Below are 56,286 nucleotides of genomic sequence, written 5' to 3' on the forward strand. Positions count from 1 at the left end.
GCGCGATGTGCAAGCGAACCCCCGCGCTTCGCGCGGGGGGGAGCACCCCGCTTCGCGGGGTGCGAACTCTGGCGCTTCGCGCCAGAGTTGACTCCGTTTCACGGAGTCTGCGCTTCGCGCAGTGTGCCCGGCTGCGCCGGGCCAACTCCCTCCGCTTCGCTCCTGGAGTTGAGAGGGCCGGCCCATGACACTCCACCAGAAGGGGCCGCTGGTCGGGGTGCTCTGTAAGGGATTTGACGTGCACTTCGTGCATGTCTGAGGGTGTGTCCGCTGCGCTCCCCCACCCTGGGGTCCTTCCGGCTTCGCCTCCGGACCTGGAGCCCGCTGCGCGGGATTGGCTGGCTACAGGGAGGGGGGTTGCTCGTTCGTGTTAAGTTCCAGAATGGCGAATACGTCGGAGATGATGCACATGTAACATTGGTAGAAGCGGGGCACACCCGGAGGGGTTATTGAACCCAGGTTCTCCATCGTGCACGCGCGGGTTCGCACTGCCCTGAATCGATTGCTTCCCGGAAGGCACGCTTTGCCAGCTCGGTGTCAGACACCGTCTTTCCGTCATCGGGGACATATCTGCCGGAGAAGATTACGCAGTCGGGGTAGACCGGCTGGAGCGCGTACCAGCCGGCCGTGATAGCGGAGACCAGCGCGAGGGAGCTGAGGAGGTGCTTCCACGTAGGAGGCCCTGAGACAGGACGGATCATGGCCGGGATCATACGGGCAGATCTTTCAACTTCTCATTCCGGCTTCAGCAACTCGCTCCACCCACCTCGTTTAGACACGGAAAGGTTCGCTATGGCGTCTGTGCAACTTCGAGAACACCAGGTGGACGCGAATGCACGTATCCGCAAGTGGGTGGGATTTCCCGCACGTAACACAGTGCCCGCCGGGGGTGCCCGTGCCACCGTCGTGTCAGCGACCGGCTCCGGGAAGACGATCACTGCCGCATCCGCCGCCCTGGAGTGCTTCCGCGGCGGCCGGATCCTCGTCACGGTGCCCACCCTCGACCTCCTCGTGCAAACCGCCCAGGCGTGGCGCCGGGTCGGCCACAACACGCCCATGGTCGCGGTGTGCTCCCTGGAGAAGGACGCCGTCCTGGAGCAGCTCGGGGTACGGACCACCACGAACCCGATCCAACTCGCCCTGTGGGCCGGCCATGGACCCGTCGTCGTGCTCGCCACGTACGCCTCCCTCGTCGACCGCGAGGACATCGACGCCCCATTGGGCCAGCAGAAGGTGCGCGGGCCGCTGGAGGCCGCCCTGGCAGGCGGCGAGCGCCTGTACGGCCAGCGCATGGACGGCTTCGACCTCGCGATCGTGGATGAGGCCCACGGAACCGCTGGTGATCTTGGGCGTCCGTGGGCAGCGATCCACGACAACGCCCGCATCCCGGCGGACTTCCGGCTCTACCTGACCGCGACCCCGCGCATCCTCGCCGCGGCCCGGCCTCAGAAGGGCGCGGACGGCCAGGAAGCGGAGATCGCGTCGATGGCCGACGACCCTGACGGCACGTACGGCGCGTGGCTCGCAGAACTCGGTCTGAGCGAGGCGATCGAGCGTGAGATCCTCGCCGGATTCGAGATCGACGTGCTGGAGATCCGCGACCCCTCCCCCGTCCTCGGGGAGTCGGAAGAGGCCCGGCGCGGCCGGCGCCTGGCGCTCCTGCAGACCGCGCTCCTGGAGCACGCCGCCGCGTACAACCTCCGTACGGTCATGACGTTCCACCAGAAGGTCGAAGAAGCCGCCGCGTTCGCGGAGAAGCTGCCGAAGACCGCTGCCGAGCTGTACGTCAACGACGCGTCCGACGACGACCTAGCCGCCGCGGACAAGCTGCCGAAGTCCTCGATCGACGCGGAGTTCTACGAACTGGAGGCCGGCCGGCACGTCCCGCCGGACCGGGTGTGGTCGGCGTGGCTGTGCGGCGACCACCTCGTCTCCGAACGCCGCGAGATCCTACACCAGTTCGCCAACGGCATCAACGCAGCCGAGCGCCGGGTCCACCGCGCGTTCCTCGCCAGCTGCCGCGTACTCGGCGAAGGCGTCGACATCACCGGCGAACGCGGAGTCGAAGCGATCTGCTTCGCCGACACCCGCGGCTCACAGGTAGAGATCGTCCAGAACATCGGCCGCGCGCTCCGACTCAACAAGGACGGCTCCACCAAGGTCGCGCGGATCATCGTGCCGGTCTTCCTCCAGGCCCGCGAAGACCCGACCGACATGGTCGCCTCCGCCTCGTATGCCGGGCTGGTCGCTGTGCTCCAAGGCCTCCGCTCGCACGATGAACGACTCGTCGAGCAGCTCGCCTCCCGCGCGCTCACCAGCGGGAAGCGCCAGGTGCACGTGCAGCGTGATGAGAATGGGCAGATCATCGGTGCCAGCGGCGAGGGCGACGGCGGGGACCAGAAGGACGACGACACACAGGCCGCCGCCGAAGCCGCCCTGCTCCACTTCTCCAGCCCACGCGACGCCGCCACCATCGCGGCGTTCCTGCGCACCCGGGTCTACCGGCCCGAGTCCCTGGTGTGGCTGGAGGGCTACCAGGCCCTGCTGCGCTGGCGGGCGGAGAACGAGATCACCGGACTGCACGCCGTCCCGTACGACGTGGAGACCGAAGTCGGCGTCACGAAGGACTTCCCCCTCGGACGCTGGGTGCACCAGCAGCGCAAAGCCCTGCGAGCCAGAGAGTCGGAAGAGCGGCGCAAGACCCTGCTGGACGCGCCGGAGGCCGGGATGGTCTGGGAGCCGGGCGAGGAAGCGTGGGAGAACAAGCTCGCCGCGCTCCGGTCCTACCGGCGGGCGACCGGGCACCTCGCGCCGCGTCAGGACGCGGTGTGGGGCGAGAGCGAAGCCGAGGGCCTGGCCCCCATCGGACAACACATGGCCAACCTCCGCCGCAAAGGCGGCCTCGGAAAAGACCCAAAGCGAGCGCAGGAGCGCGCCCACCAACTCGCCGCGATCGACCCGGACTGGAACTGCCCCTGGCCACTGGACTGGCAACGCCACCATCGAATCCTCGCCGACCTAGCCGACACCGAGGCCGGCGGCATCCTGCCCGACATCGCACCCGGCGTCCTCTTCGACAGCGACGACATCGGACGATGGCTCCAACGGCAGAAACAGCCGGGCACCTGGGCACAACTGTCGACCCAGCAGCAGGAACGACTGACCGCACTGGGTGTGCAGCCGTTTGAGGTGCCGTCCCCCGCCCCGGCAGCCAGCCGCGCGGCGAAGGGCCCGAACAAGGCACAGCAAGCGTTCCAACGCGGCCTGACAGCCCTGACGCAATGGGTGGAGCGGGAAGGCGTGGGCCGACCGGTACCCCGGAAGGCGGTGGAGGCCTTGCCCGACGGAAGCGAGACCAAGCTCGGCATCTGGTACAGCAACACCAAGTCCAGGCGGGACAGGCTCACCGCCGAACAACTCGACGCACTACGGAAGCTCGGGGTGGAGTGGGCCGTGTAGCGTCCGGTGCTGGTTTCAATAGCAAGTCGCTTCCGCATCGGCAGACATCACCCTCGGAGAGCATGTGCACATGAGAGAAGTACGCAAGAGAATCATGGCCGTATCCGGAATGCTGGCGGCTGTCGTCCAGGACGGCTTCAAGTTCCCGGCAGGAGTGGGCTCTCGGTGATACCCCAGATCCAGAGGGCGCGTTCGGGTGGACAGTGGCTCGGGACACGGGTTGCCCTCCGCGTTCCCGTCGTACTGATAACTCTCGTCGCCGGCGCGGTGGGAACCGCCTCCTGTGGCCAGGACAGCCCCGGCGTGGCATCGCCACCAGCGCCGAGGACAGTGGCACCTCGTCCCGAGCCGTCCGCAACACAGACCCTGCCGCAGGCCTCCGATCTGCCCAAGCATGCGGTGACCAGCGACAAACAGGCCACACTTAGCCCAGAAAGGACGATGGCCACGGGATACACCGGGAACGATTTCCTCACCGAACTGGCGAAGGACTGGAAGCTCCGACTCGAAAAGCCCGTCGAGCAGGAGATGCCCGACGGGAAAATGAGGACGTACGTTCACGGGCGCGGCAAGAACGGGATGACCGTGTCGGCCGGCTACGCCGATCACAAGAACATGTCCTCCCTGCTGTGCCGCGCGGGTACGAAGGAACCAGGCGATTTCGAGTTCCTGGCTTCCTGCACAGGTCTCGACGTCGCCGGAATCAACCATGACAAGGCGTCCTCGTGGCTCGACCGGGCGAAGAAGGAGACCGACTCCCTGTACGAGAAGCAGGTGACCAAGACGGGAATCGAACAAGAGTACGTTGTCAGCGGAGTGTTGGTCTCAGGCCCGGTGAGGATGGTTCTGCACCGCACATACGAGAGGTACTCACTGAGGATCCTCGGAGGCGCAGCGGCGTAGAGGCATCAGCAGGATTCCAGAGTCAAGGCCCCTCGTCGACCTCGGATTGAAGTGGGCAGCACAGGACCCGGAGCGGGCGGCGGAGCGCGCGGCGCAGCTCACCGCGATCGACCCGGGCTGGAACTGCCCATGGCCACTGGACTGGCAACGCCACCACCGCGTCCTCGCCGACCTGGCCGATGCCGACGGCCAGCTGCCCAGCATCACACCCGGCGTCCTCATGGACGGCGAGGACATCGAACTGTGACTGCAGCAGCAGAAGCGGCCGGGCACCTGGGCGCGGCTCCTGCCCGAGCAGCAGGAGCGGCTGACCGTGCTGGGCATCAAGCCCGACCAGTCGCCGTCTCCTGCCCCTGCGGGCGGCCACGCGACGGAAGAGCCCGAGCAAGGCGCAGCAGGCATTCCAGTGCGGGCTGACGGCACTCGCGCAGTGGGTGCACGCACAGCCATGGCATGCACCTCAGCCCTCCGCTCGTTGCCCTGTTGCGTACCAAAGACGCCCACGCAGCACTGACAATCGGCAGGCCGAACCGGGGCGCTCTCGAACCCTCTGTCCGTCACCATCTCTGTCTCCCGTTCGGCGTCTATAACCCAGGTTTGCCCATCGTGCGCCCTGTACGGCGGATCTCGATCGCGGGTGGCCGCGTCTGTGGGAGGTATGGCAGCTCAGATAGCCATAGGGGTCAAGCGCCGGGGAGAGTCGTGGGGGAGATCAGTGACGGAATTGAGCGGGCGCTGCTGACACGCCCGGCACCTACGGGCGCCTCGGCATTGCGTTTCCTTATGAGGTCCGAGAAGGGCTCCACGAGGAAGGTGGCACGCCTTCTGGGCGTTTCACAGCGCACCGTGCAGCGGTGGGTGACAAAGAAGTCTGGAGCACGTCGTCCGCCGGGTCCGCGGCATGTCCAGGCAATCGAGGAAGCGGTCCTGGCTCGGTGGCAGCCGCGGGTACGGGCCCGTCGGCGTGCCCGGGCAGAGGCGGAGGGCTTCGTCTTCCATACCCAGGCACGATTCGGTTTCGCCGCGCCGGCAGGGTCCTCGGACGATCCGCGGGTGCGATGGATCACCCAGGACCTGCCGGGAGAGGTAGCCCGGGAACTGTTCGCCGCTCGGGATGCCGACGCTGGCGAGCAGCAGCAGACGGTGATCTTGGCCCGCGCGCTGGGGCACTCCTACTTTCGCGAGTGGGGCCGGCGCGCCCACGGTCTGCACATCACCTTCAGCAACATCGAGTTCGCCGAATTCTCGATCGACTGAGCCTGCCTCTTCGAGCGACCGCGTCAGGGGGTTCAGCGTCGCGAGGGCCTGGCACGCCTGGTCGGCATCGCTTCGTACCTCTCGGCTTCCTGCCGCTCGCGCCAGTCCCACTCCACACGGCTGACCGGGCCTTTGCGGCGGGCTGCGGGCGGCTGTGGCGGGCGCAGCCTGGCCGTCTCCGCCACGCGCAGCAGGTGCGTACGGTCGCCTGGCGCGACGAGCAGTTCCTGGTCTTCGCCGGATACGTGCCGGCTGAAGCAGGCCGCGGCCCGCAGGAAGACGCCCGTCCAGGGCGGTACGGGGTAGGCGGCGCAGCCGTCGGTGTAGCGGGCGCGGTCGTGCAGGGCGAGCGTGGCCGCGGCAGGGTCGTAGTCGCGAGGGCGTGCGGTAGCGAGTTGCTGGAGGGAGGCGCCGGTGAACAGGGCGGCGGCGAGGGCGGCGGCCAGGCGGGGATGAGCGGTCGCCGTATGCAGCCGGTGGGCGACTCGCTGGGCGGTGCGCGCGGTGAGAGGCACGGGCGGTGGGCGGTGCCGGAAGATGATCGAGGGCGGGGTACACACTCCGGCGCAGGGGCGGGGGCTGTCGTAGGAGACGAGGCGGTCCAGTGCGGGCAGGGTGAGCCACCGGCCAGCCGGCCCGGCGGGCTCCTCTGTCGGCGCCGGTTCGGTGATAGGCGTGCCGTAGTAGTGGCGGCGGGCTGCCTCGAAGTCGGTGGTGACGGAGTAGTCGGCCGTCTGCAGGGCCTGGTGCAGAGCGGCGGGAAGGTGAGGGCGGTGGCAGACCAAGGTCAGGTGGACACCGGTGAGGGCCTGTAGCTGCAGGAGGCGCATCGCACGGCGGGCGGTGAGGCGGTGCGCGCGCAGGACGGTCAGCCGGCTCACGGGCAGGGCGATCATCCAGGCCGTGGCGGCTTCCCAGGCGGGCTGACGGCCGCCTGGGAAACGCCCCGGGAGCAGGGGCGGTTTGCCGAGTGCGGCGAGAAGGTCGTGGGCGAGGCCGGTATTGCTGGTAGTACCCGGGCCGGGGTGCAGGGTGATCCGGCCGGACGGCGGATGGTGGGCGGCCAGGGCGGTGTGCGTGTGGAGCACGTCGTCATGGCCGTCGATGACCACAGCGATGGGTGACAGCGGCGGGGTGGGAGGCATGGGCGGTGTGGTCAGGCGAGGCGGCTGAAAGCCCAGCGCAGCAGTTCTTGGTCGACGCGGGGGCGGCCGGTGCGTGCCAGAGCGGTGCGGGTGTGGGCGGTCAGCTGGGCCCAGGCGCGGAAGTTGCCGTGCGCGGCATGCTGGTCGGCGAAGACGATGTCGGCGGGCTCGGCGTCGGCCCAGACAGGGTGGAACAGGGGGATGACGTCGAGGACCTCGCTGGGGGTGAGGCGGGTGAAGTGCTGCCAGATGAAGATGCGGGAGGAGAGCATCGGTTCGCGACGCAGCACGGTGTGGCAGCCCTCGCCGCCGACGAAGATGATCGCGAGCCGGGTTGAGGGTTCGTCCCAGAGGTAGCGGAAGTATTCGAACGCTTCCCCGTTGAGCCACTGGGCCTCGTCGACGAGGAAGGTACGGGGGCGTTCGGCCAGAGCGGTTTTCAGCAGGCGGTCGAACTCGCTGGGATGACGTGGTGGCTCGCCGGCCAGGTCGAGGGCGGTGAACAGTTCGTAGCGCACCGCGCGGGCGGTGGGCCGGGCCCGGAAGGTGACCCGGCGGACGTCCTCGCCAGGTTCGAGCTCGCGCAGGCAGGTGTTGACCGCGAGAGTCTTGCCGAAGCCGGCCCCGCCATGGATACACATCATGGCCCGCGCGGCGACAGTGTCGGTGATGCTCTCCCGGGCGGTGAGCAGGGCGCGGGTGGTGACCACGGACGCATCGGGCAGGTCGACGTACTGGTAGGTGGCCGCGGTCACAAGGCGTCTCCGTCTCCGTCTTCGTCGGTGGTGGGAGGTGCGGCCCGCCCGTCGCGGCGGTCCGGGGCGGTTTCCTCATCGCTGCCGGACGGGAGCGGGACGGGCTGGCCTGATGTGGTCAGCGCGGTCAGGGAAGCAGGAGTGCGCCACCCGGCCGGCGGCGCGGCTAGCGGGATGAGGTCCGGCAGCGCCAGGTCCGACAGGTCGGTGTCGGCGGCCCGGGCGAGTTCGGCCCCGGCCTGCGCGGTGGTCAGTGCGCCGAGCCGCTGCGGGGCCTCCGCCTGGGTGGCGGCGGCGTAGCGCTCACGCTGGGAAGCCTCCAGGTCCTTCTTCAGACGGCGGGTACGGGCGGCCCGCGCGGTGCGTACGGCGCTGATCTGTTCGTCGGTGGCCTGATCAGCCAGGTCCGCGGGGCCGAGGTAGATGCCGGTGACTGCGTGGTAGACCTCGATGCGGTGGTCGTGGTGGGGCATGAAACGGACCCGGACCTGGATCCCGGCCTTACCGGTCATCCACGCACCCACAAAGTCGCGCCTGCGGAAGCGGACGCCGCGGGTGGTCAGCATGCGGGTGCCGGCGTCCTCCAGGGTGAACGTCCACAGATCCGCGGCCGGCACGTCCCGCAGCGGGGTGGGATCGTCCTGCCACGCCTCAAGCGGAGTCTTACCCCGCAATGGTGCGGGGTGGTGCTCGGTGTTCCACCACAGCGTCCAGGACAGCAGCCGGGCGGTGAAGTCCTCGAAGGTGAGCAGCACCTCGTCTTTCGGGCGGGAGGCCCGTTTGCCGGGGCGCGGCTGGCGGGCGTAGCCGGGCAGCGCGGCCAGGAACATGCTCTCCACCGCCCGATTCAGGCCCTCCACGGTGCCCTTGAGGTGGGGTGTGTAAGCGGGCAGGTCCTCCACGCTCACATCCAGGACATCGAACGCGGCGGTCACTGTTTTGGACAGGAAGTCCTTGCCTCGGTCGACCCGTACCTTCTCCGGCAGACCGCCGAAGGGGCCGTAAGGGTCCTCGCGCAGGACCGCGGAGCGCAGCGCGGCCAGCACCGACTCCCGCGAGGGATACACCGGCGTGACCGCCACCCCGGTGATCGCGTTGGTGGCGCAGTCGGTGAACCAGGTGATCCACGGCCGGCGGGCCGTACCCTCCACATCGACCAGGACAGGGGCCTGCACGTGGTCGGTCTCCCACACCTGGTTACGCCAGCCCCGCGGCCGGGCCAGGAACACATCGTGCTTACGTGCCGCCCGCTCCCCTCCCACGAGCCCGGCCCGCTCCCCCGGCGTCAGATCCCGCCGAATCGCCCGATGCAACGTTGTCAGCGACGGCCCGCGGTCCGGCGGGGACTGGTGGGCCGCCCGGACCGTCAATTCCCGGTGGACCGCCCGTACGTTCCCCTTCCACAACGCCAGCAGACCGCGCACCTCCGGGGTGATCGTGAACCTCACACCGGCCCGGCCACGGTCCGCCGGAGCGGCAGCCGCAGCCTCATCGCTCTCAGCAGCGGCAGCCAGCCACCGCCACACCGTGCGCTCCGCCACCCCCAGCGCTACCGCAGCCACCCGGACATGGCCTGCAGTCAGCTCACCCCCCACCCGCAGCGCAAGCAGCCGCCGAACCGCCGGACCACGCAGTGCCACCCGCGACGCCACAGGCAATCCGCCACCCGCACCAACAACACCACCGTCCTCCATGCCAGCCCACGATGCCGCCACGCAGCCACTCAAGGATCAGAAGTGCCGTTCCCATGACAGCGGAGCACAAAGGGATGTACCGCTCCGTGTCAGCAACATGACCCCCATGTACCACCCCATGTCAGTGACCCGATCCCCCAACCCCGCCACCACCAGCACAAACCCCCCACACCTGACGTGCCATCACTGACACCATTCCACTGACATAAAACCGGCACATCGCAGTAGCCGTCGCGGCGGGTCGGGTACGGGACGCCCGGGAATCACTCCCCGGGGGTGACACCGGCGTCAGCCGGTGTCTTCTCGCTTCAACGCCCCCTGCCCGGAACCCTTGCGGGAGCCAGGGCTTACGGAAGCTCCGCGAGCGTTTAAGGTCTCCCCCCTATCGGAGGCGACCGGCGTGAGCTGCCCGCGTGCCGCGTGCACGACGTTCGCGGTGCTGTTCTCGTGACGGTGTAGAACGCCACCGCACGACGAGCAGTAGAACCCTCTGCTGGAAGGGGCGGAGCTTGGGTTTCGCTCCCCGCACTTCCCGCAGGTATAGGCGGTCGGTTCGGCCTTGTCCAGAACGACAAGCTGCGAGCCGTACCAGACGGTTTTGTAGGCGAGTTGCCTGCGCAGCTCGCCCAGACCGGCATCCAGGAGGTGCCGGTTGAACAGGACCTTGGCCTTCACGTTCTTGCCGGGCTTCCCGGGGGTGCCCTTGGCCGAGGCGGTGAGAGAGATGAGGTCGAGGTCTTCGATCGCCACATGCGTGAACCCGGTGGCGAGTTTCTTGGAGACACCGTGCAGGAACGATGCGCGTCGGACCGCGATCTGGTGATGTACGCGGGCGAGTCGGGCTGTGCTCTTCGCTCGCCGTCGCGATCCCTTGGCCGTGCGGGCCAGTGCGCGCTGTGTCTTCGTCAGCTTGGCCATGTGGTCCGTGAGCGGCCGCGGGTGTTCCACCAGTGTGGAGGTGGGGTCGCCCGGGTGGAGGGGTCTGGACAGGGCGAGGTAGCGGGAGCCGAGGGCGACGCCGACGGGCCCGCCGGTGCGTTGGCGGGCGGTCGGGCGGCCGATCTGCTTGACGCGGCCGACGCGTTCGGCGGCCTTCTCGGCCTGGGCGCGGGTCGGGTACGGGGTACGGGTGCCGTCTTCGTCGATGTGTTCCCAGAGCAGGGGGATGTCTTGTCGCACCTTGGCGAGCACGCAGGCATACCAGCGGTGACCGCCTCGGATGACGGTCACGGACTGGATGAGGGCCCGGCCCCGGTCGACGAGCCGCGCGAGCGTCTTGCCCGTGTTGTGGATGCGGATGCTGCCGAGGCCCGGCATCACCAGGCGCCGGTAGCCGTCCAGCCGGATGATCGGCCGCTTCACGTCGTGATAGAGAGCGAACGATTCTGCCGCACGGTTCTTCTTCTTGAACCGGGGAAAGCCGGCACGCCGTCCGGCGGCGCGACGGCCGGAGAGCGACTTCAGCCAGTTCTTCCAGGCGGTCTGCGCGCGGTCGAAGCCTGAGGTGAAGCAGTAGACGTTGACCTCGCCCCACCACGGGCTGCCACCCTCCTCTGCGGGCCGGTCGCGGTCCATGCGCCACAACGCGGTGGTGTCCATGGCGGAGGGGGTGCGGAATCCAGCCCTGAACGCTTCGGCTTTCAGGCTGTTGACCGTGGTGCGGGCCTCGGTGAGCAGCAGGCTTTCGCGCCCGGTGGCGACGGCGTCCGCGCGGGCCGCGGCCAGCCGACGGTCCAGTGCCTCCTGCCCTGCCGGGGCCTGGAAGATGGCCGGGTGCTGTTTGCCGGGGGTGGTGGCCATGAGGGACTTGCGGTGGTGGTCCCACACCTTGATGCGGTCGGTGAGCTCGGCGCCGTCGGCCTTGATCCGGGACTTCGCCTCGGCCTCGCTCAGCCCCGCGTCGAGGTAGCGGGCCCGGCGGGCCACCCAGGCCCGGTGTGACTCGGCCTTCTTCGCCAGTGCGTAGTTGTAGGCCCACCGACAGGCGCCGGCATAGCGGCCCAGCTCGGCTCGCTCGGCATCTGTGGGGTCCAGGGCGAACCGGTATGCACGCAGGACTTGCGTCTCTGGCATATACGTTTCCCCCCGCGTGTCCTGGCTACATAAGTGACTTGCGGCTACGGAATGTAGAGCAATTGTCGGCGTACACGTGAACGCACATAGCCGCGTACGGATGAACGTGCAGAGTTCTTGATGTGCTGAGTGCCGGCCCCCGGCACGCTGCTGCCTGTTGTCGAAGGTCGCAGAGAGGGGTGGGCCATGGTCCTGGACCCGCAGCGCTGGCTCGAGCTCCGGCGTTTTCGCGGTTTGGTGGAGTCCGGGGCGATGAGCCTGTCGGAGGTCGCCAAGGAGACCGGGCTGAACTGGCGGACGGTCAGCAAGTACCTGTCTGCCGACTCGTCTGCGCCTCCGCGCCGGATGGCGAGTGGTCAGCCCCGCAAGCGGGTGGTCGACGAGGTCGCTCCGCTGATCGACGCGATACTGCGGGCGGAGATCCTGATGAAGGCCGCAGTGATTCACGAGCGGCTGGCCAAGGAGTACGGGTTCACCGGGAACTACCAGCGGGTCAAGCTCTACGTGCAGGAAGCCCGCCCGAGGATCGCGGAGGAACTGGGGATCACCCCGCGGGAACTGGCGGGGATGCATCGCAGGTTCGAGGTGATCCCGGGTGCTCAGGCTCAGGTGGACTGGGGCGATGAGGGCAAGCTCCTGGCCCACTTGGGCATCCCGAAGGTCTACTCCTTCCACATGGTGCTGTCGTACTCGCGTGATCCGTTCTGCTGCTTCACCACCAGCCTGGACCTGCAGACGTTTTTCGACTGCCATCGGCGGGCATTCGCGCACTTCAACGGGGTCCCGATGACGATCGTCTACGACCGCACCAAGACGGTCGTGCGCCGTCACGTTGCCCCGGGTGAGGCGGTTCCACTGCATCCGGAGGCGGTCGGGTTCGCCGGCCACTACGACTTCGACATTGATGTGCTGGCCGCCTACCGGCCCCAGGGCAAGGGCCGCGTCGAACGCCAGGTCCTGATCGTCCGCGACCACGTTCTCTCGGGCCGGGCCTTCTCCTGCATCGAGGAGATGGACGCCGCCTTCACCGCATGGGTACCGAAACGACGAACCCAGACGCACCGGACTCACCAGCAGGTCATCGGTGAGCGGGCAGCTCGTGACCACGCGGCTCTCAAGCCGTTGCCACCCACTCCGTATCTGGTGGCCGAACGTCATCTGCGGCCGGTCGGCAAAGACTGCCTGGTCGCCTTCGGCGGGAACCTCTACTCAGTCCCCGCCCGCAAGGTCCGACCGCGTCAGCTGGTGGAGATCAGGGCCACGAAGTCGCATGTCATGCTGCATTCCACCATTGCCGACGCCAGCGGCGAGACGCTGCTTGCCATGCATCCACGGGCAGTGGGACGCGGGGTCCGCGTCGTCGAAGAACAGCACTGGGACGGCCTGCCCACCGGCAAAGGACGCCGGACCACCACCGGCGACGCCTTGCCCCGGCCGCGTCACGAACGCCCCCCGGGTGAGGAGAGCGGACCGCTGCAAGCCCTCCTCAACCGGGCTGCGGCCACCCGCGTCGAGGTCGGCCGCCGACCGTTGTCGGTCTATGACGAACTGACCGGGACCCGCCCTTTCACCAGTAACCGAGCGACGAAGGAATCGTCTTGAGCGAGCTGACCGGCAACCGCATCCGCACCACGGCGGCCAAGCTCGGCCTGCCCCACCTGGCGGAAACCATCAACGAGTACACGCGGCGGGCGGACGAGGGGAAGATGGGCTACCTCGACTTCCTCGACCTGGTCCTCTCCGAGGAACTCGCCGTCCGCGACGACCGCCGCTTCCGCCAGGGCCTGCGGCTCTCCCGGCTGCCGCACCACAAAACGATCGATGAGTACGACTTCTCGTTCCAGCCCGAGCTCGACCCGCGCAAGATCAAAGACCTGGCCACCCTGTCCTTCGTCGAAGCAAAGGCCAATGCCGCCCTGCTGGGGCCGCCCGGCGTCGGCAAGACCCACATCGCGATCGCGCTGGCTGTCGCGGCCTGCCGGGCCGGCTACTCGATCTACTTCACCAGCCTCGACGACATGGTCCGCAACCTCAAAGCAGCCGAGGCAGCCGGACGTCTGACCAGCAAACTGGGTTCCTACCTGCGGCCGAGCGTTCTCGTGGTCGATGAAGTCGGCTACCAGCCCCTCGAACGCGCCGAGGCGAACCTGGTCTTCCAGGTCATCTCCAAGCGCTACGAAAAGGGCTCCATCATCCTGACCTCGAACAAGACCTTCAGCAAAGCGCACATGTTCCGGCGAACCTGTGCGAGGCGGCGCCGAAATTCGACAGGTTCGGCTGTACTCAAGCCGTCTCGGATGGTTGGTCGGCCTGCCAAGCGGTCCTGAAGGCCTCGAACTCGGCGCGGGGGAAATGATCGCCCTACTTGCCTCGGTGTCCGCTCTCGCCATACGTCGGAGAAGCAGCCTCACATGCCGCTCGGGTGGGTGGAGAGCCAGTCGGGATGTGCTGCCTTGAGGGCAGTGACGCTGGCGCTGGGGGCAAATACATCCCCGCCTCCGTCATACGGGTGGTACAGCCAGCGAAGATCGAGCGGTGCCAGCGTGACGCCCGCGATAACCTCATCAGCGACCAGCCTCAGCAGCGGGTCCAGTGCCTGCCTGCTACGGGGGCGGACGCTGACGTATTCGTGCTCGTAGACGATGTAATCCGGGAAATCATCATCGTGGACATGGCTGCCCCAGTGCCGGGCATCCGGGTCGACCTGCCGCAGTTGGGGCATGCGTGCGATGGGTTCGGCATCCCCGTTCCATTCCCGGGTGACCACATACAGCTCGGGGTCTCTCGGCCCCAACTCGTTCAACACGGTGTGATGACGATCAAGCATGATTGCGTACTCGCTGTCGCTTTCGGGGTACCGCTTTGACCCGGGGAGGCTATGGAAGCGCACCCACCGGTCGGGGTGGACATGCCGCATCTGACGACCCTCCGGCAGGGCGGGCCATCGCTCTTCCCAAAGGGCCGATAGTGCATCCAGACCCAGACCCAGGCCCTGCCGGGGAGACGTCTCGCTCATCGCTCCATGATCGGGCAACTGTATGATTCCGACAACCGAATTGATTTCCGGGTGCCAGCACCTCCCAGCACCCCAACGGAGATCGGCATCGCACATGGAACCTCAGTAGGTCGACCGGCGCCGACATTATGGTGCATTCGGCTCGGGCAAGCGGCCTGGATCGACGTGGTCGGTGAGGTAGATCATGACGCCCTCGGGGTCCATGCCGAAGGTCACGGCGACGAGTCTAGGGTCGAGGGTGTTCAGGTGTTCACCAGCTCGGCCAGGCGGGTGCACCGCAGCGTCCGGGGCGGGAACACCGCAGGGGTCCAGGATGTGACTGACATAGGCGGTCGAGGCCGCTGCCCGGCCGAATTTGGTGATTTTGGTGACGATCACGTGGGGGTTGTCGGTGCGGTGGCTCTCGCGGTGGGCCCGGCAGCATGGCAAGACCGACCAGCTGTCCGGGTCCAGCAGCACCGGATGCGGGCGTTTACCCAGGTGGATGGTCCTGTTGATCGGATCGAAGTCGTCGACGCGCAGGTGGCTCACCTCGCTGCTGGAGGCTGCGTGAAGGAGGGCCAACATGCCGAGCAGGACCTCGTGGGGGTGGGCGTCGATGCTGGTGGCCAGCGGCGGAACAACCGACGCTGCTGGTCGACGGCGACCGTGGCTCCGCTCAACCCTGACGGGCCCTTCGCCTTCAGACCCCGGGTGGGGTCGACGAGGATGACTCTGCCGGAGCGGACGAAGCGGAGAACTGCCGCAACACGGTCAGCCGACGCTGACGGGCCTTGGGCTGGGTGGCCAACGTCTGGAACTCCCGCGGGTCCCGGGCAGGTTAGGGACCGCTCGACCCTCGATCACCCGTAGACGCGACTCCTCCATCGGGCACACCTTCCTTACACCTGATGAATGAAGGTAGTGCCTTCAAAAGCGTGCTGTCAGCGAGACAATCAAAGAGACGCCCAGAACCCGTCTATGGCCAGGTGGCAGGGCAGACTCCCCGCGGGGAACAAATGCCAGCCCCAGATGAATGGGGCCAGGTCTTCGGCGACGAAGTCCTCGCCACCGCCATCCTCGACCGCCTCCTGCACCACTGCGAAGTCGTCGCCATCAACGGTCCCAGCTACCGGCTGAAGAACCGCCTCAAGGCCATCGAGCGCGAGACGGAAGTCGCCTGATCCGGGAGTTCAATCCTGGCCCAGTTCCTCGCCCGGCGGGATGAAGGCGTCGGCACTGTCGGCATCGTCAACATGCCCGTGAGCGTCCATCGTGATGGCTGTTGCCCGGCCCTGCGAGGTGATCAGCCACGCGAGTACCTGTTCCGTGAGCGGGCCGTTCCCCGGGCCCTCGTCTTTCCAGTGGGCCCGCCACCCACCACCAGGAACTGCGGCTACGACCTGGTCGGCCTTCTCAAGGTGGGAGAAGTCCTCGTATTCCGTGACGGGACGCATGGCGCCTCGCTTCGGGTCGACGACAAGCGCCGTCCCAGTTGCCGGGTCCCATGCCTCCACCCGCACCATGCGGCCGATCTCGGTCTCGGTGCCATTGAAGATCGCGGTCCAGCCGGTCTGATTGAAGTAACGAAGGTCCACCGCCCCATCCTCTCGCATGGCGATGAGCGCAGCGGGCGGCTACTTGCTCTGCACGTTCATCCGTACGCACCTCTGCACATAGGCGAGTACGCCGACAGCAAGGGCCAGGCCCGCTGGACCATGCGCTGGAAGACCGCCCTGAACGCCTTCGACATCACCTTCGACGGCCGCCTCTCCGCAGCTCGTCAGTAACCCCAACCACCCTGGTTACACCGTTCGTTTGACAGACCCGCACCGCGCTGACCCACCCGACTCCCGTCCCTGCCGGGCGCAGCCGATCGAGGCTCCCCCGCACTCGTCAGCCCCGGCAGGGACGGGCCTCACGTACGTGCCGTGCCCATGACTGTGGGGGTTCTGGCCTCTGCCACAGAAAGTCAGCCACCACGGCGGGCGCGCCGACCGACCACCCGCCACGTGTGTCTCGCTCAACCCCGCACCGGCATCAGCCCAGTTATCTCCATCGTCGCGACCCCCAGCCAGGCAGCAGGCATGGGCGTCCGGGACGGCCCGAGCCCGCCGGGCGGCCTCTCAGGCGCTCGGCCAGTCTGCTGCTGAGCGGTCGGACCAGGGCTTCCGATTGGTAGTCCGGCCTACGCTCCCGGGCTCTGCGCGCCGAGTGGTCGGCGGCCGTCGCCAGCGGGGCGGCAGACAGGAGCGGGCGGCGGTCGCCGACCGCCGGCGCGCGGCGGCCCGCGTCAGCGGGGCGCCCTTGATGAAGTAAAGAAACTCTGAACAGCTCGCACCACGCTGGCCGCTTCGCGCGACGCCATCGTTCTCCTCGGCCACTCTCTCCGTGACCCCGCAGGGGCCGTCCACTGACTCGATGAAGGCGGCGAACCGCCCTCCGAGCCGGACCCGTCCGTTGACGTTGCCGTCAACTACTGCCGTCAGACACCCCAGAGGCCCCACTGGAAACAAATTCCGATTGGGCGTTGCGACAGCCGTCACTCGGCCGAATCGTAGGGTGGCTCGCCAAGCGCGTGAACGAGACGGTTGACTACTTCACCAACAGTGAAGTCCCATCCAGTCAGGCGCTGCCCGCTCCAGTTAATCCCCACCCGGAAGTCATCCTTGGCTAGATCCGGCAAAGCCGCACTTCGCCAATGGTCCAGCGGCATTGCAACAGCTCGAAATTGAGGACCCCATAGCTGAGCGGCGCGCTGCGCACGGGTCTCCGACGACCAATAGGGGAAAGCTGGTTGCCCGGAACTTGAGACCGGGGTCGGACTGCCGTGATCGTCTCGAACCCACCAAACGGTACGTGTCAGAGCAATCTCACGGAAGAAAGCCGCCGTCTGCGCCCCGCTTGTGCTCACCTGAATCCTCCTAGATCGTCCCGACTTCAGCATCACGCTTGGACGCGGCGCCAGAGGCGCACTAGCGCCGCGCCCGTCCGCAGCGTTAGTAACCGGGCGGCAGCCTACGGTATCCGCCGGGGTCCATAATTGCATGATCCTCTGGCCATCGCGGTGTTAGCAACATGCCACCATCCCGGTCGGGAATAGGTTCATGGCTCAGCTCCATTGATTCCCGCGATCCGTCCGGACGCTGCCGCTGTGGCGCCGATCCCCGCTTCATACGACCGATGTTCGCGGCACCGTATTGGTCTGCGGCGCCCGGCTCCGCCGCTTCGTTCTTCCAAAATCGCTTGCGCATGGTGGACAAGGATGGTGCGACGCCATTCTTACTGGGTGTGGAATAATCTTCGCCCAATTTCCAACGCCCACCGCAGTTACTGTTGTGAACGAGTACCGGCGTAGTCCCCGCCAGCACATAGTACGTGTGGAGGCCGTCAACGGTGAGGTTGCGGGTTTCCATGGTCTTTTGGAAGGAGCGGGTTGTGCGGACGATTACAGGTGTGCCGACGTCCGTGCGCAGTGTCATGCCGGAGTGAAGGTCCGCGGTGTCTACCCAGGCATGTTCGGAGGGGGACCAGAACGGGTGGTGGTCGGTGGCGATGAGTTCTACGTCGCCGGCATTGGTGGTAACGGTCAGTTCGGTGAAGTCTTTGTCATCTTTGGTGATGATGGTGGCGAGGACTTCGCGTGGTTCGGTCTTGCCGGTTTCAGGGTCAGTGGCGATGACCTTGTCGCCGGTCTGGACGTCTTTGAGTGGCTTGGTCGTGCCGTCGACCGTTTTGACTTGCTGGGTAGGCAGGAAGCTGTTTTTACATATTCCGATCTTGCGTACGGCATTTTTTTCTGCCATGAGCTCGTCTGCTTCGAACGCAAGCCCGAATATGGCCCCGGCTGCTGCGCCCTCAGCTTCGTTGCTGAGAGCTTCCGTCGTTGACTCGTCATCGCCGTCGACGAGGTCGGAAACCGCTGCTTGGGCGAACCCTGCTGCCGCGCCGCAGGCAGGGGTCGCCAGCAGAGTAGCGCCGCCGGTTTCCAAGGACCCGGCGACTAGTGCGCTCTCGCACACGACGCCTACAACGACCCCGGCCGCAATGCCTGCAACCTCACCGGCGAGCTTGCCCCAGCTGAACCCGCCGTCTCCGTCGCCAGCAGGCTTGGAGCCGGAGCCGCCAATCGTGGGGCTCCCTGAGCTCGGCGACGGCGGCTGCTGCGGTTGCGGTTTCTCGATCGGCTTCGGGTGGCAGTGTCCGGTCCCGTCGTCTGCGCAGAGGCCTGTCGGGTCCTTGAAGTTGATGGGGTCGTTGTGGGTGTAGCTGAAGGCGGAGAGGTTTTGTGGGTCGTAGGGGGTGCTGAGGGGGTCGGGGCTGAGGAAGCGGCCGAGTTTGGGGTCGTAGGCGCGGGCGCCGAGGAGGGAGAGGCCGGTGGCAGTGTCTTCGGTTTTGCCGAGGAAGCCGTGGTCGGTTCCGGTGGGTAGGTTGCCGCTGCGTTCGTCGCCGAAGGGTGTGTAGCGGCGGCGGGTGGCGGTGCCGGTCTTGGCGTCGACGGCCAGCTGGGTCGATGCCTGGGTGTCGGCCATCAGGTAGGTGACTTTGCCGCTGCCCGAGTCAGTGGTGCGCATGGCGACGGCTGCTGTGCCGCAGGCGTAGTAGCGGGTGGCGGTGGCGGTGTGGCCGTCGGTGGTGCGTAGTTCGGTGCCGCCGAGGTAGGCGACTGTTTCCTGGGGGTTGGTGCGGACCAGGAGGTTGCCGTCGGCGTCGTAGGTGTAGCGGGTGAGTTCGGTGCCGGTGGTCTTGGTGGTGGTGACGGTGTTGAGCTGGCCGAGCGCGGTCCAGGTGTAGTCGGTTTTCTTGTTGTCGGCCGTGGTGGCGCCCGGTTCGACGCGGTGCTCGAGCTGGCCGTCGGGGGTGTAGGTGAAGGTGTCCTTGGAGGTGATGGTGGTGCCGGATTTGTTGTCGATCTGGCGGACGCCGTGTGGTGGTTGGTCGGGGTTGGCCGTGGTCCAGGTGCCGCTGTCGTCGTAGCCGGGGTAGAGGTAGTCGCGGGTTGTCTGCTTGGCGGCCGCGTCGGTGTCGGTGACGCTTTGGAGGTTGCCGAGCCGGTCGTAGGTGTAGCGGGTCTGGTAGGGGGCTTCGCCGGTGAAGTCGGAGACTGCACCGACAGCAGGGGTAGCCCAGTTGGAGCAGTCGCTCGCGGCTGCTCTGGTGTAGGCGTCGGTCAGGCGGGCCAGGTCGTCGTACCGGAAGCACTGGGACTGGGCAGTCTGGCCGCTGGCCTGCTCCCTCAGTTCGGTGAGTTTGCCGTCGGGGTCGTAGCTGTAGGTGTCCTTCTGGGACTCTTGGATGAGCCCGTTGACGTTGACCGTCGTGGAGATGGAGTCCAGGCGGCCTGTGCCGTTGGTGTCCTGGTAGGCGTAGGAGCGTTTCGCGTTGACGCCGGTGCCGGTGAATGTCCCGCCGTAGTCGCGCCCTACGAGACGGCTGTAGTCGTCGTAGCGGGTGCTGTTGACGTAGACGGCGTTGCCGAGTGTGCCGGTGAGCCGGTCCGGGTGGCCGTAGCTGTCGTACGAGGTGGTGACGGTCTCGGCGTCCAGGCCGCCGGCCTTGGGGTAGGTGGCGGTGATGATGTGGTCGGCGGCGTCGTAGGTCTGGGTGGTGGTGTAGCTGCCGGCGAGGCCGTTGACGTTGGCCGGGATGGTGGTGGTGGTGCTCAGTGGCCGGCCGCGGGTGTCGAAGCTGTTGATCTTCGAGGTGTACGCGTTGCCGTCGGTGTCGCGGCTGGTCGTCGTGGTCACCTTGCCGAGCCCATTGGGCACGGTCGGGTCGTCCCAGGTCCAAGCGGCCAGTTCGTTGCTTCCGCTGGACACCGAGGTCTTGCGGCCGATGTTGTCGTAGGAGTACGTGACGACAGTCTTTTTGGCATTGCTGGTGACTGTGTCGATCTGCCCGTTTTCGTCGTATTTGGTGATGGACTCGCCGGCGTCCGGGTCATTCACCGTGAGGCGCTGCTTGGCCCAGTCGTAGGTGTAGGCGGTGTTGTTGCCGCGGGCGTCGGTGATCTGCGTCAGTTCGCCGTTGCCGCCGTACTGGTACTGAGTGGCGAACAGGGAGGTGCCGTCGTGTTCGACGACCTTGGAGACCTGCCCGTAGACGTCGGCGTAGGTGTCGGTGTCGCCTCTGTCGGGCTGGCTGACTGTGGTGTAGTCACCGTTGTATGTGGTTGTCACCCGGTTGGCGGCCTGGATCTGGGAGGTGGTTCCGTCTCCTACTCGGAGCCGGGACTGCACCGTTCGCGCTGCCCAGTCGACCAGGTGTTCCGTGTAGGACGGCAGGTCTTCAAGCTTGGGCGAGACGAGTCCGTCGGACGCTGCTGCCCCTCTGCTGCGGAAGACCGCTGAGGTACCGACGGTGTTGCCCGCGCTGTCGTAGCGCGTCACTGCGACCTGGCGGTAGCTGGCCTGTACCGGGATGACGATGTCGGGAAGCGGGTTCTGGGTCTCACGGGTACGCCCGAGGCCGTCGAGGTAGGCGTAGGAGGACAGGTATGTGGATCCGGACTGAAGGGTCTGGGTGCTCACCTGGGGGAAGTCGGTCACGGAGTCCGGTATGCCGCTGCTGGTGGCAGTGGGAATGGAGTATCCGAACTTGAGCGATGGGGAAGTGCCTGTCTCGGTGGGCTTCCACACCTCGGTGGTGCGGCCGGCCGCGTCCAGGGTGACCGTGGTGACGTTCTTGTTGGCGTCCTGGGTCTTGTACGGCACGCCCCAGAACCGGGACATCCACACGGTCGTGCTCAGCGGACCCTTGGCGGACATGGTGCCGTCGGGATCAGCCGTTGTGCTGGTGATCCCGTTGGTCGGCCATAGGTTGGCCGGGCTGTACGTCGTGGTGGTGCGGTTGTGTTTGCTGTCGTCGCCCCAGATGGCACGTCCGGCGTCGTCGTAGCCCGCCCAAATGCTGCGGTACGTGCTGGCATCGGTGTAGGTGCGGACTTCGGTGGCGTTGCCGTCGACCGGCTTGTCCGTGTCGATGGAGGTCGCGTTGTCGAACAAAGTGGCCGTGTATGTGTCCTGGTTGGCCGCCGCGCGGTCGGCGCACCCGGTGTTGTAGTGCCGTACCTCGTCCTGGAGGGCCGTCCAGCGCTGGGCGCCGGTGGAGTCGTAGTCGTCGGTGTTGTAGGCGCGGCCGTAGGTGGTGCAGCGGTTGTCGGCGACGTTGGTCTCGCCCCAGTCGTCGGTGCGCAGGGGCAGGCCGTAGGTGGTGGAGGTGCTGTTGGTGTCGTCGAACTCGCTCTGGACGACATGCTCGCGCCAGCCCGTGGAAATCTTGGTCTGCGTCGTGGTCTGGGCTTCGCGGACGAAGCGCGCGTCGGCTATGCCGTCGTAGGTGGCGGTGGTGTGGGTCCAGTAGCTATGGAAGACCCGCTCGTGCGAGTTGCCGGTGTCGTCGCGCTGGGATGTCTCGATCGTCTGGCCGGAGAGCCAGGGTTCGTCGGTGTAGGTGGTGCCTTCGCCGTCGCTGACGCTGACCGCCCGGGTTTTTGAGGGGTCGGTCTTGTCGATGCGGTCACCGTCCAGTCCGCGGTAGAGCCAGTTGTAGGTGGTGTGCTTGGCGGTGCCTGTTCCGGTGGTGACGGCGACTTGCTGGTAGCCGCGCCAGTCGGTCCAGGACTCGTCCTCGTCCTTGGTCAGCGGGTCATTGGTGAACGCCCATCCGGCGCCGCCCGCGTAGTCGTACGAGGTGGTGATGACGGGTGCGCCGTCCTGGTTGCTGGTGACGGTGGGGTCGACTTCGACCTGGGTCACCAGGAACTTCTTGAACCAGCCGGACTTCGCGTCCGTCTCGCCCTCTGGGGTCCACTTCTGCCAGAAGCAGTCCTGCTTGTTGGACGCCTGGGTGGGGAGGGACGCTGCGTCGCAGGCGTCGGGGGCGCCGTAGGTGACGGTGGTGGTCGCGCCGAGCTCGTCGTGGATGGTGCTGATGCGCCGGAAGTTGATCTCGCTGGAGCCGACCTTGTTGTCCAGGTCGACACCGTTGAAGTTGATCACGGGCAGGACTATGTCGGTGCCGTCGCCGTAGGTCTTGCGCTGCATGTAGTCCAGCCACAGCGTCTTGCCGATGGTGCCCGCGGGGTTCGGCAGTCCGTGCTTGGTCTGGTACTGCTGCACCAGGTCCCAGCCGTCACCCGTGGTCTTGAGGGCGAACGTCTTGATGTCCCAGAGCATGTCCTTGGTGAAGAACGTGGGGAAGTACGTCTTGCCGGCGCAGTTGTAGTCGTTCGCCGTCCCGTCGCACATCAGGTCGACCGGGACGTCGGGGTAGGAGGTGGGGGTGGAGCTGATGGACGGGCAGGCGCTGGGTTCGTCGCGCAGCGGGTCGGCTTCGGCCATGCGTTCCACGCACCGGCCCACGTGGGTCAGTTCGACCCTGCCGGTGGGCTTGGAGTCGGCGATCTGGGTCGGCCAGCCGTACTCGACGGCGCTCAGGTAGCCGCCCGAGGTGTACTGGCGGGGCTTGTCCGTGTTCGCGACGGACCGGTAGTGGTTGTATTCCTTGTCGTAGAAGTAGGTGGTGTCGACCTCGTTGGCGTCCATGACCCGGTCGAGGTTCCACCGCCAGGCCTGGGTGCACGGCTCGGGAAACTGGTCGTGGCAGGGCTCTCCGGCGTTGTTGCCGACCACCGGCATCGTGTACACCGACGAGGTCGCCTCTTGGGTGCGCTCGGAGCGGCCCCAGCCGAAGTAGTAGCGCTGGCCGTCCTGGGTGCCGATCACCCAGTACTCGTCATCCGCGCCGTGGCCGCCGGTCAGGTGCTGGACCCGCCAGCCCGGGTCGTCCCTGAGGTGGTAGGAGCCGGTTCCGGTGCCGTCCTGGACGAGCTCGGAGGTGACACCGTTGAGGCTGATGACGTAGACCGCGCCGTCCGGTTCCTTGTCCGTGTTGGGCGAGTCCCAGCACATGTCGCCGATCGTCGGCAGACCGTCGTCGGAGCAGTTGCGGTAGCGGCGTTCGATGAACCCGACGCCGAGGTCCCAGCCCATGCCGGCCCAGGACGCCTGGTTGTTCGTGGCCGAGGTACGGCCGTCCACGGACTGCGAGTTGTAGGACAGGCCCAGGGAGGGCGCCGAGCCCATCGCGGGAGCAGGCAGCTGGATCGGCAGGTTGTAGGTGAACGCACCGGACCCGGTCGAAACCGACCACGCCCCGGAAGCAGCAAGGGAGGAAGCGCGGTAGTCGCCCTGATCGAAGGAGGACCCGGTCGTGACCGCGTAGACAGTGGCGCCCCCACTCGTGCCCAGCTGGGTGGACAGGCCAGCGTCGCCACCATCGGTGCCGGGGTCTGCGACTGTGGTGTCCGCGTCGGCTGTGACCGTCGCTGTCAGCGTGCCCGTCTTGACGTCGTTGTCGCTCGGCACGACCTCACGAGCCGTACAGCCCTCCGCCTCCGGAGTGGTCAGCGCACAGGCAGGAAGCTTCACCAGCATCAGACGCTGCGCGAAATCACCACCGTAGGCGTACTGGAAACCTGAATAGTCGATCCCCAGCTGCACCTGGCCCGGCTCACTGCCGCCATCGGTCCGGGAAACCTGGACACCCAGACCCACTCCCCCGACCGGAGCAACCGCTTCCCGGTCAAGGACCTGCACATCGACCTGCTCCGGGGTCAACGGATCCGCGACCGGATCCGTCGCGCCAGAGCCTGTGGGTTCGGGTGACGGCGCATCGGAGGCGGAGGGGCTCGCCTCCGGCGAGGCATCTTCGCCTGACGTCGCAGACGGCGACGGATCGTCTGCGGACACGACCCGGCCGGCCCCGGCGAACTGCGGCGCGGGACCGGGCCCCTCTGCAACAGGCGCGACCTCCACGACATCGGCAACCCGGCTCTCGTCGCCGCCCGGCGTAGGCGACGGTGTGGCCGAGGACGGTGCGGTGGGAGACGGCGCATCGGACGGGGTCGCTATGACAGTCCCTGGGTCCCCCGGCGCTGCCGTCGACAGATCGACGCGCGCCTGAGCCGCAGCCGGCCACTTCGGCTTCGGAAGAGCCTTCCCCGCCTCTTCCGCCTGCTGGGCGGCACGGAGCCAACTGATTGCGACGGGACGATCGGTGTCGAGTCATCCGCAGCCACCGCCCCCGGCGGCGACACCACCGACACAGTCGACAGCAAGCCGGAGAGCAACGCCCCGGCCACTCCCAAAGAAACCCACCGCGTACGCCGAGAACCCACTGACGCTCCCACCCCATGCGAGGCACACGTCAGCGAACCCCACCATCAACATTTGACCCGCCGAGATGTATGGCAGCCGCCGCGCTCCCCAGCACGGCATGAAGAAGCCACCAGATGATCTCGATCGGTGTATGGGGACGGTAGTTCGTGTGAACCAACTGTGAATAGAGTGATCACGGAACCGTTCCCTCCGAACGCAGTGATCCGCGTCACAACAACGAGCGGCGTGCGGCGGCGGTCGTGCACACGTATATCCGAGTCGCGCAGACGGTGTACGTCCTCGCGACGACATACACCCGCTCGACGAAGACCCTCCGGCCGTTCGTTCAGATCACCGGGCTCCGACCCCGCGTTGTAATCCTCCAAACGGCGCTGGTCAGAGGGCCGATGAGAGGTCTGGGGACAGAACGTGGCTGCTCGGGTTGGACGTGCCGCTGGGGTGCTCGTGATGGCGATAGCCCTGCCGCTGGCCGGTTGCGACAATCACCACGGTGCCGGCACCGCCACCAGCACCGCCGGTGCCACCAGCACCGCCAGCACCGGCGGTGGCGGTGGTGGCGGTGGGAGCAAGGAGAACGCGGCGGCTGCGGTCGAGGCCGCCCGGGCCTATCAGCAAGCCTCGGTGGATAAGGATTGGGAGGCCGCCTGCGAAGCCCGCACCGAACGTCTGCGGCAGAGCTTGGGGGCGGACACTATCGCCGAGTGCATCGAAATCACTCGTGCACCCCGGCTCCGCGACTACCCGGACGCGCGGGTGAGCACCGGCAAGCCGGTCGAAGTCTCGGCCTTCGGTCCGCACCCGGCGGGAATCGGACTGCGGGTGACCGTGGAACTCGGCAAAGCGGCACCCGGCATGACCATGGACACCGCGCTGCGGCTCGTTCCCGGCGAACGGGGTACGTGGCTCGTCGATCAGGCAGTCAACCTCGTCGAGACCAAGAGCCCGAACTCCAAGGCCGTGCGCGCCGCACTGCGCCGCAAGTGAGAGCCCGAGTTCCCGCCTGCTGCTGCAGCGGCGAGGAGCCAGCTCGTCATGCTCGGCTGCATCGTCTGGCCTGACACGGTCTCGCCCGACTCACTGATCAGGTGGTGTCGTCTCCCGGACGCGACTGCCCAGATACGGGAGTGTTCGCTGGGGTCCTGCCCCGCGCCCTGTCAGGGCCGGGGCAAGTCGATGGACATCAGGATGGTCTTGTCCGTGCCCGGCTCGTCTCCTCGGTCAGTCCACCCTTCCCTGTCAAGTTCTGCGTGTTGAACTGCCGTTTGCCTGTGCCACTGGCCCAAGGTCCAGCTCCTCCCCTCCTGTCCACGGTCGCGCAGAGCTACTCAAGAAGCCGAAGACGTGGTCTACAGCTGGCGAAGGCGAGCGAGGATGTACAGCCGCGACGGCGTCGCCGGCGCCTGGAGCGATGGCGCTTCGCGGCGGCTTCGGGAGCACCAGCCGGAGCAACGGGTTCTTCCCATCCGTGGGTGTTGGCAGTGCTCGTGAGGTCGGCCCGATGCTGGCCTCACGAGCAGTGGAGTGGTGCTGCGGCGCTCGGGGCTCAGGCGCGGGGCTGCATGTACTCGAAGACAGAGCCGTCCGGGTGGCGGGCGACGATCCTGGTGCCGTTGGGTACTTCGTTGAGTGCTTCGAGGATCTCGGCGCCGGCCTTGCCGAGAGTGTCGAGAACGGGGGTCAGGGATTCCACGATGACGGTCGCGTTCTGCGAGACGTACTTCTCCAGCGGGCCGGAGTAGAGCAGGAAGGGTCCTACCAGTGCCAACTCCAGTTCATTGTAGGGGAATCGGCGGACTTGCGCGTCCCCGGCCAGGTCCTGGTAGAGAGGGACCGCGTCTTCGAGGCTCTCTACTTCGACGTTTGCGATCATTGCTCGCATGTTGCTGCTCACGGAGATCTTCTTTGCTCAGTTGGCGGTGAAGGCGGGGTAGTCGGTGTAGCCCTCGGTGTGACCGGCGTAGTAGGTGTCCCGGTCGCCGTCGGCCAGCGGGTGGCCCTGCGCGAAGCGCTCGACCAGGTCGGGGTTGGCGATGAAGGGGGCGCCGAAGGAGACCGCGTTGACGATCCCGTGGTCGAGGATCTCGTTGCCGAGGGCCTGGGTGAAGCCGAGGTTGGCGACGATGTTGCCCAGGTAGTGGGCGCGGTAGCGGGAGAAGAGGGCGATGCGCTCCTCGATGGTGCCGGGGGTGCCCAGGAGGTGCAGGTAGGCCAGGTTGCTGTCGTTGAGCTTCTTGAGCAGCTGGTCGTAGTCGGCGAGTGTCTCCTCGTCCGCGGTGAACGTGGTTCCGTTGGTCCAGCCCGGGGACATCTTCACGCTGATGCGGTCGCTGCCCCACACGTCACTGACGGCGTCGAGGATGTCGAGGAGGAACTGGGCCCGCTTCTCGCTGCTGCCTCCGTAGGCGTCGGTGCGCTGGTTGAGACGTGGGTTGAGGAACTGCGGGATCAAGTGGGATTGCTGGGCGTGGATTTCCACGCCGTCGAAGCCGGCGCGGCGGGCGTTCTCGGCCGCATGGCGGTAGTCGGCGATGGTGGCGGCGATCTCAGCGGCGGTGTAGGCGCGCGGGGTGACGGTGTCCTTCGGGCCGGAGGGGGTGAAGGACTTCTCGCCGGGGTTGATGGCCGAGGGTCCGGCGGGCAGGCGGCCGCCGAGGTGGTCGGGGTGGGAGGCCGTGCCGAGGTGGCCGAACTGGGAGACGATCCGCCCGCCGGCCTCGTGGACGGCTTCGGTGACCTTCGCCCAGCCGGCGGTCTGCGTGTCGGTGTAGATGCCGGGCGCGTGGATGAAGCCGATCGCGTCGGGGTTGACCCAGGTTCCCTCGGTGACGATCAGGCCGGCGGCGGCGCGCTGTGCGTAGTAGGTCGCGTGCAGGTCGGTGGGGGCCAGCTCGGCGTTCTGAGCGCGGGCGCGGGTCATGGGGGCCATGACGATTCTGTTGGGGAGCTCCAGCGCGCCGAGGCGGACGGGCTGCAGCAGGGGCTGGGTGGTGTTCATGAGCAACTTCCTTGTGCTGGGGGTGGAGGAGGAGAGCGAGGAATGGGTGAGGGCCCGGCTCAGTCCTGTTTGAGGGCGTGGAGGCCGGAGAGTGGGCCGCCGAGCTGCATGAGGCGTCCGCCCTCGCGCAAGGAGCCGAGGTCGACGGGGGCGAAGCCGAAGGCGGCGGTGAGGTCCTTGACGGTGGTCTTGGCGTCGGCGTCGTCACCGGCGAGGAACAGCACCTGGCGTCCGGCCTGGTGGCGCGGGTCGGCGGCGATGTACTGGCCGTAGAGGGTGTTGAACGCCTTGACGACGCGGGCTCCGGGCAGCAGTGAGGCGACGTGTTCGCTGCCGGTCAGCTCGCCCAGGTCGGCGATCTTCGTGTGCGGGGGCGGGGAGGTGAACTGGTTGGTGGCGTCGATGACGATGCGCCCGTCGAAGGGTGGCAGGCTGGCTACCGCGTCCGGGATCTGGGGCCAGCCGACTGCGAGCACGACGAGTTCCGCCGCGGCGGCTTCCTCCGGGGTGCAGGCGTGGGCGAGCGGTCCGAGTTCGTCGGCGAGGCCGGCCAGGGAGGCGGGGCCGCGGCTGTTGCTCAGTACGACCTGGTGGCCGTGGGCCACGGCGTGGCGGGCGATGGCCTGGGCGACGGTTCCGGCGCCGAGGGTTCCGATCTTCATGGCGGTGCCCTTCGTGGGGTTCAGGGTGCGGGGCTGGTGAGCAGGACGGTTCCGCTCTTGCCGGGGCGGCGGACATCGTCGATGGCCTTCGCGAAGTCGGCGAGGTCGTAGCTGGCGGCGACCTCGAAGAGTTCCGGGGCGGTCGCGGCCAGACGGGCGGCGAAGGCGACGTCCTCGGCCCGTTCGTCAGGCGTGCGGGCGGCCATCCACTGGAGGATGGACGTGCCCCGCACGGTCAGGGCCCGCGGGGTCAGCGCGAGCGACTCCAGCGGCGTGCTGCCGGAACCCAACTGTCCGTAGGTGATCAGCGTGCCGCCGTCGGCGAGCAGCCCGGCCAGCTCACCGGTCAGGGATCCGCCCACCGCGTCCAGTACGACCTGGGCACCCCGGCCGCCGGTCGCGTCCTGGACCTGAGTGCGCCAGTCCGCGTCGGCCGTCGAGATGGTCGGCAGTCCGGGGAAGCGCTGCCGCAAGGTCTGCGCCCCCGTGGCGCTGCGTACCAGGTTGACCAGCGGGATGCCGTGCTTGAGTGCTGCGGCGCTGACCAGCTTTCCCACCGACGAACCGGCGGCCGACTGCACCACCGGACCGGCCTGGCCGGGCTGGGCGTCCTCGACCGCCCGCAGCAAGGAGAGCAGGGTCAGCGGGTTGACCAGCATCAAAGCCGCGGTCTCGTCGCCGAGGTCCTCGGGCACCGGCACCACAAGATCGGTCGGCGCCGTGACGAGTTCGCTCCACGCGCCCGGCACCGGGAAGAACGCCACCCGCTGACCGGGCCGCAGATCCTGCACACCCTCGTCGACGGTCTCGATGACGCCCATTCCCTCCACGCCGGGAATCCGTGGCGTGGCGAACCGCTGCCGCGACCCACCCGGAAGGCCCTCCACTCCCGCCAGGTCGCCGGGGTGGATCGGCCGGGACAGCACCCGCACCTGCACCTGCCCGGCCGCGGGCGCAGCAGGGGCCGGCTGCTCGCTCAGGCGTAGTACCTGCCTGGCTTCTCCGTGCTGGTCGTAGGCGATGGCGCGCATGGCGCTCCCCTTCCACGAATTATTAATGATGGACATCATTGAAACTCCTGCTATGATGAGAGGCATCATTAAAAATGTCAAATCGAGAGCGACGCGAGAGGACGGCCATGCCGCGGATCACCAAGGAGGACAAGGCCCGCAACCGGCAGAACATCCTCGAAGCGGCGAGCCGCATGTTTCGCTCGCAGGGCATCGACGCGGTCGGCATCGCCGAGTTGATGAAGGAAGCCGGACTCACCCACGGCGGCTTCTACAACCACTTCGCCTCCAAGAACGACCTGGCCGTGGAGGTGTACGGCGCCTCCTACGCCGCCTCGCTCGGGGGCCTGGCCCGGACGATCGAGGACGGTCCGGGCCAGGCCGGCTCTCCGCTGGAGCGGGTCGTGGCCGGGTATCTGTCCACCGCGCACCGTGACGCCCCGGACGGCGGCTGTCCCTCCGCCTCCCTGGTCACCGACGCCGGACGGCACAGCGAAGCCGTGCAGAGCGCGTACGCCGAAGGCGTCGAGGGTTACCTCACCGGCTTCGCCGCCGAGTTCCTGCGCGAAGCTGAGGAGAAGGGCCACGAGCTCGACCCGGCCGAGGCCCGCCACAGGGCCATCCGCCTGCTCAGCGAAATGGTCGGCGCGCTGATGCTCGCCCGCGCCGTATGCCACGTCGAGCCCGAGCTCTCCGACGAGATCCTGCAGACCGGCCGCAGCCACGCCCTCGACTGATGCGACTCAGGGCCGCTGCGGGACGTGGAGCTGAGGCGTTCGCGATAGACGGCCCGGCCCCGACAGGCGCAGGAATGGACACGCTCCCTACAAGGCTGATCGGCCTGACCTGGTTGAGGGCTCTACTCCTCCGCGCCGTCTTCGTCGAGCTCGATCGCGTCCGGGTCACGCAGCAGACGTAGGCCCTCGCACGGCACGGAGGCGTTGAAGCCGTAGCGGCCCAGGACGAGGTTCTTGCCAACGGCTGTAACGATGTTCCCCACGGCCGAACTGGGCCCCTGAGCGCGGTTCACGGGATCCGATTGGGCCGCGGCTGCGTCGGCAGTGCTCCGATCGGGGAGCTGGCCTGCGACAGCGCACCGCGTAATTGCCGGTTCTCCACGGCCAGTTGGTTGACGGCACGCCCAGGCCGGCCGTGAGGCCGTTCGCGCCAGCGACGAAGGCCACGTTCACGTCGATGCCCACCAGGTGGGGGCGCAGGCATTCGGCGTCGGTGAGCGGGCGCGCCCAGTCGTACGCCTCCTCCGCCGGAGGGCGGTGGTGGAAACGCGGCAGGTCTGCGAGCAGCGGGTGTCCGTCGGGGGCCTCGCACGGTGCGCAGTCCACCGGGTCCCTACCCAGCGAGCCGGGATTGTGTTCGGAGTGCCACTTCCCCGTGTCATCGGGTTCAAAGGCGCGGGTCGGCGGGTGCAGGGCGGTCATCAGCTCCAGGCCTGTGACGGCGGTGGAGCCGCGCGTCGTCATCACGGCGCGTGGCGGTACTCGCTGCGCATCTCAGCAGATCAGGAGACCCGTCGTGCTGGTTGGAGCAGTGGACATCTACGCGAATCATCCGGTGGTCTTGATCGGATCCACCGATCCTCCGGAGCTGGACTGGGACAACTCGCCAGCTTGTAGCGACGGCAAGCACATCGTCGTCCAGACTCGCGGGCAGAGCGCGCTCACCCGGGTATCAATCTGGAACCGCGCCATGCCTGCCATCGGCGACGTCGTCTTTGACGGGGTGCTGAACGTGGAGGGGTCGCGGGTGTGCGTGTCCGACGTGGAGAACCTCACCCGGTGGGTCACCCAGCTGGTGAGGTCCGGCTCGCAACGTGTCGTGGTGTACGTCGACGATCCCGGCCATGCATCGCGCGTGCATGTTGGCTTCGGCCTGGGCGATCGGAGCCTTGCGTTGACCGCGGTCACGAATCACCCGCTGCCACTCGTCCGCGTCGCCCCAGACGGCCAATTGCTCCGGCCGAACGAACTTGGGCTGATCTTGGATGGTCACGACTCACCGCTTGCCCGCCTGGCAGCGGCGATCAAAGTGCTGGCATTGCCAGTCGACGACAGACCCTGGCCCAACCCGTATTACATCCGCCTGGTAACGCAGTGGTTGCGAGGGCTGGACAGCCGTGTCTCTCTCGCAGAAGCGGAAGCCCTCGGCCAAGAGATAGCCGGCCGGTTGAGACCCTACGACGCAACCGCCACGGACGGCATTCGGGATGTGGCTGCATGGATGCTCGCGACCCACGTCGTGGACAGGATCGGGCTGCGCTAGAACCAGTGGTGCTCAGACGCCGTCACTGAGCACGCAGGCAGTGTTGAGGACGCCGCGCACCACACGGTTCCGGGCTGGGCGATGCGGCATCTTCCTCCCGGAGCCAAACGGGACTTGGGCCGACTGATCACCCGCATCGATGCGGAATTCGAGCGCCGCACCTTGCCGGAACCCAACTACATCGAGTTGGTGATGTTCGGCTGGTGGTACCAGAATGCGTGAACGCTGACCGGCCTCGGGCTCGTGACCCTCCCCTGCAATCGAACGAAACCGTCACTCTCCGCGACGGCTCCCCAAGATCTGTGCCAGAACCGAGTTTGGGAGGCATGGAGATTCTTGCCAGAGCAGCATCGGGATGCTCTTGGTGAGCTTGACTTTGTCGGGAACTGTGGCGCGACGAGGGCTTCGCTGAGTGGTGTCCGCGTGACGGGCGTCCGGCCCTGTCACCGGCACCGGTGGCCACTGAAAGCGTTCTGCAGTTCCTGCTCGGTCTGTCCGACCGGCAGGCCGCCGAGGCCGTGCGCTGCCGGATCGACATCAAGTACGCATTCTCCCTGAAACCGGATGCTCCGGGCTTCCCTCGCAATGTTCTGGACCACGGTCCCGCTACTGTGCCGCTGGTGACGACGCGGCTTCCCTCTTCATCTCTTGATCTGGCACCGATCGTGGATCGCGAGGACCTCAAGGTGATCCGCCGGGAGTTCGGCCTCGGCGAGGTCCACGGCTTGGTCTTCCTGCCCAACGGAATACTCAACCGTAACTGGCGGATACAGACCGGCAACGGCGACTTCGCGCTCAAGTTGCTGCATCGCGCCGATGCCGAGGAGGTGTCACGCAGCGCGCGGGTTCTTACGGCCCTTGCCCGACTCGGGCTACCGGTGCCGACGTGGGTGCCGACCCGGAGCGGTGAACCACTGCTGCAGATCGGACCGCGCACCTATGGACTGTCGCACTGGGCAGAGGGTGCGCACCTGCCAGGCCGCCAACTGTCCCTGGAGCAGGCCGCGGAATTCGGAACGTTGGTCGCCGATCTGCAACGGGTCCTTAATGATCCTGTGTGTGTGCCGCTACCCGGCATCGGGCCGCGGCCGCAGGCCAGTCCCGGCGGAGTGGAGTCAGCGTTGGCAACCGTCGAGAGGTTGGCCGCAATCTGCCGCGCCCTACCGAACCCGACTCTCTTCGACACGCGTGCGCTGGACCTGCTGGAGCGTCGCAGGGCGCTCTTGGCCGCGCACGCCGCGCACGCTCCCACCTTCGGGCCGTGGCACGGGCCGTACGGATGGACTCACGGAGACCTGGGATGGCGGAACATCCTGCATCAACACGGACAGGTCAGCGCCGTGCTGGACTGGGACCGTCTGGCTGTGCGGCCCTTCGCGCATGAGGTCGCCCGTACCGCGGTAGTCCAGTTCGACAGCGAGGACGGCGTGCTTGACCTTGCGAGGGTGGCGGCGTTCGTGCGCGGCTATCGGGCTGCGACCCCGCTCCCGCGGATGGTGTTGGCGCAGGCGGTGGAACGCTTGTGGTGGAAGCACCTGGTCAGTTTCTGGATCTTCGAGTTTCACTACGACCAGGCCGACACCTCAGCCGATGAGGTCTTGGAGCCCGTCGAGCACCTGGCCACCTGGTGGAGCAGCCATCGCGAGGCGGTCCAAGACGCTTTCGCCAGCAGAGCGTGAGCCCTATTGATGCGTGCGGCCGTTGAGCGTGCCGCAGGGGATCTCGCCGAGGCAGCGGAGCACGACCCCAGGACCCGGTCAGCCTCGAGCCGCTTGCACGACCGCCTGCAGGAGCCGGCCGCGCGGGTGTCTCCGCGCATGGAACACGGACTGATCCACGGCGATCTGGGGCCGGACCATCTCCTGGTCAATGCTTCTGGGCACCCCGTCCTCATCGACATCAAAGGTCTGATGTTCTTCGATGTCGAGTGGGAGCATGTCTTCCTTCAGCTTCGCTTCGGCGAGCAGTACCCGGCGTTGTCACGCCCCGGACTCGATCCCGCACGGCTCGACCTCTTCATGCTCGCGCTGCGCCTCTCACTGGTGGCCGCCCCCCTATGCCTCCTCCGGCTTCCTCGCGGCACAGCTTGCACAGGCCGTCCTCGAGCGCCCGGCCCGTCAAGAAGATCAGGCACCCGCACTCGCCGCAGGAACCCCGCAGCGGGCCCTCCAGCTCACGCGGGGGCGGCAGCCAGGCCGCGCCCCCGTCGATCGCCTGCTGGAGCTCGCAATCCCGGCAGATCCCGGACGGGCCGGGCTTGCTGCCGTGCTCGGGGCACAGGCCCTGTTCCAGGCGCTGGGCACGCTGGCGGGCGGCGAACTTGTCGGCGACGACTTCCTCGCACACGGCGCAGCGCTCGCCGTTCTACCAGCGCACGCCGGACTCGCAGTCCAGGTGCCCGCAGCCCCAACGCGGCAGCGCGACCCCGAGCAGCCACCGGCCCGGGTCGCGGATCTCCGAGGCCATCACCTTGGCGAACCGGGCAGTCAGCCGGTGGTGCAGCCGCTCAGCGTCCATCCCGCCCGCCAGCTGACGGCCCACCTCCCGGGCGATCTGCCGCTCCATGAATGGGTTGTTCACCCGTGCCAGCAGCCAGTGCACCGGCTCCAGCACCGCGTAGATCTCCGGCTTCATGGCCAGCTGGGGACCGAGGCCGCGCTGGACCGGTTCGCCGAGTTCGCCACCGCGTGGGGCAAGAAGTACCCGGCGATCGTCAGGCTCTGGGAGAACGCCTGGGAGGAGTTCACCCCGTTCCTGCGGTTCGACACCGAGATCCGAAGGATCGTCTGCACGACCAACGCGATCGAGTCCCTCAACGCTCGGATCCGCCGGGCGGTAAAAGCCCGCGGTCACTTCCCCAACGAGCAGGCCGCACTGAAATGCGTCTACATGGCGATCATGTCGCTGGACCCCACCGGCAAGGGACGAGCCCGCTGGACCAGCCGCTGGAAGACCGCCCTCAACGCCTTCGACATCACCTTCGACGGCCGACTCAGCACAGCACGCCACTAACCTCAACAACCCCAGTTACACCGTTGATTGGACAGTCCCTCACATGGGGCCTGTGCCTCGCCCAACGGCGAACTGATGACAAGACAAAGGCTTCGGCGAAGTGGGTCGGGCACCCCCGACTCGTCTTCTCCGCGCGAGCGGGCGTGAGCCGCCGTCGCCGTAGCTCATGGTTCCCAGGGCGATGCGGCTGACGGTGAGGCCCGATGACCCCAGCCGGGTGTACTCCATGGTCGTTCTCCGCTCGTTCGGCGGGGTCAGCGGTCGATGGCGGCCATGTTCGCCTCGTCGTGGCGCTCGCCCGAGGCGGGGGTGAGGTTGTTCAGCCGCTCCAGCTGTGTGGCGGTGAGCTCGATGCCGTCGGCTGCGGTGTTCTCCTCGACGCGCGAGACCCGCCGGGTTCCTGGGATGGGGGCGATGTCGTCGCCGCGGGTCAGCAGCCACGCCAGCGCGGTCTGTGCAGGCGTCGCGCCGATCTCGGCGCCGATCGCCTGCACCTCGTCGACGATGCGCAGGTTGCGCTGGAAGTTCTCGCCGGTGAAGCGCGGGTTTGTCTTGCGCCAGTCGTCATCGGCGAAGTCGTCGACGGAGCGGATCTGTCCGGTCAGCAGACCGTGCCCGAGCGGCGAGTACGGGACGAAGCCGATGCCGAGCTCGCGCAGCAGCGGGAGGATCTCGTCCTCGACGTCGCGGGTCCACAGCGAGTACTCGGTCTGCAGCGCGGCGACCGGGTGCACGGCGTGTGCGCGGCGGATCGTCGCGGGGCTGGCCTCGGAGAGCCCGATGTGGCGGACCTTGCCCTCGGCGACCAGCTCGGCTAGGACGCCGGCGGTCTCTTCGACGGGCGTGTTCGGGTCGACGCGGTGCTGGTAGTACAGGTCGATGTGGTCGGTGCCGAGCCGCTTAAGGGAACCCTCGACGGCGGCCTTCACGTTGGCGGCGCTGCTGTCGACCACGCCCGGGGCCGGGCTGCCGCCGGAGTGGGAGAGCAGACCGAACTTCGTCGCCACGACGACCTGGTCGCGCCGGCCCTTGATGGCCTTGCCGACGACTTCCTCACTGTGGAAGGGGCCGTAGATCTCGGCGGTGTCGATGTGCGTGACGCCGAGGTCCAGCGCCCGGTGGATGGTGCGGATCGACTCGGTGTCGTCGAGTTTTCCGCCGGTGGTGTAAGTGCCGGCCATGGTCATGGCGCCCAGGCCGATGCGCGAGACATCCAGCCCGCCCAGCGATACGTGCTTCATCAGGTACTCCCTTGTCATTGTGGTGGTGATCAGGCTTGGTCGGTAGGCATGGCCCAGAGTTCGGCGATCGCCGCGTGCCGGGGCCGGGTCACCATGTAGGCGATCCCGTCGGCGATGTCGTCTGGCGCGAGGCGCTCGTGCTGCTCGTTGAACGGGTTGAGGATCTCCGCGTGGATGGTGTCGTTGTTGTGCGAACCCAGCTCGGTGTCGACGGCGCCCGGCTCCAGGACACCCACCCGCACGTGCCGGTCGGCCAGCTCCTGGCGCAGGGACTCGGTGAATCCGTTCACGCCGAACTTGGTGAGGTTGTAGACCCCGTAGTTCGCCCACGCCTTGCGGCCGGCGATCGAGCTGATGTTGACGATGTCGGCGACCTGCCGCGGACCGTCTTCGGCGGCCTTGAGCAGGTGCGGCATGGCGGCGTGCGTGGTGTGGAGCAGGCCCTGTACGTTGACGGCGATCATGCGCTCCCATTCCTGGGGGTCCGCTCCGACGACCGGGCCCAGCAGCATCAGCCCGGCATTGTTGACCAGGATGTCCAGCCGGCCGAACCGCTCCACCGCCTGCCCTACGGCCGCTTCGGCCTGGTCGCGGTCGGCGACGTCTGCCTCTACCGCCAGCGCGGTGCCGCCGGCCTGCGTGATCTCGGCGGCGAGCGCCTCCAGGCGGTCCTTGCGGCGGGCCACCACGACCACAGTTGCGCCCTGGTCGGCGAGCTCACGGGCGGTGGCAGCTCCGATACCACTGCTCGCTCCGGTAACGAGCGCGACGGTGCCGGTCAGTTTCGAAGCCATGGGGGTTCTCTTCCGTGGTGGGCAGGCGGCCTCACACCATGCGAATCACGTCGGGTGAGGGCCGTCGGCCTACCAGTGCCAGGATCAGTGCGGTGCAGCAGGCCCGCTATCCAGGCAACCAGCCACAGGCCCACCGTGGAGGCCCGTACGGGGGCGCGTTCGTCCGGGGGTCCAGCAGAACCCCTTTGGCCACGGTGAGGCCCACGGGTGCGCCGTACGGTGGATGCATGGACCGCAGCAGCGAGATCCGCGAGTTCCTGCGCACCCGCCGGGCCCGGATCACCCCCGAACAGGCCGGTCTCACCCCCCACGCCGGGCCCCGCCGGGTACCAGGGTTGCGCCGTGAGGAAGTCGCCCAGCTCGCCGGAGTCAGCGTCGACTACTACATCCGCTTGGAACGGGGCCGCACCCAAGGCGTCTCCGAAGCGGTCTGGGAGGCCGTCGCCCGCGCCCTGGACCTGGACGATGCCGAACGCGCCCACCTCTTCGATCTCGCCCAGCCCACCACCGCCGCCCGGGCCCGCCGCAAGCGCCCCCTTGCCCCGCAAAAGGTGCGCCCCGCCCTCTATCGGGCGCTGGACGCGCTCGGTGTCCCCGCCGTCGTCCAGGGCAGGCGCCTGGACATCCTGGCCGCCAACCGGCTCGGCTACGCCCTGTTCGCGGACTTCGCCTCTCGCCCGCACCGCGAGCGGAACTTCGCCCGCTTCGTCTTCCTCGACAAGGCCGCCCTCAACCTCTACACCGACTGGGAGAAAGTCGCCCGGGACACCGTGGCCAGCCTGCGGCTGTACGCCGGACGCCACGCCGACGACCCGCAGCTCACCGAACTGATCGGTGAACTGTCCCTGCACAGCGAAGCCTTCCGCCGGCTCTGGGCCGACCATGACGTCCGGGCGCACACCACGGGAACCAAACGTCTGCACCACCCGCTCGTCGGTGACCTCACCCTCGACTACGTCGTCCTCGCCGCCGAAGACGACCCCGAGCAGAGCCTCGCCATCTACACCCCCGAACCCGCCTCCCCTTCCGCTGAAGCACTGGGCATACTCGCCAGCTGGACCAGCACCTCCACCACCGCCACGCCTACGCCCACGCCCGAACAGACCCACAACCCGCCCAGCTGACACAGCTGAAGCGGCTCCCGGCCGGGACTCCTGCGACAGGATGATCTTGTCGAGGGTTGACCGTGGGCCACTTCGTCACCGTCCGGCTGTGACTCGGCCCGACTCCCAACGCCGCTTGGCTCAGGAACTCGCCAGGCAGCACGAAGAACGGCGGCGGCAGGCTACGGAGGCTTGGCATGCCGTACTGGAAGAGGCCTATGCCGAGCAGCTGGAGCGAGATGTGGACAGTCACGCAATTCCCCGCCCCCGGCCGGTTGATGGTCACGTAATTCCCCACCCTCCCGGTCACGATTCCCCATGGGGACGGCGGTCGCGAGCAACTCCCCAGGGCCTGGTCCGTGTGCGGTCTCAGCCGGTGTGCCAGGTGACGGCGTTCTCCGGCCCTTCGCGGTTGGTGCGGAACGAGTTGACCGGGTGGTCGAGGTCGGGGTAGCCGAAGGAGATGCCTGCCACCACGCGCCGGTTGTTAGGGATGTCGAAGTGGTCGCGGAGGAAGCCGGCATAGGAGGCGAGGGCAGCTTGCGGCGCTGCTGCCAGGGCGAGGCTGTGTGCGGCGAGCAGGAATGTGTTGATGTAGAGGCCGCAGTCGACGGCACCGTAGACGCCGAGGTCGGCCTCGGTGGTGATGATCGCGACGTGCGGCGCGTCGAAAAGCTCGAAGTTGCGCAGGAGTTGTCGCAGGGTCCGCTCGTGGTCGCCCTTGGCGATGCCGAGGCTGCCGTACAGCTGGAGGCCGCATTCGCGTCGGCGTTGCCGGTAGGCGCCGGTGTACTGGGTGGGGAATGGGAAGTCGGGCGAGTCCGAGTGGCTCTGGACGTGGGCCAGAAGCTCGGTGCGAAGGCGCTCCGTCGCAGCACCTTCGGTGATGTGCAGCTGCCACGGCTGGGTGTTGCACCAGGACGGGGTGCGCTGGGCCAGCTGCAGCAACTGGTCGATGGTCTCCCGGGGAACCGGGCCGGGTTGGAACTGACGGCAGGTGAACCGGCCGGCGAGGATCCGGCTCAGCGCCTCGTGCAGGTCGGGGCTGGTGCCGGGGCTGGTGCTGGTCGGGTTCAAGGGGGACGCCTCCACCGATGTGGTCTCGTTTCGAGACCGGACACTAGCCGAAGTCGGTCTCGTTTTGGAACTGCCCGGGTAGAGTCGCGGCGTGCGCTACGAAGACCTCGCTGACCTGCCGTGCTCGATCACGCGCCCGCTGGTGGTCCTCGGTGACCGTTGGACGCTGCTGGTCCTGAAAGCCTCGTTCGCCGGTGTCCGCCGGTTCAACGAGTTCCAGAGCGCGCTGGGCATCTCCCGGAGTCGACTGCAGGACCGTCTGGGACGGCTGGTCGAGCACGGCATCCTGGCTCGGCAGCAGGCGACCGACGGCAACCACCCGCAATACCGGCTGACCCGGAAGGGCCACGACATCTACCCAATCCTCATGGCGATCAAGGACTGGGGCGACACCTACATGGCACCCGACGGGCCGCCCGCTCACTACCGCCACCGCGACTGCACCGGTGAGGCCCACACGCAGCTCACCTGCGACACGTGTGGAGCCGATGTCACCGCACACGACATCACCCCGGAGCCAGGCCCAGGCATTCTCGCCCACCTCAGCCAACCCCGAGCCGAGTAGGACCAGTGACGGGCGATCCGAGTGATCGGTGCCTGCTCCACCCGTGACGCGGTCGGCCGGGCAGCGCGATGGGCCTGCGGGCAAGCGGGGTGACGGCTCAGACGCCGGACAGCGCGAGAGCACGCAACCGGTCGAGGACCTGAGGAATTACGTGACCGTAGCCGTGGGGAATTACGTGACCGTCCACACGAGAGGAGGAGAAGCGCGAGGTCGGCAACTATCCGGCCGCGCTCGATCGTCCTTCGGGTATGACACACCCGCGCCCCGCACCGTCCTCGAATCCGCCTGACTGGCCGCACTGCGGCCACGGCACCACGCCGGAGGACCCGGTCGGCTGCCGCGGCATCCACGTCACCGGCCACACCTCATGCCTCGCCCATCTCGCCGACGCCGACCGCGACGCCTACCTGGCCGGTCTGACCCCCGGTGCCGACATCGACCACCGCGGCACCCCCTTCACCGAGCCCCTCCTCGACGTCCTCCTCGACGCCCTCCGCGACCCCGCCACCGGACACCCCAACCTTGGCGACGCCTGGTTCGAGTCGGCAAGCTTCAAGGACAACGCCCGGTTCGAGTCGGCAACCTTCCGAGGCGTCGCCGTGTTCGGGTCGGCAACCTTCGAGTACGCCCGGTTCGAGTCGGCAACCTTCCAGCGCGCCGCCGGGTTCCAGTCGGCCACCTTCCAGGACGACGCCTGGTTCGAGTCGGCCACCTTCCAGGGTGCCGCCTGGTTCGTGTCGGCCACCTTCCAAGGCACCGCCGGGTTCAAGTCGGCCACCTTCCAAGGCACCGCCGGGTTCGAGTCGGCCACCTTCGAGCGCGATGCCCGGTTCGAGTCGGCAACCTTCCAAGGGGCCGCCCGGTTCGAGTTTTCGACCTTCGAGGGCGGCTGGTTCGATTTGGCAGCCTTCCGAGGTACCGCTGTGTTCCAGTCGGCGGCCTTCCAGCGCGACGCCCGGTTCGAGTCGGCAACCTTCCAAGGCGACGCCCGGTTCGAGTCGGCAACCTTCCAAGGCGACGCCCGGTTCGAGCAGGTGGTTTTTGAGCGAGCTGCCAGCCTTGGACCGTTGGTGTGCGCCGGGCGGGTGGTGCTGCCCGGGGCGGTGTTCAGCGGCCCGGTGACCCTCTCGTTCGCCGCGCGCCGGGTGGAGTGCCGGCGGACCCGCTGGTCGTCAACGGCCGAGGTGCGTCTGCGCTATGCCACGGTGGACTTCGCCGACGCGGTCTTCGAATACCCCCTCACGATCGCCGCGGAGGTCGACCCCTTCGTGCTCCCCAACGGACAGCCGGTGGCAGAGCAGACTCTTGCCGGGGCGCCCGACGGCACAGTACGGATGGCCTCGCTGCGCGGGGTGGACGCGGCCCATCTGGTCCTCGCTGACGTCGACCTGTCGGGGTGTCTCTTCACCGGGACCGTGCATCTGGACCAGCTCCGGCTGGAGGGCACCTGCTCCTTCGACAAGGTCCCGCCCGGCACGCACTGGCGGCGCGGGCGACCCATACGTTCACCCAGCGCCGCACCCTCGCCGAGGAACACCACTGGCGCGCGAACCAGCCGGAAGCGGTCCGGGGCTGGAACGTGACGGTGACCGGCGGACACGTCGGGCCGGCGCAACTGGCGCCGGTGTACCGGGCGCTGCGCAAGGCGTTCGAGGACGGCAAGAACGAGCCGGGGGCGGCGGATTTCTACTACGGCGAGATGGAGATGCGCCGCCACGACCGCACCGGTACCACCCGCGCCGAACGCGGACTGCTGCACGGCTACTGGCTGCTGTCCGGCTACGGCCTGCGCGCCTCCCGGTGCCCTGGGCTGGCTCGCTGCCGCCATGCTCGTCACCATCGTGCTGCTGATGGGCTTCGGGCTCCCCCAGGACGACCCGAAGCAGGAAGTAACCGGCACCGTGCCGCCCGGTGGAGGCAAGGTCACCTTCGAGATCGACAAAGACGACCCACGCAACCCCACCGGGAGCAGGCTCACCGGCGAGCGCTTCGAGAAGGCCCTGAACGTCACCCTCAACTCCGTGGTCTTCCGCTCCAGCGGACAGGACCTGACCACCGCCGGCACCTACATAGAGATGACCTCCCGCCTGACCGAGCCCGTCCTTCTGGGCCTGGCGGTCCTGGCCGTCCGCAACCGCGTCAAACGCTGACCCACGCGCCCACACAGCCAGGGGCCCGGTGGCACTGAACGGATCGAGTTCGACACCCTCCTCAAGGAAGCGCTCGCCGAGGAGTTCCGGGCCCTGGTCCGTGACGAGGCGCAGTGGATGAGGATGCGCGGAGTCGCGGTCAGGTAGAGCCGGAAGTCCGCGGGGATCCGCTGGTTGTCATGGATCGCCGCCCAGGGCCGGCCGAGGTCTCCGGCGGTCCCGTGTGCCTCGTCCACGACCGCGAGGTCGAACGGCTTCATGGTCTGCCCGTACAGGCGCTCTCCGCCCGCCAGAGCTGCCTCCAGCGGCCACGGCCCACTTGCCGTACGCCGTGCCAGCCGGGCCACTGCCATCCGCTGCCGTTCAGCGGGCTGGACATACAAGACCAGCACTGCCTCCTCGATTAGGCCTGCGACGTCGGCGATTTTGTCAGGGGATGCCCGCCGTCAATTCACGGTTGGCCGGAAGGGGATGCCCACCGTCAATTCACCTCCGGCCCGAACCGGCGCCTGTATGTCGACGGCGTGATACCCGTCTCGCGGCGCATCAGCGTGCGCAAATTGGCAGCGGTGCCAAGCCCGCTGCGCCGCGCGACCACCTCGAAACGGGACTCACCTCGCTCGATCAACCGGCACGCCAGGGCAAGTCGTTCCCCCGTGAGCCACGTCAACGGCGTCGTGCCCAGTTGCGCCTGGAAGCGGCGATGCAGCGTCGCCGGACTGACCGCCGCACGCACCGCAAGGTCCGACACAGTGAGCGGTGAGTCCAACCGTTCCTGGGCCCAGGCCAGGACAGGCGCCAGGGACTCGTCCGGCAGGTCGGGCATGGGGCGCTCCACAAACTGCCGCTGCCCACCGTCCCGGTGCGCCGCGAAGACCAGTCGCCGGCTCACAGAGTTGGCGACCTCCGCGCCGTAGTCACGGCGGACCACATGCAACCCAAGATCGAGCGCAGCCGCGCTCCCCGCGGCGGTGAGGATGTCACCGTCGTCCACGAAAAGCACGTCTGATTCGAGCCGAACAGAGGGGAAGCGGGCCCGGAAGGAATCCGCCCACTGCCAGTGCGCTGTGGCCCGGCGCCCGTCGAGGACTCCGGCCTCGGCCAGTGTGAAGGCGCCGCTGCAGAAACCGACCAGGCGCGCACCGCGTGCGTGTGCCCGTCGGACGGCATCGAGCACGGCAGGGCGGCGGGGCACCTCGATGTCCGGGCGGTTGGGGACGATCAAGGTGTCCGCCGCGTCGGCCGCTTCCAGATCGGCAACTCCCGTGAGCGTGAAGAATCCGTCTCGCATCAGGGTGCGGGGCTCGGGGGAGCAGAGCCTGAAGTCGTAGAGATCACGGCCGATCTCCGGTCTGCGTAGACCGAAAACCTCGGTTGCGCAGCCGAGCTCGAAGGGGTTCGAGTTCTCGTCCACGATCACGACGACCCGGTGTACGTCCGCCGCGTGAACTGCGTGCGAGGATTCTTTCGGCATGTGCAATTCCTAGCACTCACGGCGGCCACGCGAAACGGCTCAGGATGACGCCCATGAGTAACGAACCCATCCCCCTCAGCAAGGCTCTGGCCTCCTTCGATGCCCTGTGGAGCCCCCGCATCGTCACGCGCGTCAACGACTATGACGTCCGCATCGCAAAGGTCGAGGGCGAACATATCTGGCACGTCCACGACGACACCGACGAGTTCTTCCTGGTACTCGACGGAGAGCTGCACATCTCCTTGCGCGAACCCGATGGGGAGCGCACGATCCTGCTCCCACAGGGGGCGGTCTTCACCGTCCCCCGAGGCACAGAGCACAAGCCGTCCGCTCCGTCCGGCGCCGCAATCCTGATGTTCGAGCCCGCCGGGACACCGACCGTGGGCGATCGCCACGACGAGATCCCGGACCACGTGGACTCAACGACCGGGCACGCGCTCAACACCTGAGCCGACAGGCTTCGGGCGCGCGCCCCGTCCAGGGGAATGGCGGCGGTCAGCTCTTCTGTCGACCGTTCACACCGAACACAGAAGCCGGCAGAGGCGACAGCCCCGGCAGAGGCGACCCGGGAGCGGGCACCGCCGGGGGGTAGACCGACGCCCCGGCCCGGGGAGAGGGAAAGGAAGAGATGCTCTTCCCCAAGGGGGAAGAGGTGTCGGCGGCGACGGACGCTGACCCATAGCCGCTGACCTGCAGTGGAACGACTCAGCGAATTCATCGCTGGCAACCCGTTGAGCAAATCGTCAAGCAACCCGTTACGCACCCCTGCAGCACAACCAGTTGGGCCACCCGCTACGCAACAGCGGTAGACCCGCACCCAGCCACCCGAGTTTGGGCAGCACCGGCCCCCGCACGTCCTCCCGACAGAGGCCGCCAGGGCCAAGGAGACGCCACCACCCCGGAGGGATGCCCATGCCGCCGCCTCGGCCTCTTCATCCCGCCGCCTGACAGACGACCAGATCGAGCGCGCCACCGAGCAGTTTCGGCGGCGCGCTCTCGCATGTTCCTAGTCAGGGGTTGCGCGGCTAGGGCGTCTTCAAAGGCTGTTGATGGGGCATCATGTGACGTATGGTGCGGCGACATGAGCTCTCGGACGAAGAGTGGGACGTTCTGTCGGGGCTGCTTCCGCGGACGGACACGGGGCGGCCCCGGCGGGACGACCGGGTGGTACTGAACGGGATCGTGTGGAAGCTGCGGACTGGTTCGGCCTGGCGTGATGTGCCGGAGAGATACGGGGCTTGGCAGACGTTGTACACACGTTTCCGCAGGTGGGCGCTCGATGGCACGTTCACGCGGATGCTTGAGCTCGTTCAGGCTCAGAAGGATGCGGCTGGGGACGTTGACTGGCTGGTATCGGTGGACTCCACGATCACCCGCGCTCATCAGCACGCGGCCGGCGCCCGTAAAAAGGGGCAGGCCCCGCAGAAACGGCACACGCTCACGCCCTCGGACGATCCCGTGGCGGACTGACGACCAAGATTCACCTCGCCTGCGACGGCCGCGGCCGTCCGCTCGGCTTTGTCGTCACAGGCGGCAACATCAACGACTGCACGCAGTTCGAGCAGGTCCTCGCACAGATCAGGGTTCGCCGTCCAGGCCCAGGCAGACCGCGCAACCGGGCCGCGGTAACCCTCTTCGGCGAGGATCGCGGGCCGTGCGGAGCGGAGCGGCGGCGAAGCGCGCCGGTCGGCGACCGGACGTTGCCAGGGACGCGCCCGGGCGCGCGGCCGGCGGAGGCAGCGGCCGGCCGACACGGTCGGGGCTCGAGGGAGCGGATCGAGCAGCGAGGAAGGGCCGGCAGTGCGAGCAGGCCGCGCCGGGCCGTCAGACAACAAAGCCTCTTCCTCCGGCTAACGCGGAGAAAGAGGCGTCGGCGTAGAAAATTGGCTTGCCCACGGGGTCTGACCAGGCAAACGCTCAAGATCACAAAAAGGGGGGTCACACCTCAGGTAGTATCTCCGGTGCAACTCTGGGTCCCCCTGTGCAGACAACCGTGCAGACAACTGTGGGTGCAACCCTCATCCGGGGTGCGCCACTGCAGGCTTGCCCACACGTCATGAGCCATCCGAGCAGGCGGGGAGCTGCGCCCGCGCTGGCGCCGCTCCCCGGCGAGCTGCCGGGCGAGCCGTGCGCAGTCGTGCTGAGCTCCCGGCTTCGAGCACCAAGCGCTGGAACTCGGCCGATTCGATATTGGTAGGTCCTGCTATTGGAACTTGCGGAGTTCTCCCCGCCGGACGGACCGCCAGACGTCGAAGCCGTAGCAAACGCCGACCAGCGCGGGACATCACGCTTTCCTTCGGCCGCGGGCAGTCGTTGGCGGGGCGAACCGCCAGGGGCCTGGGATCAGGTCGAGCGTCGCCGTGCAGTCGACGGCGTGCAGCCCATCTCCCCCGACAGCCGGTCACGATGTCGCGCGGTCGATCATGTCAGGCAAGTGGATGCGCCCCATACCGGCACCCATCAGCGTCGCTCCAGGTCAGCGGGTTGGGCAAGCCCCGGGGCGCGCAGTGGGCAAGCCTGGGACGTCACGGGCAAGCCGTCATGCCGCTCAGTCACAACAACTGTGACTGAACGCCATAGTTGGCCCGTCTTGCCAGGCAGGTGCTCAGCCTTGCCGTGCCCATCAACAGCTGCGTGGCGCAGCAGGCCGCGCAGCGGCCTGGCTGACGCTCAGGACGCAGCGGGTGCGTTGACCGGCATGGCGTTCTTGAAGTCGGTGAACGTGATCGTCGCTTCGATGTCGGGGTCGGACGCGAAGTGGATCTTCTGGTGTACGCGCACGACTCGGCCCTCGTTGTCGATCCATGCATCTGCGTCGATTGCGGTGGCGGGTCGCAGGTTGCGCCCGACGGTCCTGTCCACCGCTTCGACGTCCTTCGGGGTGAGGCGGGCCGAGACGCGCACAGGTTCGCTGCCCTGGTGCACGGACGCGCCGTGACCGAGCATGAGCCGCACATACTGCGGGAGCTGGTCCGTGGGTATACCCCCCTTTGCCGCCGACGCAGGGAACTCCTGCTATACCCCGTGAGTTCCGGTGGCGCGCCGGTACACCTTCTGCCGGGTGATCACGACGTCTTCGGTGTACCGCTCGGTTGTGTCTGTCGTGCGCCCGGTGAATGGCGCGTTGAGGTTGACCCGCCCTTCCATGAGCTGGAGTCGTCTGGGCCACCGACTGCGTGATGGCTCTGAGCGCGGCCGAGTACGGGGCGTCGCCGGCTGCGGCCAGCCGATCGCGGACTACCTGCGGGCCGCACTTCGGTGGTGCGGGCTGACTCAAGGAGCATGCGGAGAGCATCAGCCCCAAGAGCACCAGAGGCAGCAGTTGCCAGGCTACGTCGTTGTAGAGGACGAACAAGATGCCCTGCAGGCAGAGCCGGTCCGACACTGGTCGCGGCCCCGGCGACCGCTCGGGCCACGGCGGCAGTAACGGCTCGATCAACGCCCACAACTCATCGTCCACGATCCACGGTCGAGTGCCCATGCCATCACGAACGGCCGAATCGTCACACCGGTCGCGCCCGACCAGGGCATCTCGACAAGATCGTGTTACGAGCTCTTTCTGTCACCAATAGCGAAGTTCGCAAGCCGCTGGCTCTCTGTGGCGGTTCCATGAGGCCGTGGCGGCGAAACGCGTTGGACCGGAGAAGGTAGCGGAAGCCGCTGACGCGGTGACCGTCTGGTCGCATCAGTGCAGCTGGGAGGATCTGTTCGCGTCGGTGAACATCGCCGCGGGCAGGGTCGGGCTCGACCTACGCGACGGCTGGACAAGGCGGTGGACGGTCTCGTGGCGGGCTGATGGGGACGCGGCGTCCCGCTCGGTACAGGACCTCGTACAGGAGCCCATGCTGTCGAGCGACCCGATGCGTCACTTCACTTGGCGTCGAGACCAGCGACATCGCCCTGGTCTGCAACTTCTTACCAGCACCGACCGTCACCACGGGGCGGAGAGTCTGGAGGAGGGCCGGATGCTGCTGGCCCTGGACTTCGACGGTGATGTCGTCGACGTCGTCTCGCAGCCGTTGAAGATCTCCTTCGAGGCCGGTGGGAAACGCCGCAGCCACACACCGGATTACCTCGTGGTGGCCCGCCACGGCGTCTGGCTGATCGACGTACGGCCGGAGGCTCTGATCAAGGATTCGGACCGGGAGTCGTTCGCCGCAGCCGCCGAGGTCGCCGTCGCCTGCGGCTGGCGCTACACGGTCGCCGCCCGCTGGCGCGAGCACGCCTTCGCCGGGCTGGACGCGCTGGCCTCACGACGCCGGCTGCGGTCCGATCCCCTGGGCCTGCGACCGGTGCTGCTCGCCGAGGCCGTCAGCGGGCGGAAGTTTCGGGATCTCGCGGCGGCGACGGGCTATGAGTCGATCGCGCGGGCTCAGCTCCTGCACCTTCTGTGGTCGAGGCGGCTGGGAGTGGATCTGGCGAGCCTGCTGGGAGACGGCTCCATTGTCGTGCCGGCCGGGGAGGAAAGGCGGTGACCGCAGCGGCGGTGCTGGACCTTTCGCCGGGCGCCAGCCTGGTGCTGGACGGCACGGCCGTGCGCAGTCGCGGGCGCGGCTGCTGCTGCTGCTGCTGCTGCGACCATCACCGACGGCTTCCGTCCCTGACCCGTCCGGGGCCCCCTCCGGACCCCCGGACGACGTGTCAGTTCCCGCCGCGGGACCGTCGGGAGAGCGCTACGGCCACACCACCGGCCAGCAACAGCGCGCCGGCCGCCCAGACGATCCAGCCGCCGCCGAATCCGGTGTCGGCCAGCGGTCCGGACCCTACGGAAGGGCCGCCCGAAACGGAGCCGGACGCTCCGGCCGCGCCGCCGGAGCCGGACCCGCCGGGCGTACCGCCGCCCCCGGACCCGCCGGCCGTGCCGCCGCCCGCGGAGCCGCCCTGCGCCAGCCGCAGGGTCAGCGCCGCGCTGTCGTTGGAGGCGTCGGGGTCGAGCCCCTTCATGACCTCCAGCGTGCGGACCTGGCCCGTGGAGACGGCCGGGGTACGGGGGCCGATAGCGACGGTGAACGACAGGACGTGTCTGTCCCCCGGGGCGGGGTCGCCGAAGTAGCACTGGTAGGAGGACCGGCCCATCCGGGGGCCGGGGTCCGACCCGTCGTCCGTGGGCGGCGGCTGGCAGTTGTCCGGGATCTTCGTGGCCTTCGTGCCCGGCGGCAGCTTGACGAGGACCGGGAGGAAGGCGTCGTCGTCGAGGAGGTCCTCCACCACCGCCGGCCCCCGGTCGATCACCGTGGCGTGCAGCGTGGCGTGACCGCCGCGCCGCCCGGTGACGGTGTCCCCGGTGACGGCGAAGTCGGCGTGGTTGACGCTGTCGACGTAGGTGGTGAAGTACGGGTCGATGTTCCCGTCGGACGGCATCGCGCCCCTCGGGACCAGGGTCAGCGGGGTCCCGGGGCCGTTCGCCGGGGCGGCGCTGGTCAGCGGGGTGAATTCGTAGAAGATCTTGTCGCGCAGGGCCTCATCGCCGACCTTGACGCGCAGCGGCGACGACAACGCGTACTGCTGGCCCGGCTCCACCGGGGTGGGGAAGTCGCACAGGGTCTCGCGCACGATGTGCCCCCCGCGGTCGCTCGCAGGCACGTCGCGACAGTTGGCCCAGGAGCCCTGGAGGTGCAGCCCGGCGGTGGTGTCGATCCGCAGCTCCACCCCCTTGGCCGCCGGGAGTTGGCCGTTGTTCCACACATCGAGCGGGAAGGTCAGCGTGTCGCCCGGCACCTGGTGCAGCTGCTCGGCGGACGCGCTCACCTTCAACTGCGTCGCACCGTTGGTCAGGGTGAGGTGGTCGCCGGTGACGGTGGCGTCCGACGCCGTGCCGGAGACGGTCACGGTGCCGCTGCTGCCGACGGCCGCACCGGGCTTCGGCACCAGCGTGATGGCGTGGAAGTCCGAGGTGGCGGACGCCAGGTCCAGCGTGCAGAGGTTGCCCTTGCAGTGCTCCGACGGTGCCGGCTCGGCGAAGTCGGCCACTCCGGACAGGTCGACGGTCAGGTGGACGTGGTGTGCCGTGCCCCCGCCGGCCACCTTCCACCGGTAGGACAGGTCCACGCTCGCCGGCTCCGTCCCGATGAAGAGCTCGTGCTCGGCGAACTGGACCGTCATCCCTCGTGCGGCGTCCGCCGTGTCGGCGCGGGCCGGACCCGTGGCAAACACCCCCGCCACCAGCGCCACCGCGCCCGCCGCCGCCGTCGCGACCGCGCGTACCCGTGATCGTCGTGCCATCCGACCGAACCCTTCCCCGTGCGCCGGGAGAGTCCCGGCCCGCCGTGCTTCACAGGTGTGACCCGCGAGGTGCGGAAATGGTTGCGGCCAGCCGGACTCAGGTGTCCGCGCTGCCGGGCACGACGTGACGTGGCCTAAGGGATACCGGTGACTTTGGTGGTGGTTGGTCGTTGGTTGTGGTGTGCCAAGGCCTGGTCAGGTGAAGTTGTCGGGTGAGCGTCTGTCGGATCGGATTGCTCTGGGTGTTTTGACGCGGGAGTTTCCGCCTGAGTTGGTGGATGAGGTGATCGTTGAGTGCGGGCGTGTGGAACAGCGGTCGCGGCTTCTTCCGGCCCGGGTGGTGGTGTATTTCGTGCTCGCGATGTGTCTGTTCTCGGGCCAGGGCTATGAGGAAGTGGCTCGGCTTCTGACGCAGGGTCTGGAGCGGGTGCGGCGGTGGGACAAGCTCTGGCAGGTTCCGACGTCGGGGGCGATCGGGCGGGCCCGGCGGAGACTGGGGCCGGGGCCATTGAAGGTGCTGTTCGACCGGGTGTGCAGGCCGGTCGCGACAGGGGAGACGGTTGGTGCCTGGTATCGGGACTGGCGTCTGGTCGCGGTGGACGGCACCGTTTTCGATGTCCGTTGTCGGTCCATGAACAGCACCTGATTCCGGGGCTGCTGCACCGGATCGGGCCGGGGATGATGCTGCTGGCTGACCGCGGGATCACCGGCTTCGACCTTTGGCAGGCCGCTTCGAGCACGGGAGCGGATTTGTTGTGGCGGGTCCGCAAGAACATCGTCCTGCCTGTCCTCCAGGCCTTCGACGACGGGTCGTACCTTTCCGAAATCGTCGTGACCGGCGACCGCGAGCGCCGCGATCCGGCCCGGGTCCGGGTCATCGAATACACGCTGGGCGGCCCGCGTGAGGACACGGTCTACCGGCTGATCACTACCGTCTGCGACCCGAAGGAGGCACCCGCCACCGATCTGGCGGTCCTCTACCACCAGCGGTGGGAGATCGAGAACACTCTGGACGAACTCAAAACCCATCAGGGCGGCCGCCAGCTGGTCCTGCGCTCGCAATACCCCGAGGGCGTTGAGCAGGAAATCTACGGCTTCCTCCTCGTCCACCACGCACTGCGGGACGTCATGCACCAGGCCGCCCACCACGCCGGACTGGATCCCGACCGGATCTCCTTCACCCGCACCTTGAACACCGCCCGCCGGCACGTCACCGACCAGGCGGCACTTCCCCCTCCAGACTCAACCGAGGCCTCACTCACACCATTCGTGAACTCCTCGAACGACTCCTGCCACCCCGCAGACCACGCTCCAACCCCCGCGTCATCAAACGCAATATGTCCAACTGGCACCTCAAACACCCCCACCACAACAACCCACCACCACCCACTACAACAGTCACACTCGTGCCACCTACCAAAACCACCAGCAAGCGCCAGAAACATCGCTAAATCAGCAGTATTGCGCCTAGAGTCTCAAACGATCTGGTTCGCCGAGCACCGAGTCTCAGCAACTTGATCGACGTAAGCTGCCCTGGCTCGTAGCCTCTCGCTGTGATCGATACGACCGAGGCCGATGACGCCTTCAAGAACCGGTGTGCGAACGCGGCGCGCACTCTCGCGCCGTGCGTCGGCTACTTCATCCACCGCATCGCGTTCGACGCCGTCCCCGCGGACGACTCACTGGAGATCACCCTCCGCGAGGGCCCGCACAAGCCTGACGTCGTGATCTCCCTCGCCAACGTGCACTACGTCTCGGTCGCGAAGGGCGCCGACCTCCACGGTTTCGTCGACGAGATCTCCCTGATCCACCTTCCGAAGATGCCGCAGCTCTGGCCTGATGAAGCCGCCGACATGGTCGGTCGATTCGGCGGATTGCCCGAGCTCGCATGGCTGAGGATCGTCGGTCCGATCGGGGTGGACGTCGTCGCATCGCTCGTAACCATCTACTCGGCAATGAGCGATAACAAGGCCTCTGCGGACCAGACCATCTGAGACCGGGACCAGATCGACGGAGACGGGACAACACTGACTGCCGTGTGCGGCCCTCGGCGCGTGCCTGTCCTGTGCCACTGATCCTTGACCGATTGCCACTGAAGTTGGACCACCGTGTGGTTCGTGCCATCGATTCCTTGACCAACTTGGTCAGGACGATTCCCTACCTGCCGATGGTCCGTCTCGCCAGACGGCTCGGATGGGTCTCAGGAACTGGGGCTGAACCGGGCGGCGATGTTGGGTCCGCGGGTGGTGCGCCGGTGGTGCTGCTTGACGCGAAGCGCCGAACGCGCGTCCGTTGCGGGCGACATGGGGTCCTTGAGCTGTTGACATCGGGTTAGACCGGTGTGCTACTTGATGTATTCGCACCGCAATGTCGTCGGAGGAAGAGCTGGTTTGAGACGCGCCCCGTCCGTCGGCGATGGACTCAGGGGAGCTTCTATGCCAGTCTCGCCGAACCAAGGATCCACCGGCGGGGGCGACGCGGTGACTCTCACCGGCAGCCACTTCACCGGCACCACCGCCGTGCACTACGGCACCCGCCAGGCGACGAGCTTCACGGTCGTCAGCGACGCCACGACCGACACCATCACCCCTTCCGGTCACGGCGCCGTCCCGGTCTCCGTCACAACCGCCGGCGGAACGGGGATTGTGGGCACCTTCTTCTACCTGCCGCCGCCCTCCTTCCGCATCGACCCGCCTCCCGCGGGCCCTCTGGGAGGCGGCAATACAGTGATCTTCACCGGTCTCGGCCTCTCCACCACGAGCGAGGTCAGATTCGGCACGCAGATCGCCGTGTTCACCGTCGACTCCGACGGCCAGCTCACCGTGACCGTCCCAGCGGCGGCCTCCGCGGGTCCGGTAGGGGTCACCGTCACCACCAGGGGCGGAATCGCCAGCGGAGTCGTCTATACCTATCTCAACTCGCCTTCCGTCACCGTCATCACCCTCGACTCGGGACCAGTGGACGGCGGCAATCTCGTTGTCATCACCGGGACCGCGTTCTCCTACACCACCAGCGTCACCTTCGACGGCACCCCCGTCCTCTCCTTCCGGGTCGCCTCCGACACCGAGATCGACGCCGTGGTGCCCGCCGGGGCGCTCGGGCCGGCCGATGTCTCCGTCACCACCCTCGGCGGCACCACCACCGCTTCGAACGCCTACACCTATCTGGGGCTCTTCGCAGTCCTGGGCGGAGCGTCGGTCACCAACACCGGCCTCTCGAACGTCACCGGAGATCTCGGAGTGAGCCCGGGAGTGTCCATCACCGGATTCCCGCCCGGCCAGGTCTACGGAAGCATCCACAACTCGGACGCCGTCGCCGTCGCAGGCCATGCCGACCTGGTCACGACGTACAACGACGCCCTCGGCCAGATCCCGGACGGCAGCATCACCGGAGACATCGGCGGCCTCACACTGACCCCCGGCGTCTACAACGCCGCCTCTTCCATCGCGCTCACCGGCACGCTCACTCTGGATGCCCAGGGAGACCGCAACGCCGACTGGATCTTCCAGATCGGATCGACCCTGACGACGGCAACCGCGAGCCACGTGCTCCTCATCAACGGCGCCACAGCCAGGAACGTCATCTGGCTGATCGGCAGTTCAGCCACTCTGGGCACCGGCACCGACTTTGCAGGAAGGGTCCTGGCCCAGACCTCGATCACCGTGACCACCGGCGTAACGGTCAACGGCCAGGTCCTGGCCATCGACGGCTCTGTCACTCTGGACACCAATACCGTCACTCGCCCGTGGTGAAGTTCGCCGTGCAACCGAGGCGCACGCCAGCCGCGTCCTCCAGAGACTTGACCGGCACCCCGGACCTCCAAACGGCCGATCAACACGGCTGCCGAACTTTCCAAGGCCGCAGAAGACCGGGTCAAAGCCCGTCCGAGCGTCGGAAGGGCTGAGCGCCGGTTTTCCTCAGCTCCCACAGGCAGGCTTGGAGGGACCTTTCACCGCATGGCCACGCGAAAGAGCGCCGAGCCTCACGAGCCCAGCCAGAACCTCACCGACGCCCTCGATGAGCTGGCCAAGGCCGAGGTGCTGCTGGAGGAGAGGCGGCAGACCGCGCGGAAGGCCGTCGCCGACGAACTGCGTACGTCCGGTCTGTCTCACGCCAAGATCGCGGCGCTGACGCCGTGGACCGAGGAGACCGTGCGTGGCATCGCCACGGAGCATGGCGTGGCTCCGAAGCGGAAGCCGACTGTGCGTTCAAGGACTGGCGTCGGTCAGCTCCGTCGGGTCGATTCGCGGCCGCCGGTCTTCGCTTGAATGCGGGCGATGTCCACCTTGGCCCGGGCGATGACCGTGACGACTGCGACACCGCAGCCGCCGAGGAGCACCCACACGAACGCTGTCGTACCCGCCATGCGGCCACCTTCCGATTTCACCGGCCGGGGAGCATACCCCCACGGAACCGACGGTGTGGGCGGTATCAGGCGTCCCCGTCCGGCCATGACTTCAGCAGTCGGCCGCCGTCTGCCTCGTCGGTGAGCGTGATGCGGGCACCGGCGCGGCTTCCGCGCTCGCCGATCCACCGCGTGTACTTCTTCTCGGCCGTCGGCAGGTCGGACCACCAGCCGTGCATGACGGGCCTGTCGCCGGTCAACAGGGTCAGGTGAAATCGCAGGGTGCCCACGACGGCAGGCTACGACCCGTCGGCCACGATCGTCAGGGCAACCCACCGCTTCGCGCAGCACGGCCAGCGTGTCCGCCAGCGGTGCACGAGGCCCGCCGCGGGGGGTGGTGGCGAGGAGGCAGGGCATGCAGCGGTCCAGCCAGCGGCGGCCGTGCTCGGGCGGGTCGACGACCCCGGTCGCTCTTGCGGGCTCGCCGCAGAGCGCGCATGGGTGGCTGCCGTCGAGCCGCTCGGTGCCTGCCTTTTGGCGTGGCGCCCACGGTGGGGCGGGGTCCAGCCCCGCCGGGTCGATGCCGAGGGATCGCAGCAGGTCAGCGTCGCTCATGCGGCCCCCCTCTTCGGCTTCCGGAAATCTACGCCGCCCGATGGTACTCAGCACCCGGCGTAGACTCGAACACATGTCCGATAGTCCGTCTCGCCTGGCCATGCTGCGCTTCGCTCGCCGCATCGCCGTGCAGCAGGTCGAGCAGATCGACCGCTGGATCGCCGCCGAGGAGCGCCGCGAGACCGAGCCCGAGCAGGGCGAGCGGGCCCGGCCGCCGACGCCGGACTGGATTATCGAGCTCGGTATCGGTGTCGGCTCGCGGCCCATCGATGTCCATGTCGGCGGGTGCTACGCGGCCGGGAAGCGGCGCCGCGCCATCACTCGCGAGCAGGCCCTCGCCGCCCTCGCCGATGGGATCCGGGCCTGCATCCACTGCCGGCCCGATACCGAGCTCGGGGTCCTCGGGTAGTCAGGCGCTGCGTGGCTTCCGGCTGGGAGTCTTCTTCGCCGTGGTCTTCTTCGCTGCGGTCTTCTTGGCAGGTGCCTTCTTCGCCGTCTTCTTCGCGGCCGTCTTCTTTCGGGGCTTCATCTCGTGGACCGTGGCGTGGCCGTCCGTCTCGCCGCGGGACTCCCTTGCCTTCTGTACGGAGGCGTTCAGAGCTGCCATCAGGTCGACGACCTGTGCGGGCTGCTGCGCCTCGCCCTCGACCGGCTGGGCTGGTTCCTTGCCTTCGCTCTTCGCCTCGATCAGCTCTTCCAGGGCGTCCCGGTACGCGTCACGGAAACCCGAGATGTCGTCGATGGCCATGCTCTCGGCGAGCTGCACGGCTTGCTCGATCTCGTCCTCGTCCAACTCGGTCTTCTTCGGGGCCAGCTCCGCCGGGTCGCGGATCTCGTCCGGCCACCGCATCGCGTGGAGCACGATGGCGTTGTCGCGGACCCGCAGCAGGCCGAGCCGTTCGCGGTTGTGCCAGGCGAACTTCGCGATGGCGACCTTGTCGGAGCGCTCCAGCGCCTTGCGGAGCAGGGTGTACGGCTTCGCCGCTACCTGCCCGTCGGCTGCCAGGTAGTAGCTGTCACCGATTCGCACGGGGTCGATCGTGTCGGCGTCCACGAACGCCACGATCTCGATCGCCTTGGCTGTGGGCAGTGGCATCTGGTCGAGCTCTGCGTCCGTGATCGAGACTGTCTCGTCCTTGGTCAGCTCGTAGCCCTTGCCGATCTCGTCCTGCGGCACGACCTCGCCGTCGATCTCGCACACCTTTTTGGTGCGAACCCGGCCCATGTCTTCCAGGTGGACCTGGTGGAAGCGGATCGAGTGATCCTCGGTGGCACCGACCACCTTGATAGGGATCGTGACCAGGCCAAAGCTGATGGCCCCGCTCCAGATCGTCGACGGCATGCGTACCTCCAGGACCCCCCTGTGGGCCGGTCGGGCAGCAGTCCAGGCCGCGGCAGGGAGACATCTGGGCCACCGCCCGTACAGCGATCCTTACGCCGGACCGGGGCCCGCGCACCTGGGACAGCCAGATGCGCCCACCGTCACCCCAGGCCACGCTGGCGCCGATAGTCGTCCAGGGCCTCTCACCCTCGGGCGGGCTGGCTTTGTTCGCCGAGAACCGGGTTCTGGCACACATTCCGTGAGGGCGATCAACGGATGGTGCGCGGACACGGAATGCTGCTGACGGGGATCACGCAAATGTTCGGTCTCCATGAGGCGGTCGCACCTCCCATGTAAAAATCACCCGACCCCGATCACCGCGATCGGTGCCGCTCACGCTTCGCTCACTCGACGTCGATGAAGATCGAGAGACGTGGACGCAGAGCAAGGAAGGGATCGATGACACCGCTGGACCTGTTGGTCAAGCAGCACGTGGCCCCGGTGAGGAAAGCAGTTGGCTTCAAGAAGTCCGGCCGCACCTTCCGCCTCATCGCCAGCAACGGCGATCAAGCCATTCTCGGGTTCGCCGTCACTACGTAGACCCTGATGCGGCCGTCTTCGAGGTCGGCTACCGCATCGTGCCAGCGCCGTACTGGGAGTGGATTAACCGGCACTCGGCCAGCGGTGATGCCCGAGCCCCCATCGCCTTCGGCCCCGCGGTGCTGTCCGGCGACGTGATCCCACCGCCTCACGCAGCACACGCTCCGGACACCGAGATGCCGTTCCGTGCACGCTGGGCCTGCGCGAGGACAACAGCGTCATCTGCGGTGAGGCGCTGGCGACGGTCCTGCACAATGAGGCCGTCCCGCAGATCGTCCACCTTCTCGACCGAAGCAATCTCCTGCAGGAGTTCCGCCACCCAGCCCTGCCGGTCGTGCGACTCGTGCCACTCACGAGA

General features: G+C 67.7%; 49 protein-coding genes and 6 pseudogenes (1 of these 55 only partly in view). 26 read left to right on the forward strand and 29 right to left on the reverse strand.

The features are described from left to right. The first annotated feature begins 792 nt into the window (after nt 1–792). From ACFVXE_RS27675 to tpg, 4 genes are all read left to right on the forward strand, one after another. Nucleotides 793–3,459: a Helicase associated domain protein gene (locus ACFVXE_RS27675; RefSeq protein WP_389675120.1), complete on the forward strand. Its 2,667-nt coding sequence runs from the start codon at nt 793–795 to the stop codon at nt 3,457–3,459. A 441-nt stretch (nt 3,460–3,900) separates the two neighbouring features. Further along, nucleotides 3,901–4,362, forward strand: a complete 462-nt coding sequence (locus ACFVXE_RS27680; protein WP_389675122.1) for a hypothetical protein — start codon at nt 3,901–3,903, stop codon at nt 4,360–4,362. Between the two features lie 46 nt (nt 4,363–4,408). After that, nucleotides 4,409–4,609: a hypothetical protein gene (locus tag ACFVXE_RS27685; protein WP_389675124.1), complete on the forward strand. Its 201-nt coding sequence runs from the start codon at nt 4,409–4,411 to the stop codon at nt 4,607–4,609. Nucleotides 4,610–4,815: 206 nt separating this feature from the next. Next, nucleotides 4,816–5,619 carry a telomere-protecting terminal protein Tpg gene (gene tpg / locus ACFVXE_RS27690; protein ID WP_389675126.1) on the forward strand — a complete coding sequence of 268 codons (804 nt, stop codon included), beginning with the start codon at nt 4,816–4,818 and terminating at the stop codon, nt 5,617–5,619. A 32-nt stretch (nt 5,620–5,651) separates the two neighbouring features. On the opposite strand, the gene ACFVXE_RS27695 is transcribed toward tpg, so the two are convergent. The 4 genes from ACFVXE_RS27695 to ACFVXE_RS27710 all read right to left on the reverse strand — a co-directional run bounded on the left by ACFVXE_RS27695 (nt 5,652) and on the right by ACFVXE_RS27710 (nt 11,286). Beyond that, on the reverse strand, nt 5,652–6,764 hold the full coding sequence (locus tag ACFVXE_RS27695; protein WP_389675128.1) for a hypothetical protein: 1,113 nt from the start codon (nt 6,762–6,764) through the stop codon (nt 5,652–5,654). Nucleotides 6,765–6,775: 11 nt separating this feature from the next. Continuing rightward, a complete protein-coding gene (locus ACFVXE_RS27700) occupies nt 6,776–7,519 on the reverse strand; it encodes an AAA family ATPase (RefSeq protein WP_389675129.1) in 744 nt (247 codons plus the stop codon). After that, complete coding sequence (locus ACFVXE_RS27705) at nt 7,516–9,213, reverse strand: Mu transposase C-terminal domain-containing protein (RefSeq protein ID WP_389675131.1); 1,698 nt, start codon at nt 9,211–9,213, stop codon at nt 7,516–7,518. The genes ACFVXE_RS27700 and ACFVXE_RS27705 overlap by 4 nt, the downstream gene beginning before the upstream one ends. A gap of 288 nt (nt 9,214–9,501) precedes the next feature. After that, a complete protein-coding gene (locus ACFVXE_RS27710; RefSeq protein WP_389675132.1) occupies nt 9,502–11,286 on the reverse strand; it encodes an RNA-guided endonuclease InsQ/TnpB family protein in 1,785 nt (594 codons plus the stop codon). A gap of 186 nt (nt 11,287–11,472) precedes the next feature. On the opposite strand from ACFVXE_RS27710, the gene istA reads away from it, so the two are divergent. Together istA and istB are read left to right on the forward strand one after the other, a co-directional pair. Beyond that, on the forward strand, nt 11,473–12,888 hold the full coding sequence (gene istA, locus ACFVXE_RS27715) for an IS21 family transposase (protein WP_389675133.1): 1,416 nt from the start codon (nt 11,473–11,475) through the stop codon (nt 12,886–12,888). After that, nucleotides 12,885–13,613: an IS21-like element helper ATPase IstB gene (istB, locus tag ACFVXE_RS27720; RefSeq protein ID WP_389675134.1), complete on the forward strand. Its 729-nt coding sequence runs from the start codon at nt 12,885–12,887 to the stop codon at nt 13,611–13,613. Before istA ends, istB begins: the two co-directional genes overlap by 4 nt. 80 nt (nt 13,614–13,693) lie before the next feature. On the opposite strand, the gene ACFVXE_RS27725 is transcribed toward istB, so the two are convergent. Beyond that, nucleotides 13,694–14,302: a hypothetical protein gene (locus ACFVXE_RS27725; RefSeq protein WP_389675136.1), complete on the reverse strand. Its 609-nt coding sequence runs from the start codon at nt 14,300–14,302 to the stop codon at nt 13,694–13,696. A gap of 126 nt (nt 14,303–14,428) precedes the next feature. Continuing rightward, nucleotides 14,429–14,869 carry a hypothetical protein gene (locus tag ACFVXE_RS27730; RefSeq protein WP_389675138.1) on the reverse strand — a complete coding sequence of 147 codons (441 nt, stop codon included), beginning with the start codon at nt 14,867–14,869 and terminating at the stop codon, nt 14,429–14,431. 446 nt (nt 14,870–15,315) lie between these two features. On the opposite strand from ACFVXE_RS27730, the pseudogene ACFVXE_RS27735 reads away from it, so the two are divergent. Then, nucleotides 15,316–15,465, forward strand: a pseudogene (locus ACFVXE_RS27735) (ATP-binding protein); the annotation flags it as partial. 9 nt (nt 15,466–15,474) lie between these two features. Here the strand turns inward: ACFVXE_RS27735 and ACFVXE_RS27740 are convergent. The 3 genes from ACFVXE_RS27740 to ACFVXE_RS27750 all read right to left on the reverse strand — a co-directional run bounded on the left by ACFVXE_RS27740 (nt 15,475) and on the right by ACFVXE_RS27750 (nt 23,901). Continuing rightward, complete coding sequence (locus ACFVXE_RS27740) at nt 15,475–15,879, reverse strand: hypothetical protein (RefSeq protein ID WP_389675139.1); 405 nt, start codon at nt 15,877–15,879, stop codon at nt 15,475–15,477. 944 nt (nt 15,880–16,823) lie between these two features. Further along, a complete protein-coding gene (locus tag ACFVXE_RS27745) occupies nt 16,824–17,330 on the reverse strand; it encodes a DUF2750 domain-containing protein (protein ID WP_389675141.1) in 507 nt (168 codons plus the stop codon). Next, entirely contained in the window at nt 17,281–23,901 is a 6,621-nt protein-coding gene (locus ACFVXE_RS27750; RefSeq protein WP_389675143.1) for a polymorphic toxin-type HINT domain-containing protein, read from the reverse strand. The genes ACFVXE_RS27745 and ACFVXE_RS27750 overlap by 50 nt, the downstream gene beginning before the upstream one ends. 1,008 nt (nt 23,902–24,909) lie before the next feature. Here ACFVXE_RS27750 and ACFVXE_RS27755 point away from each other — a divergent pair. Further along, nucleotides 24,910–25,446: a hypothetical protein gene (locus tag ACFVXE_RS27755; protein WP_389675145.1), complete on the forward strand. Its 537-nt coding sequence runs from the start codon at nt 24,910–24,912 to the stop codon at nt 25,444–25,446. A 559-nt stretch (nt 25,447–26,005) separates the two neighbouring features. Here the strand turns inward: ACFVXE_RS27755 and ACFVXE_RS27760 are convergent. The 4 genes from ACFVXE_RS27760 to ACFVXE_RS27775 are packed head-to-tail and all read right to left on the reverse strand — an operon-like array spanning nt 26,006 to nt 29,189. Further along, a complete protein-coding gene (locus tag ACFVXE_RS27760) occupies nt 26,006–26,332 on the reverse strand; it encodes a VOC family protein (protein WP_389675147.1) in 327 nt (108 codons plus the stop codon). A gap of 36 nt (nt 26,333–26,368) precedes the next feature. Further along, nucleotides 26,369–27,457: an alkene reductase gene (locus ACFVXE_RS27765; protein ID WP_389675148.1), complete on the reverse strand. Its 1,089-nt coding sequence runs from the start codon at nt 27,455–27,457 to the stop codon at nt 26,369–26,371. Nucleotides 27,458–27,516: 59 nt separating this feature from the next. Continuing rightward, nucleotides 27,517–28,119 (reverse strand): NADPH-dependent F420 reductase, encoded by a 603-nt coding sequence (locus ACFVXE_RS27770; protein WP_389675149.1) that lies wholly within the window; start codon nt 28,117–28,119, stop codon nt 27,517–27,519. A 20-nt stretch (nt 28,120–28,139) separates the two neighbouring features. Next, nucleotides 28,140–29,189 carry an alcohol dehydrogenase catalytic domain-containing protein gene (locus ACFVXE_RS27775; RefSeq protein ID WP_389675150.1) on the reverse strand — a complete coding sequence of 350 codons (1,050 nt, stop codon included), beginning with the start codon at nt 29,187–29,189 and terminating at the stop codon, nt 28,140–28,142. A gap of 68 nt (nt 29,190–29,257) precedes the next feature. Between ACFVXE_RS27775 and ACFVXE_RS27780 the strand changes: the two genes are divergently transcribed. Continuing rightward, nucleotides 29,258–29,866: a TetR/AcrR family transcriptional regulator gene (locus ACFVXE_RS27780; protein ID WP_389675151.1), complete on the forward strand. Its 609-nt coding sequence runs from the start codon at nt 29,258–29,260 to the stop codon at nt 29,864–29,866. A 122-nt stretch (nt 29,867–29,988) separates the two neighbouring features. Here the strand turns inward: ACFVXE_RS27780 and ACFVXE_RS27785 are convergent, their stop codons facing one another. After that, on the reverse strand, nt 29,989–30,129 hold the full coding sequence (locus ACFVXE_RS27785; RefSeq protein WP_389675206.1) for a hypothetical protein: 141 nt from the start codon (nt 30,127–30,129) through the stop codon (nt 29,989–29,991). Between the two features lie 130 nt (nt 30,130–30,259). Next, nucleotides 30,260–30,613, reverse strand: a pseudogene (locus tag ACFVXE_RS27790) (transcriptional regulator); the annotation flags it as partial. Between the two features lie 49 nt (nt 30,614–30,662). Between ACFVXE_RS27790 and ACFVXE_RS27795 the strand changes: the two are divergent. Further along, complete coding sequence (locus ACFVXE_RS27795) at nt 30,663–31,409, forward strand: hypothetical protein (protein ID WP_389675153.1); 747 nt, start codon at nt 30,663–30,665, stop codon at nt 31,407–31,409. Nucleotides 31,410–31,849: 440 nt separating this feature from the next. Continuing rightward, nucleotides 31,850–33,088: a phosphotransferase gene (locus ACFVXE_RS27800; RefSeq protein ID WP_389675202.1), complete on the forward strand. Its 1,239-nt coding sequence runs from the start codon at nt 31,850–31,852 to the stop codon at nt 33,086–33,088. Between the two features lie 337 nt (nt 33,089–33,425). On the opposite strand, the gene ACFVXE_RS27805 is transcribed toward ACFVXE_RS27800, so the two are convergent. Continuing rightward, on the reverse strand, nt 33,426–33,755 hold the full coding sequence (locus tag ACFVXE_RS27805; RefSeq protein WP_389675154.1) for a hypothetical protein: 330 nt from the start codon (nt 33,753–33,755) through the stop codon (nt 33,426–33,428). Between the two features lie 18 nt (nt 33,756–33,773). Further along, complete coding sequence (locus ACFVXE_RS27810) at nt 33,774–34,043, reverse strand: hypothetical protein (protein WP_389675156.1); 270 nt, start codon at nt 34,041–34,043, stop codon at nt 33,774–33,776. 42 nt (nt 34,044–34,085) lie between these two features. Here ACFVXE_RS27810 and ACFVXE_RS27815 point away from each other — a divergent pair. Further along, nucleotides 34,086–34,421: pseudogene (locus tag ACFVXE_RS27815) on the forward strand (transposase); the annotation flags it as partial. A 254-nt stretch (nt 34,422–34,675) separates the two neighbouring features. Here ACFVXE_RS27815 and ACFVXE_RS27820 read toward each other — a convergent pair. After that, nucleotides 34,676–35,662, reverse strand: a complete 987-nt coding sequence (locus ACFVXE_RS27820; protein ID WP_389675157.1) for an aldo/keto reductase — start codon at nt 35,660–35,662, stop codon at nt 34,676–34,678. 29 nt (nt 35,663–35,691) lie between these two features. Then, entirely contained in the window at nt 35,692–36,456 is a 765-nt protein-coding gene (locus ACFVXE_RS27825; RefSeq protein WP_389675159.1) for an SDR family NAD(P)-dependent oxidoreductase, read from the reverse strand. Nucleotides 36,457–36,683: 227 nt separating this feature from the next. Between ACFVXE_RS27825 and ACFVXE_RS27830 the strand changes: the two genes are divergently transcribed. Further along, nucleotides 36,684–37,580 (forward strand): helix-turn-helix transcriptional regulator, encoded by an 897-nt coding sequence (locus ACFVXE_RS27830; protein WP_389675160.1) that lies wholly within the window; start codon nt 36,684–36,686, stop codon nt 37,578–37,580. Nucleotides 37,581–37,928: 348 nt separating this feature from the next. On the opposite strand, the gene ACFVXE_RS27835 is transcribed toward ACFVXE_RS27830, so the two are convergent. Beyond that, nucleotides 37,929–38,636 (reverse strand): nitroreductase family protein, encoded by a 708-nt coding sequence (locus ACFVXE_RS27835; protein WP_389675162.1) that lies wholly within the window; start codon nt 38,634–38,636, stop codon nt 37,929–37,931. Nucleotides 38,637–38,727: 91 nt separating this feature from the next. Here ACFVXE_RS27835 and ACFVXE_RS27840 point away from each other — a divergent pair, with 91 nt between their 5' ends. From ACFVXE_RS27840 to ACFVXE_RS27850, 3 genes are all read left to right on the forward strand, one after another. Further along, the gene (locus ACFVXE_RS27840; RefSeq protein ID WP_389675164.1) at nt 38,728–39,201 is read left to right on the forward strand and encodes a winged helix-turn-helix transcriptional regulator; all 474 of its coding nucleotides are present in this window, start codon (nt 38,728–38,730) and stop codon (nt 39,199–39,201) included. A 248-nt stretch (nt 39,202–39,449) separates the two neighbouring features. Next, nucleotides 39,450–40,784, forward strand: coding sequence for a pentapeptide repeat-containing protein (locus ACFVXE_RS27845; protein WP_389675166.1), 1,335 nt, complete (start codon nt 39,450–39,452; stop codon nt 40,782–40,784). 243 nt (nt 40,785–41,027) lie between these two features. Next, complete coding sequence (locus ACFVXE_RS27850) at nt 41,028–41,351, forward strand: hypothetical protein (RefSeq protein WP_389675168.1); 324 nt, start codon at nt 41,028–41,030, stop codon at nt 41,349–41,351. A 119-nt stretch (nt 41,352–41,470) separates the two neighbouring features. Here the strand turns inward: ACFVXE_RS27850 and ACFVXE_RS27855 are convergent. Together ACFVXE_RS27855 and ACFVXE_RS27860 are read right to left on the reverse strand one after the other, a co-directional pair. Beyond that, nucleotides 41,471–41,659: pseudogene (locus ACFVXE_RS27855) on the reverse strand (DEAD/DEAH box helicase family protein); the annotation flags it as partial. Nucleotides 41,660–41,832: 173 nt separating this feature from the next. Further along, entirely contained in the window at nt 41,833–42,825 is a 993-nt protein-coding gene (locus ACFVXE_RS27860) for a GlxA family transcriptional regulator (RefSeq protein ID WP_389675170.1), read from the reverse strand. Nucleotides 42,826–42,878: 53 nt separating this feature from the next. On the opposite strand from ACFVXE_RS27860, the gene ACFVXE_RS27865 reads away from it, so the two are divergent. Beyond that, nucleotides 42,879–43,274: a cupin domain-containing protein gene (locus tag ACFVXE_RS27865; protein ID WP_389675172.1), complete on the forward strand. Its 396-nt coding sequence runs from the start codon at nt 42,879–42,881 to the stop codon at nt 43,272–43,274. A 619-nt stretch (nt 43,275–43,893) separates the two neighbouring features. Beyond that, a pseudogene (locus tag ACFVXE_RS27870) lies at nt 43,894–44,444 on the forward strand (IS5 family transposase); the annotation flags it as partial. Nucleotides 44,445–45,495: 1,051 nt separating this feature from the next. Here the strand turns inward: ACFVXE_RS27870 and ACFVXE_RS27875 are convergent. Next, entirely contained in the window at nt 45,496–45,771 is a 276-nt protein-coding gene (locus ACFVXE_RS27875; RefSeq protein ID WP_389675208.1) for a hypothetical protein, read from the reverse strand. Between the two features lie 367 nt (nt 45,772–46,138). After that, nucleotides 46,139–46,306: pseudogene (locus tag ACFVXE_RS27880) on the reverse strand (transposase); the annotation flags it as partial. Nucleotides 46,307–46,541: 235 nt separating this feature from the next. Here ACFVXE_RS27880 and ACFVXE_RS27885 point away from each other — a divergent pair. Then, nucleotides 46,542–47,300, forward strand: coding sequence for a TnsA-like heteromeric transposase endonuclease subunit (locus tag ACFVXE_RS27885; protein ID WP_389675204.1), 759 nt, complete (start codon nt 46,542–46,544; stop codon nt 47,298–47,300). Nucleotides 47,301–47,466: 166 nt separating this feature from the next. On the opposite strand, the gene ACFVXE_RS27890 is transcribed toward ACFVXE_RS27885, so the two are convergent. Next, nucleotides 47,467–49,047, reverse strand: coding sequence for a hypothetical protein (locus ACFVXE_RS27890; RefSeq protein ID WP_389675174.1), 1,581 nt, complete (start codon nt 49,045–49,047; stop codon nt 47,467–47,469). Nucleotides 49,048–49,246: 199 nt separating this feature from the next. On the opposite strand from ACFVXE_RS27890, the gene ACFVXE_RS27895 reads away from it, so the two are divergent. From ACFVXE_RS27895 to ACFVXE_RS27915, 5 genes are all read left to right on the forward strand, one after another. Next, nucleotides 49,247–49,693 carry a transposase domain-containing protein gene (locus ACFVXE_RS27895; protein WP_389675176.1) on the forward strand — a complete coding sequence of 149 codons (447 nt, stop codon included), beginning with the start codon at nt 49,247–49,249 and terminating at the stop codon, nt 49,691–49,693. After that, nucleotides 49,669–50,565: an IS4 family transposase gene (locus ACFVXE_RS27900; protein ID WP_389675178.1), complete on the forward strand. Its 897-nt coding sequence runs from the start codon at nt 49,669–49,671 to the stop codon at nt 50,563–50,565. Before ACFVXE_RS27895 ends, ACFVXE_RS27900 begins: the two co-directional genes overlap by 25 nt. A gap of 35 nt (nt 50,566–50,600) precedes the next feature. Further along, on the forward strand, nt 50,601–51,041 hold the full coding sequence (locus tag ACFVXE_RS27905; RefSeq protein WP_389675180.1) for a hypothetical protein: 441 nt from the start codon (nt 50,601–50,603) through the stop codon (nt 51,039–51,041). Between the two features lie 441 nt (nt 51,042–51,482). After that, on the forward strand, nt 51,483–52,799 hold the full coding sequence (locus ACFVXE_RS27910; protein WP_389675182.1) for an ice-binding family protein: 1,317 nt from the start codon (nt 51,483–51,485) through the stop codon (nt 52,797–52,799). Nucleotides 52,800–53,003: 204 nt separating this feature from the next. Further along, nucleotides 53,004–53,315: a hypothetical protein gene (locus ACFVXE_RS27915; protein WP_389675184.1), complete on the forward strand. Its 312-nt coding sequence runs from the start codon at nt 53,004–53,006 to the stop codon at nt 53,313–53,315. Here the strand turns inward: ACFVXE_RS27915 and ACFVXE_RS27920 are convergent. Further along, complete coding sequence (locus ACFVXE_RS27920) at nt 53,273–53,413, reverse strand: hypothetical protein (RefSeq protein ID WP_389675186.1); 141 nt, start codon at nt 53,411–53,413, stop codon at nt 53,273–53,275. The two genes, ACFVXE_RS27915 and ACFVXE_RS27920, sit on opposite strands and share 43 nt — an antisense overlap. 65 nt (nt 53,414–53,478) lie before the next feature. After that, entirely contained in the window at nt 53,479–53,682 is a 204-nt protein-coding gene (locus tag ACFVXE_RS27925) for a hypothetical protein (protein WP_389675188.1), read from the reverse strand. Nucleotides 53,683–54,080: 398 nt separating this feature from the next. On the opposite strand from ACFVXE_RS27925, the gene ACFVXE_RS27930 reads away from it, so the two are divergent. After that, nucleotides 54,081–54,416, forward strand: a complete 336-nt coding sequence (locus tag ACFVXE_RS27930; RefSeq protein ID WP_389675190.1) for a DUF6233 domain-containing protein — start codon at nt 54,081–54,083, stop codon at nt 54,414–54,416. Here the strand turns inward: ACFVXE_RS27930 and ACFVXE_RS27935 are convergent, their stop codons facing one another. After that, nucleotides 54,417–55,349: a Ku protein gene (locus tag ACFVXE_RS27935; protein WP_389675192.1), complete on the reverse strand. Its 933-nt coding sequence runs from the start codon at nt 55,347–55,349 to the stop codon at nt 54,417–54,419. Nucleotides 55,350–55,787: 438 nt separating this feature from the next. Here ACFVXE_RS27935 and ACFVXE_RS27940 point away from each other — a divergent pair, with 438 nt between their 5' ends. Next, entirely contained in the window at nt 55,788–55,928 is a 141-nt protein-coding gene (locus ACFVXE_RS27940; RefSeq protein ID WP_389675194.1) for a DUF4304 domain-containing protein, read from the forward strand. Nucleotides 55,929–56,076: 148 nt separating this feature from the next. On the opposite strand, the gene ACFVXE_RS27945 is transcribed toward ACFVXE_RS27940, so the two are convergent. Then, nucleotides 56,077–56,286: the 3' portion of a hypothetical protein gene (locus ACFVXE_RS27945; RefSeq protein ID WP_389675196.1), read on the reverse strand. Its footprint extends 111 nt past the window's final position; the window shows 210 of its 321 coding nt (coding positions 112–321); its start codon lies off the right edge, out of view — the gene reads right to left on this strand; its stop codon occupies nt 56,077–56,079.

Origin of the sequence: Streptomyces sp. NPDC058231 (assembly GCF_042882275.1) — a bacterium.
GTDB lineage: Bacteria > Actinomycetota > Actinomycetes > Streptomycetales > Streptomycetaceae > Streptomyces.

Excerpts from the sequence above, each read along its gene's own strand:
- ACFVXE_RS27675 (WP_389675120.1), top strand. The coding sequence starts at position 793 with ATGGCGTCTGTGCAACTTCGAGAACACCAGGTGGACGCGAATGCACGT.
- ACFVXE_RS27680 (WP_389675122.1), top strand. The coding sequence starts at position 3,901 with ATGGCCACGGGATACACCGGGAACGATTTCCTCACCGAACTGGCGAAG.
- tpg (WP_389675126.1), top strand. The coding sequence starts at position 4,816 with ATGCACCTCAGCCCTCCGCTCGTTGCCCTGTTGCGTACCAAAGACGCC.
- ACFVXE_RS27695 (WP_389675128.1), bottom strand. The coding sequence starts at position 6,764 with ATGCCTCCCACCCCGCCGCTGTCACCCATCGCTGTGGTCATCGACGGC.
- ACFVXE_RS27705 (WP_389675131.1), bottom strand. The coding sequence starts at position 9,213 with ATGGAGGACGGTGGTGTTGTTGGTGCGGGTGGCGGATTGCCTGTGGCG.
- ACFVXE_RS27710 (WP_389675132.1), bottom strand. The coding sequence starts at position 11,286 with ATGCCAGAGACGCAAGTCCTGCGTGCATACCGGTTCGCCCTGGACCCC.
- istA (WP_389675133.1), top strand. The coding sequence starts at position 11,473 with ATGGTCCTGGACCCGCAGCGCTGGCTCGAGCTCCGGCGTTTTCGCGGT.
- ACFVXE_RS27725 (WP_389675136.1), bottom strand. The coding sequence starts at position 14,302 with ATGAGCGAGACGTCTCCCCGGCAGGGCCTGGGTCTGGGTCTGGATGCA.
- ACFVXE_RS27730 (WP_389675138.1), bottom strand. The coding sequence starts at position 14,869 with ATGTTGGCCCTCCTTCACGCAGCCTCCAGCAGCGAGGTGAGCCACCTG.
- ACFVXE_RS27745 (WP_389675141.1), bottom strand. The coding sequence starts at position 17,330 with ATGCAATTATGGACCCCGGCGGATACCGTAGGCTGCCGCCCGGTTACT.
- ACFVXE_RS27755 (WP_389675145.1), top strand. The coding sequence starts at position 24,910 with ATGGCGATAGCCCTGCCGCTGGCCGGTTGCGACAATCACCACGGTGCC.
- ACFVXE_RS27760 (WP_389675147.1), bottom strand. The coding sequence starts at position 26,332 with ATGATCGCAAACGTCGAAGTAGAGAGCCTCGAAGACGCGGTCCCTCTC.
- ACFVXE_RS27765 (WP_389675148.1), bottom strand. The coding sequence starts at position 27,457 with ATGAACACCACCCAGCCCCTGCTGCAGCCCGTCCGCCTCGGCGCGCTG.
- ACFVXE_RS27770 (WP_389675149.1), bottom strand. The coding sequence starts at position 28,119 with ATGAAGATCGGAACCCTCGGCGCCGGAACCGTCGCCCAGGCCATCGCC.
- ACFVXE_RS27775 (WP_389675150.1), bottom strand. The coding sequence starts at position 29,189 with ATGATGTCCATCATTAATAATTCGTGGAAGGGGAGCGCCATGCGCGCC.
- ACFVXE_RS27780 (WP_389675151.1), top strand. The coding sequence starts at position 29,258 with ATGCCGCGGATCACCAAGGAGGACAAGGCCCGCAACCGGCAGAACATC.
- ACFVXE_RS27810 (WP_389675156.1), bottom strand. The coding sequence starts at position 34,043 with ATGAAGCCGGAGATCTACGCGGTGCTGGAGCCGGTGCACTGGCTGCTG.
- ACFVXE_RS27820 (WP_389675157.1), bottom strand. The coding sequence starts at position 35,662 with ATGAAGCACGTATCGCTGGGCGGGCTGGATGTCTCGCGCATCGGCCTG.
- ACFVXE_RS27825 (WP_389675159.1), bottom strand. The coding sequence starts at position 36,456 with ATGGCTTCGAAACTGACCGGCACCGTCGCGCTCGTTACCGGAGCGAGC.
- ACFVXE_RS27830 (WP_389675160.1), top strand. The coding sequence starts at position 36,684 with ATGGACCGCAGCAGCGAGATCCGCGAGTTCCTGCGCACCCGCCGGGCC.
- ACFVXE_RS27845 (WP_389675166.1), top strand. The coding sequence starts at position 39,450 with ATGACACACCCGCGCCCCGCACCGTCCTCGAATCCGCCTGACTGGCCG.
- ACFVXE_RS27850 (WP_389675168.1), top strand. The coding sequence starts at position 41,028 with ATGCTCGTCACCATCGTGCTGCTGATGGGCTTCGGGCTCCCCCAGGAC.
- ACFVXE_RS27860 (WP_389675170.1), bottom strand. The coding sequence starts at position 42,825 with ATGCCGAAAGAATCCTCGCACGCAGTTCACGCGGCGGACGTACACCGG.
- ACFVXE_RS27865 (WP_389675172.1), top strand. The coding sequence starts at position 42,879 with ATGAGTAACGAACCCATCCCCCTCAGCAAGGCTCTGGCCTCCTTCGAT.
- ACFVXE_RS27875 (WP_389675208.1), bottom strand. The coding sequence starts at position 45,771 with ATGCTCGGTCACGGCGCGTCCGTGCACCAGGGCAGCGAACCTGTGCGC.
- ACFVXE_RS27890 (WP_389675174.1), bottom strand. The coding sequence starts at position 49,047 with ATGGCACGACGATCACGGGTACGCGCGGTCGCGACGGCGGCGGCGGGC.
- ACFVXE_RS27910 (WP_389675182.1), top strand. The coding sequence starts at position 51,483 with ATGCCAGTCTCGCCGAACCAAGGATCCACCGGCGGGGGCGACGCGGTG.
- ACFVXE_RS27915 (WP_389675184.1), top strand. The coding sequence starts at position 53,004 with ATGGCCACGCGAAAGAGCGCCGAGCCTCACGAGCCCAGCCAGAACCTC.
- ACFVXE_RS27920 (WP_389675186.1), bottom strand. The coding sequence starts at position 53,413 with ATGGCGGGTACGACAGCGTTCGTGTGGGTGCTCCTCGGCGGCTGCGGT.
- ACFVXE_RS27930 (WP_389675190.1), top strand. The coding sequence starts at position 54,081 with ATGTCCGATAGTCCGTCTCGCCTGGCCATGCTGCGCTTCGCTCGCCGC.
- ACFVXE_RS27935 (WP_389675192.1), bottom strand. The coding sequence starts at position 55,349 with ATGCCGTCGACGATCTGGAGCGGGGCCATCAGCTTTGGCCTGGTCACG.
- ACFVXE_RS27940 (WP_389675194.1), top strand. The coding sequence starts at position 55,788 with ATGACACCGCTGGACCTGTTGGTCAAGCAGCACGTGGCCCCGGTGAGG.